Here is a 57671-nt window from a genome sequence, read left to right as displayed (position 1 = left end):
CGACGGGTCGGGCCGGTACGAGGCGACGCTGGAGGTCCTGGCGGGAGCCCCGGCGGCGCCCCCTGCCCCGCCCGCGGTGCCGGAGAACGCCGAACTGCTGTACGAGGTGACGGTGCCGGCGGGGGCCTCCGCCGCCAACGGGATCATCTGGGCCTCGGCCATCACCGACCGGCGCCGGTACACCGCGGCGCTCGGCGGGATCGTCCCGGCCGGCGGTGCCCGGGACGACGGGGCCCACGTGGGCCAGTACCGCGACGTCAACGGCCGGCTCGAACGCTGGGACGGCGCCGCCTGGCGGCAGTACATCCCCGACGCCGTCCTGCGGTACTCGTTCAACTACGGCTACACCACCTCCACCACCTTCGTGGAGACGCTCACCGGCGGGCCCGACACCCCGTTGACCGCGAGGTTCGTCGCGCCCGCCCGGGGATGGGTGCACGTCACGGTCGGGGCGCTCACCGCCGTGGAAGGCAGCAACGTCGCCACCATGTCGTTCCGGGTGCGGCAGGAGAGCACCGGCACCGAGATCCTGCCCCCGGTCCAGGAGCGCTCGGCTCAGTTCTCGGGCAACGGCAGGGCGTCGATCTGCACGATGTACCCGGTGGGCGGGCTGACCCCCGGGGTCGTCTACACGGCGACGGCCGTCCACCAGTCCTCCGCCGCCGGTGTCAAGGCCGAGTTCGACAACCGCTTCGTCCGCGTCGACCCGGTGGCCTGACCCGGTGGACGCCCCCTACCGCGCCGTCTTCACCGACCTGCGGACCGACCAGGCCATCGACGTGCTGCCGCTGCGTGATGTGGAGTACGACGACTACATCGGCAAACCCGGATCGCTCAGCGGCACCCTGGTCGTTCCCAACGGGCGTGTCGCCGCTCGGGTGCGCCAGGTGGTGGAGGGGCGCACCGCGGTGTACCTGGAGCGGGGGAGTGAGCCGTGCTGGGGCGGCATCGTGTGGACCCTGACCCCGGCGACCGACGACCGCGGCATCACCACGGTGGCGCTCCAGGCGGCGACGTTCGACTCGTACGCGGGCCGCCGCTACATCCGCGCGGACCTGACGTTCACCGCCACCGACCAACTCGAGGTCGTCCGTCGGCTCTGGGACCACATGCAGGCGGCGGAGGGCGGCGCCATCGGGGTGGAGTACGACCCGCTCACCTCCGGGGCGCTGCGCAGCGTGACCTACCGGGACGGCGACGAAACCCTGGTCGAGGAGGCGATCGGTCAACTCGCGGGCATGGAGCCCGGGTTCGAGACCTGGATCGCGGTGTACCGGGACCCGGCCACCGGGCGGCGGGTCAAGCGGCTCCGCCTGGGCTCCCCCCGAATCCAGGTGGGCAGCGAACCCCTGCTACTCGACCTGCCAGGAGACGTGATCTCCTACGCGTTCCCGAGGGACGCGACCCGGGGCGGCACCACCGCCCGGGCCAGGGGCGGAACCCCGCCGGGCGGGGACCGGCCGGTCATCTCGGACGAGCAGGTCGCCGGCGACCTCATCGCCGCGGGATATCCGCGTCTGGACACGACGTCCGACCACAGCACGGTCACCGACAAGGCGGCCCTGAACGCCCTGGCGCGGGCAGACCTGGCCGCCCTGCGCGGTCCTGTGGTGATCCCCTCGGTGCGGATCCGGCGCAGGTCGGGCGACACGGCGTCGCCGCTGGGCCGCACGGTGCGGCTGCGGATCAGGGACGTGTGGTTCCACGAGGGGCTCGACGCGCACTACCGGGTGGTCGGGATCAAGGTCACGGGAGCGGAGCGGGGGCGCGCGGAGACCGCGGAACTGTACCTGGAGGAGGCCCGATGAGGCCTCAGTCACCGTCGGGAAGGTGAGCCGATGCCGAATCTTCCGGAGGACATCGTGGACCGGATCAGGGCGCTGGAACGGGAGGTGCACCGGCTGACCACCTACGTCAACAGCAAGGTGGGAGCCCCGCCGGGATCAGTGACGGCGGTTCCGTCCTCACCGGCGTCCGAGGTGGAACAACCAGCCACCGACGGAACCGGGCAGCCCGAACCCTGACCGGGGACGCGCCGCCAGCCCGTCGACGCCGGGGCCGGGGCCCACCGGGGCGCCGCCTGGCCGGCCCGGCCCCCACCGCCAGGCGGGGGCCGGTGGTCTTCGCGGGCGCCAAGCGGCGCGCCCCGGGCGGCGCTACTTATCAGACAGCCCCTAGGCGGGCACGGTCGAGCTGAGCCGGGCCGCCGAGGTCCCCAGGCCGGTGGGGCCGGCCGGCAGGCCGGGCCGCACCCGGTCGGCGTTCGCGCCGCCTGCCCCGACCGTCGGGGACGCTGCGGACGAGGTGAGCCGGGGCGGGCGGGACTGTTGCCGCTTCAGGTCCGCCTCGGTGTAGCGACGGCACCCGTGGTGCCAGGTGAGGATGGCCGAGAGCCAGTTCTCCAGGTCCCGCAGGTACGCCTGGAGCGCCTGGCGGGCCTCAGGACCGAGACCGAGGTCGTCGCAGAGCACGGGCAACTCGTGCGCCGTGACGTGCTGGAACTGAGCCATGCGGTCGTTCATCAGGTCACCGATGATGGCGACCCCCGTCGGGTAGTCGCAGTCGAAGAAGTTCTGCACCACGAGCACCGCGTTGTGCACCTCGCCTTCGAACTCGATCTCCTTCTGATAGGAGAACACGTCGTTGACCAGGCACGCGAAGTCCATGGCGGCGTTCTCCAGCAGCTCAACCGTGCCGCTGGCGTAGACCTCGTCCGGAACGCCGTGGGAGTGGGACAGCCGGCACAGGCTCATGGTCAGCCGTGAGCCGAAGGTCAGCCGGCGCATCTCCATGTAGTCCACCGGGTCGGGGATGCGGTTGAGCGCCTGGTTGTCGAGCTCCCACAGCCAACTGCCCGTCATCTCCTCGACCGCACCCCGCAGGGCTCGCCTGGCAGGCAGGGGCATCCCCGTGGCGGAACGCGCCCACAGGTCCGCGAGCCCGCGTTCGAGGGCGTTGGCCGGTGCCAGCCGCGTCCCGGGGTGTTCCAAGGGCATGAAGGCGGCGAGCCGTTCGGTGCAGATCCTGGCGCCGGCCAGGTCGCGGGTCCGGCCGAACACGACGGGGTAGTAGTCGTCGCCGTAGGTGCCCCAGGCCAGCCACGCGGAGACGAGGTCGAGCTCCGCGGGCGACGCGTCCGGGTGCAGGCCGGCGGCGCACAGCGGAAGGTCGTAGTCCAGCAGCCGCTCCCGGTCCCAGACGTGCGATCCGGGCACGCCGGGCTGGGGCTCGAGGATGCCCATGCGCTGGGCCCAGGTGACCAGGGCACGTCGGGCGCCCGGCAGGTGCGGACTGAGCCGGGTGGCGAACGGCATGGAGATCTCGGGCAGCCGCGACGGCCCGACCCGCTGGTGCGGGACGTGCGTGAACCGGCGGGCCCTGGCCACCTCGGCCCGGCTGGTGGTCGTCGGGAGCAGAGCCTTGGTGCCCAGGCCGGTGGGGCCGGGGAGCCGGAGCCCGCCGGGCGCGGGCTGGCCCGTCGCCACCTGTCCCTCGTTCATGTACCGGCTCGAGCGCAGGTGCCACTCGTGGCCGCCGGCCTGCCAGTCCTGGAGCCCCTTCACATACGCCGTGACGTCCGCCACCTGCCGCGGGTCGAGACCGTACTCGGCGCAGAGCGCGGGCACCTCGGCGAGGGCGGTGTGCTCGAACTGTTGGAGCCGGGAGGTGAGCAGGTCGTTCACCACCTCGGCGGCCTCCTGCGTGGAGCAGTCGAGGAACGTCTCGAGCACCAGCACCCCGTTGGACATCTCGCCCTCCTGCTGGGTCTCGCGCTGGTACGAGAACAGGTCGTTGCGCAGGTGCACCCCGTCGGAGAAGGCGTCCCGCAGCACCCGCAGCGGACGGGAGTCCGAGACGGCCTCGGGGACCTCGGCGTGGGCCGCGAACTCCACGAGGCCCGCCGACCAGGGGGCACCGCCCACCTTCCGCCGCATCTCGATGTACTCGACGGGGTTGGGGACGCGACCGGCGTCGATGTTGGACAGCTCCCACAGCGACTCGTTGAGCAGGTTGCGGGTGGACTCGGCGAACCGGGCGCGCCAGTGCGCCGACATCGACGGCACCGTCCTGGCCCACAGGTCGGCCAACCCGGCCTCGACCGGGTTCTCCGGTGGGGGCGGCGTCCCGTCGGGGTCCGGGGGCATGAACGCCGGCAGACGGTCCAGGTACGCCTTGCCGCCGCGACGGTCGTTGGTGCGCTTGAACAACTCCAGGAAGTGGTCGTCGAAGAAGAACACCCACACGTACCAGTCGGTCACCAGCGACAGGTCAGGGCCGGTGGCGTCGGGGTGGGTGTAGGCACACAGCAGTGCGTAGTCGTGTGCCTCGAGATCGGCCTGCTCCCAGATCCCCGACCCCTCGAGCATCCCCATGTCCCGGGCCCACCGGGTGGAGTGGGCCCGGGCCTGGTCGAGGTGCGGGTTGAGCCGGGCGGGGTACGGCGTGTAGAACTCCGGCAGGTCGAACGGCTGCGGATCACGCTTCTCGTCGATCGCTGGCCTCCTGAGGGCGGTGGGGCGGTCCTCGCCCGTGCGGGTCGGTACCCGGGGCGGCGCCGTCGCCGGTTCCATCGGGCCGCGCCTCCCCGCGGCACCACGGAGAAAGACAAGAGCGGCTACGGAACGTCATCGACACGACGCGTTAAGTAATGGTGAGGGTTTCGCCTTCACCCTGCCCAGGTGCCGGACCGGAACTCCACGCGAACGAGTGAACCCGGCGCCAGCGCCGGGTTGCTCGCGTGACGGGCGGTTCCGGCTCCCCGCCGTGGCACGGACCCCCGACCCGCCTCAGCCGAACGGGCAGTACATCACGTGCAGGCCGACCCGCCCCCGCGTCGGGTGGGCGAAAGCCCCGGGCACCGTGCCGACCACCCTGAAGCCGAGCCGCCGGTAGAGCGCCACCGCCGCGTGGTTGGACTCGGCGACCGCGTTGAACTGCATGCCCGCGTAGCCCTGTTGCCGCGCCCAGTCCAACGCGAACCGGCACAGCGAACCACCCACCCCGCGCCCCCGCGCCCCGGAAGCCACCATGAAGCTCGCCGTCGAGACGTGCGCCCCCGGGCCGGGACGGTTGGGACCCATCTTCGCGGTGCCGATGACACGGTCGCCCTCCACCGCCACCACCGTCAGCCCCGGCGGCTGCTCCACCCATGTCGCACGCGACTGCTCGGCGGTCATGGTGGGGTCGTAGGTGAACGTGTCCGCGGCGCGCACCACGTCCCGGACGATCGGCCACACCTGGGACCAGTCGGCGTCAGTGAACTGTCGAATCTGCACCGGGCGCACGCTAGCCGCTGCCCACCTGCCCGGCAACGCAGTTCCTGGTCAGCGGTGGGCTTCCGCCTGTCCCGGAGCCGTGGACCGCGCGTCCCGGCGCTTCGCCCCCGTCCTGTCAGCCGACGTCGAGACCGAGGGCCGAGGCGATGACGGCCGCCTGCGCCAGGTCGATCCGTGCGCCCCGCAGGCGCACGGTGAGGGGGTCCAGCGCGGACAGGTCGGTGCCGCGGAGGTCGGCCCCGGTCAGGTTCGCGCTGTGCCACATGGCACCGGACAGGTCGGTGTTCGTCAGCGTTGCCTCCTCCAGCCGTGCCCCGGTGAGGTCGGCCTCCCGCATGCGAAGGCCGTCGAAGTGCGCCTTGCGCAGATCGGCCCCCGGAAAGCCGGTGAAGGACCAGTCCCCTCCCTCGACCCGGAACAGGGTGAACTCCGACATCTGGAACAGGCTGCCGACCATCTTGCAGTCCGTGAAGGCGGTGTCGAAGAAGGTGCAGCGGCGGAACGTGCAGTTGGTGAACGCCGCGGCGGTGTGCCGGGAGGCGTTGAACCGAACGTTGGCGAAGGTGCACTCCGTGAAGACCGCTCCGTGCTCGACGACCTCGGTGAAGTCGGTGTCCAGGAAGGTGTGCCGCGTGTAGCTGCAACCGGAGATGTCCCGGGCGTACCAGTCCTCGTGGCGGGTGACGCGCTCGGCGTCGGGAACAGGTGCCTCGTGGGAGACCGGGTCGACGTTGGCGCGCTCTGGCCGGATGGACACGGTGGTTGTCCCTCGGGTTGGTTCGGACGGGGAAAGGGACGTCCTGGTGTCCCGTGCGGGTGTGCCACGGAGGTGGGCCCGGTTGACGGGAGCGTTCGACGGGACGGAGCCGCGGGTGGCGCTTCCGGCACCTTACACAACGGGTCCCGCACCTCGTTCCGGCTGCTCCCCGTGGCCGAGGGGCAGGGCCCGGGTGCCTGGGTGTGGGGACTGGGTGGCCTCACCGACCGAGCCGTCCTCCTCACAACCCCGTCAGCACCTGGGGGGACAGTGTCTTGATCATCGTGTTGGTCCAGCGGACCTGTCGCAGGGTCTGCGGGTGGCAGCGGGAGACGACGTCCAGCAGCCCGGTGTCCCTGGTCGCCTGCGCGGCCTGGGCCAGCATCTCCCAGTGCAGGGAGTTCCTGGAGGCGGCGAGGTACAGCTCGCGCAGGTCACGCAGGAGCAGCAGACCGGGCTCAGGACGGCGCCCGACGGCCTCCGCGGCCCTGGTCCGCACCCCGGCCAGCAGGTCGGACGAGCGGTTGCTCGAGGGCCAGCGCAGGTTCAGGCCGCGCTGGGCCGCCACGGCGACGAGCCGGGTGTGGTGTTCCCGGGACCAGCGGGCGAGGTCCCCGGCGACGTGGCAGAACTCGTGCTCGGTGCGGTGGCGTTGCGCGGCGGCGAGGAACCTGTGCTCTAGGCGCCGCTCCCCGTGGTCCAGGGCGCGCAGGGCGAGGCCGACGCCGTTCATGACCGGCTCCCGTCGCCTGCTTCGGCGTCGGGCACGACCTGGGACGCGTGTGCCAGGGCGCCGCCGACCGTGGCGGGGACGTCCGCGGGAGCGACGGGCGCCGAGGCGGTGGTGGTCGGTGCCGGCGCGGGGGTGCCGTCGCCGTGCTCCACCAGGGTGATCCTCGCTGCGGAGATCTTGAACAGCGGCTGTTTGGAGACCGGGTCCCAGTCGGTGACGGTGGTCTCGTTGGCGGCCCGCCCGGCACCGCCCACGGCCGGGCGGTCCCCACCGGGGGCGTCCCAGTATCCGTAGTGGAAGGGCAGGAAGACCATGCCGTCGCGGATCGCGGTGACCCTGAGCCGGCCCCGGACGGAGCCGCGCCGGGTGGTGACCTCCACCAGGTCCCCCTCGGCGAGCCCGCGGGCCTCGGCCTCGGCGGGGGACAGCTCGGCCCACACGTCGGGGGCGGCGGCGTCGAGCTGGGGGACGCGCCCGGTCTTGGTGCGGGTGTGGAAGTGGTAGAGAGTACGACCGGTGTTGAGCTGGAGCGGGAACTCCTCGGACGTCTCCTCGTGTGGCGGCAGGTACTCGGCGGCCTTCAGCACGGCCTTGCCGTCCGGGTTCAACGCCCGGTACTCCACCTCGCTCACCGAGGCGCCGGTGACCAGGTCCCTGCCGTAGGTCTCGCTGACGTCCGCGCCCGCCCAGGTGATGCCGTCGGTGTAGAGGCGCTCGGTGCCTTCGGGGGCCTGGTCGGTGCAGGGCCACTGGATGCCGCTGCCGCCGCGCAGACGCTCGTAGCTGAGGCCCGTGTAGTCGCACGGCCGACCCGCGCTGCAGAGTTTCCACGCCTCGAACGCCGACGGCGGGTCGTGCCAGTGCACCAGCGGCTGACCGTCCCTGTCCCGGAAGTCCATCCGGCGGGCGTAGTCGAGCAGGATGTCCAGGTCCGCCCGGGCGAGCCCCGGAGGATCGACCGCCTTCTCCGACAGGTGCACCGTGCGGTCCGCGTTGGTGAAGGTGCCGGTCTTCTCCGCCCAGGTGGCGGCGGGCAGCACCACGTCGGCGAGGCGGGCGGTCTCGGTGAGGAACAGGTCCTGGACGACGGTGAACAGGCGTTCCTGGGCGAGAATGGCGCGGACGCGGGCGAGTTCCGGCAGGGACACCGCCGGATTGGTGCCGCTGATCCACAACATCCGCAACGACCCCGCCTCGGCGAAGCGGAACATCTGCATGGCCGGGGTCGGCGGCGCGTAGTGGGGGATGGCCTCCGGGGCGACGTTCCACACCCGGGCGAGCTCGGCCACGTGCGCGTCGTTCTCCCAGTTGCGAAACCCGGGCAGGTCTCCGTTGGCTCCGCACTCACGGGTGTTCTGCGCGGTGGGCTGACCGTTCATCTGGAGCAGCCCGCAGCCCGGCCGGCCCAACATCCCCCGCAGCAGGTGCAGGTTGTTGACCTGGACGGCCGCCGCGGTGGCCTGGTGCGACTGGTAGACACCCTGCAGGACCGTGGAGAGCAACCGCTCCGCGGTGCCGATGACGTCGGCCGCCTCGCTGATCGCCCGGGCCGGGACGTCACAGATGCGCGCGGCCCACTCCGGGGTGCAGTCGGCGACGCGGTCGGCGAGCTCCTCGAAGCCGACGGTGTGGGCCCGCACATAGGCGTGGTCCACCCGGTCGGTCCGGATGATCTCGTGCAGCAGGGCGTTGAGCAGGGCCACGTTGGTGCCCCCGCGGGGCGCGAGGTGCACCTGGGCCCGGCGGGCCACCGGGGTCGGCCTGGGGTCCACGCAGACCAGGCGGGGCGGTGCCGTCCCGGCCAGCCGGTCCAGGACCCGCGCCCACAGCACCGGCTGGGTCTCGGCCATGTTGTGGCCGAAGAGGGCGATGGTGTCGGCGTGGTCCACGTCGGTGTACGAGCCGGGCTGGCCGTCACAGCCGAAGGTCTCCTTCAGGGCCTCGCCGGCGGTCGCCGTGCACAGCCGGGTGTTGCCGTCCAGGTGGTTGGTGCCGATGCCCGCCCGGGCGATGACCGTCAGGGTGTAGTACTCCTCGAGGAACAACTGTCCGCTGGTGTAGAAGCCGATCGAGCTCGGCCCGCGCTGCCGCAGCAGTTCCTTGGAGCGGGTGACGACGCGGTCCATCGCGGTGGGCCAGTCGCACTCCACCAGGCGGTCACCGTCCCGGACCAGCGGCCGGGTGAGTCGGGCGGGGGAGGCCACCGCCTGCCACCCGAACAGGTCCTTGGGTCCCAGACGTCCGCGGTTGACCCGGTCCGCCCCGCGCCCCCGCACCCCCACGATCCTGCCGTCGCGCACCGCGACGTCCATCGCGTCCCCGTTGGAGTGCAGCAGGGAGGAGGTCTGCACCCACTGGTCCACGTCCTGCGGCGCGACTCCGTCCTCCAGGTACGTGTCGGTGCGGACGGGCCAGGCGGTGCCGGGGCCGTAGGGCGTGCGTCCTCCCCAGGGGTCCGCGATCCGGTCAACCGAAGCGTCCACGGCGCGCCTCCCACTGCTCGGGACAGGTCACCGGCGCGCGTACCCCACTTCGTCACCTCGCATGCGGACCGCGAAGGACACCCCCCGTTCGGCAGCGGTCACGTTCCCCCGACTGGTGACCCACCCGCTTCGGCGCTCCCCTCCCGCAGCGGGCCCGACCCCTCAGCCGCCCTCCGCCGGACGGTTCAGCCCCACGCCTCCGCCGCCCGCACGTCGCCGTCGACGATGACGCCGGAGCGTACGGTGTAGGCACCCGCGAAGTACCGGTGCCCGCCCGTCTCGGTGGCGTCGATCCGCACCCGCACCGACGTGCCCTCCACGCTGACGATCTCCACCCGCACGTGTTCGGTCTCGGAGAAACCGGCGGCGAACTCCTCGTAGGAGTCCGCGAAGTGGCTGCCCCCCAGGTCCCAGGCCCGCCGGTAGTCACCCTCGTTGATCGCGGTGTAGTACTCCGTGACCACCCGGGCGGGAGGTGTCCGGGTGGGCGAGGGCTCGGGTTCGTCCGTCGGGGACGGCGCCACGTCCTGTGTCGGCGTGGAGGTGGCCGGGGCCGGGCTCCTCGGGGCAGGCGCCGCGGCCGTGGGCTCGGACGGTGGCGCCTGGACCGGGCTGGAGGGCGATGCGGAGGTGGACGGCCGCTCGCCCGCCGCCGGGCTCCGCCGGTGCTCCTGCTCCCCACCGGTGGCCACCACGGCCACGGTCACCGCCACCGCGGCCGTCAGCGCCGCGCCGGCCAGCACGGGAACCACCCAGCGACGCGGCCTGGCTGACCGCGGGTCATCGGAGCCGGAGGTGTCCGGGGGCGGGGTGTCACCGCCGAGCAGCCCGGCACTCGGGGGCCGCCAGCGTGCGTCGGACACGTCGCCCGGCAGGGGCGGGGCCGTCGGAGGATGGGACGGTGGGGGAGGGCTGTCAGGACCCGGACGGGGGGTCTGCTGCACCGGGACCACCGTGCCCAGGTGGGCCGTGGGTGTACTGCTGGGTGCGGCCACCACGCCCAGGTGCGCCGTGGGCGTGCTGGTCGGTGCGGCGGGCACCGCCAGGTGGGCCGTGGGCGTGCTGGTGGGAGGAGGCGGCGCGGTCGGTGGCTGCGGCGGGACCGGTGGCACCCCCGGCGCGCCGGATGGCGGAACGGGTCGTGCGTGCTGCGCTGGTTCGGTCATGGTGATTCCCCCGTGACGGACAACGGCTGCGGGCCCCGGCGTCCAGGCCGGTGCTGGACCGACTCGCGCCGTCACCGACCCGTGAACTCCCCTGGCTCGGTGTCACCAGTATCACGGAAACCCGAAGTCGAACGGTTCCGCCCACGGCAACATCCGCCACCCCGCTGCCACCACCGTCCGCCAGGACGTCCTCGGCGCGGCCTCCCGGCGATGCCCGCGCCCCCGCCCCGTCACAACCGTGGAGCTAGACCGGGGGGAGGTCGGGATCGAAGGCGAGCACGGCCACGTCGTCCTGGATCTCGCCAGCGAAGGTGATGACGTCGTGCCAGATCATGTTGACCAGGATCGCGGGGTCACTGGGAGGACGGGCCGTGCCCTCGGACGCGTCCGCCCCGTTCGGACGGGGGCTGGTGAGGACGGCCAGCCGTTGCTTCAGGGGGTAGAACTCACCGGCGGTGTTGCGCGCCTCGGTGAGGCCGTCGGTGTGCACCAGGAGCCGGTCGCCGGGGCGCAGCGTCATGGTGAGTGTCGCGGACGGGGCGGGCACCGGCATGCCCAACCCCAACGGCGTGTCCGGTTCGACGGGCAGTTCCGCGGCGTGGTTCCCCCGCAGGAGGAGCGGGGGCGGGTGTCCCCGGGAGATCACCCGGACCACGGGTTGCCCGCTGGGGAACTCCAGGAGGACCGCCGTGGCGAGCAACTCGGAGCTCTCGGGGCCGTCGTCCTGCTTCCTCCGGTCGTGTTGCGCGATGACGGTGCCCAGTACCCGGTCGTCCGCCGCCGCCCGGACCGTCTGGGCGGCGGGGGAACCCCCGGACCTCCGCGTGTGGCGTTCGTCGCGGGCGTCGGCCGCGTCGACGAGCAGTCGGCGGTCGAGTCGGTCAGCGACGCCGGCGAGGTCGGGCATGTCCAGCACGGCCTCACGGAACGCGCCGAGGATGGCGCTGACGGTGTCGACCGCGGCGAGCCCGTGCCCCTGGACGTCCCCGACCAGGGCCCGTACGCCGTACGGGCTGCGTCGCACGTCGAACAGGTCCCCGCCGACCAGTGTCCCCCGCAGGGCCGCCCGGTAGATGCCGCCGCAGCGCACGTGGGCGACGCGTTCCGGCAGCGGCGGCAGCACGGCCATCTGGGCCACTTCGGCCACGGTCCGCACGCTCACGAGCTGCGCCTCACGACGCATGCGCACCTGGGCGAAGAAGGCACTGGCCAGGGACACGGAGGCGATGACCACGATGTCGGTCTTGGCGGGCTGTTGGGACTGCACCATGGGCAGGAGCAGGATGCCCAGCGCGGCGGCGCCGAACACCGCGGTGGCGACAGGCCCGTACCACAGTGCCGCCAACGGGGGGATCGCGGCGAGGAGAAGCCCCAGGTTCGGCCTGTTCTCCAGAACCGTGTTCACCACGGCGAGGGCGAGCAGCAGCACGACCGGGATCATGCGGACCCAGGTGGGAGGCGGGGCCCCACCCCACCGGGGCCATTCGTGCTCGGCATGACCGCGGGCTCGTGCCCCTGCCATCTCGCTCCTCCTGTTCGCGCCCCTGCTCGAGTGGGCGCCTCGGAGGCGGCCCGTTCACACCCTGCTACGCCCCGGGTCCGGGTGGAGCGCGACGCACGCCGACACCGGGCCAGCTCACCCTGACGCCCACCTCGGCACCGCCCCGTTCCCCACCTGACGTGACCGGGCCGATCCCACCCTCCAGGGGGCGTGCGGACTTTCCGGGAACGGCCCCCGCCGAATGGCGGCGGGCGGGGAACATACTCCGGTGCGGCACCCGGGACCGGTGCGTTAGTTTCAGTTCCGCGGGGCGGCTCCGAGCGCGCTTCCTTCTCCAGTACCTCATTAAAGATGCCGAGCGTTCTCACTTCCCGCCCCGCACCCAAGGGCACCAGCACCCGAATCGCATCAGCCGCCGAATCGCGCAGCATCCGGATCGGCCCGCACCGTGACGGTCCCGTGCGGACCTCACCGCAGCGCCACACCGCCGCCCGGGCTCCGCGACAACCACGCCATCGGCGCCGGTGCCGCTTTCCTTGATGTCGCTACCTTTTCCGACGAACGACCCTCGGCTTGTTCGTTCTCGTGGAGAGCCCGGGACGGAGAAGAGAAGTGGTGTACCGCTTCCGGTATTTCCTTCCGCGTTCCCGGGAACCGCGTGAAAACCTGAGCGCTGACGCCACGGGTCACCAAGGAAAGCGCGGCTCGTCGGCACCTGTGATCGCCATCGGCCCCGGGCCGCACGGACAGAAGAGGGGGGAGGACCAAAGCATGGCATCGACCACGACGACGGGAACCACGGCGGCCGTGGGGGCCGTCCTGGTCTCGCCGCCGTCCTGTTGTCCCGCCGTGGAGCCGTCTGCCTGCCGGCTCCCGACGCGCCGCGGTCCGCGGACACCGCCCCGGCGGTGGACACGGTCGCTGGTGTGACGCTGCTGGAGGCCGACCTCCTCGAGCGCGGCTACCTGGTGTCGGCCCCCCTTCGTCAGGCCCTGACCGCGCTGACCCCCTCGGCCCTCGCCGAGGCCGGCAGGGACCTGCTGGCCGACATCGACCGCGTGCTGGGCGCCGACCGTGACCACGTCCCACTGATCCGCGGATTCCCTGACAGCACCGTGACGGACACGGTCGCCTTCTACGCCGACCGTGTCGCGGCGCTGCTGTCGCAGTCCCCACGTCAGCCGTGCGCGCTGTGCGGTACCGAAGGGACCGTCCACCCGGTCTCCCCGTGCGCGCACCCGGTGTGCCGCGCCTGCTTCGACGGCGCGGACTTCTCCGCCTGCCCGATATGCCACCGCCGCATCGACGCGGGTGACCCGTTCCTGCGGCAGCCACGGCACCGGCGTCCCGCCGGTCCGGCACGGCGGGCCCTGCCGGACCGGCCGCGGGTGCTCGCCCACGGCGGTCACCTCGCGGACCGCGCCGCGGACGCCGGCAACGAACTGGACGCCCTGCTCGCCCGGGGCGCCGCACTGGGCCCCGAGGACTCCGAACACCTCCGGGTGCTGCTCGCCACCCGGGACCCCACCGACGTGTCCTGGCTGCCAGCGGCGGTCCCGGGCCGGGAGACCAAGGCCCTGCTCCTGGCCTGGCTGCTCCGGGAGCCGGCCGCCCACCCGGTGACGCTGCCGGGGGCCAAGGCCCTGGTCAACACCGCGACCGACGTGCTGCGCCTGCTTGCGGCGCACCGCGGCGGCGACGCGGGCCTGGTGACCGTCCCGCGCGTCACCGGCGTGTCCCGGCCGCAGCGCCGTGCGCTGCTGGGCATCCTCGACGGCCTGGACCCGACCCTGTGGCCGAGGACCTGCGTCGCCACTCCGCCGCCTGGAAGCGCGCCGCGGAGTGCCTGCACCCGTTCGAGTACGCCGACCGCTACCCGCGGGTGGCGCTCGCCTTCGCGGCAATGCGGGAGTTCCGCCTCACCGACGACGCCCTGTCCCGACGGCTACGCGTGGTCGCGCGGCCGTTGACGTCCGCCACCGCCGCCGGCTCGAGGGTCCGCCTCCTGAGCTGCGCTGGCTCGACGTCGTCAAGGGCGTCACCGGTACCCACCACGCGGTGCACCGCCACGTGGACGCCTGGCCGCACTGGGACGGGCGATGGTGGGCCCGTTCACCTCCGCCGCCCGGGTCAGCATCGGTGAGCTGACCACGTGGCAGGCGGCCGCGCCGGCACACACCGTTCTCGTGCGGTACCCCGACGGCTCCCACGGCGCCTACCGGCGCCGCGACGGAGAGGACACCGCGGCGTTCGCCTCCCGCATCGGCACCCCGACCACGGACGACCTGCCCGGGGTGGCACCCGAGCAGGCGCGGCTGGCGTGGCTGCTGCGCGGTGATCTCCCCTGCCCGGACGGCAGCGAGGTGTTCGCCGTGTACCCGGCCGGTGTGGACGCCACCGGGTCCGTCTGCTGTCCGCGTCCGACCTGGTTTCCGCGCTCGCACCGGCATGAGCGGCCGGCCCCGTGAGCCGAGGAGGCGACCGGGGCCGAGCGCTCCTCCGGAGCGGCCAGTTCGCCCGTTCGCGGTGGTGCGGGCGCCGCACTGCGTGTTCCGGCCAACTCCCGGGTACCCCTCTTGCGCCCGGGAACATCCAGCGCCACCCGACGGGAACGACGATCCAACGGGTCCCCCGCCCGGCGCCGACCCGCGTCGCCGGCGACCCTCCGGAACCGGGCACCGCCACCGCACACACGGTCAGGACAGGAGTTCTCGCCGATGCCGTTGAAACACCCGGACTACGGTGCGCCGAGCGACCTCGACGACCATCCGGACCTGCTGGTGAACCCGGTGTTCAGCCGCGAGCCGCTGCGGGTTCCGCGGCATGCCCTGCCCCGCGACCAGATGGATCCGGACACCGCCTACCAGATCGTCCACGACGAGCTGATGCTGGACGGCAACGCCCGGCTGAACCTCGCGACGTTCGTGTCGACGTGGGCGGAGCCGCAGGCGCTCCGGCTGATGGGCGAGTGCGCCGAGAAGAACATGATCGACAAGGACGAGTACCCACAGACCGCGGAACTGGAGACGCGGTGCGTGCACATGCTGGCCCGGCTGTGGCACGCCCCCGACCCGCGGCAGGTCGTCGGCTGCTCGACGACGGGCTCCAGTGAGGCGGCGATGCTCGCCGGTCTCGCCCTCAAACGCCGCTGGCGCAACCGCCGCCGCGCGGAGGGCCGCCCCGCGGACAGGCCCAACCTGGTGATGGGCATCAATGTGCAGATCTGCTGGGAGAAGTTCGCGAACTACTTCGACGTCGAACCCCGTTACGTGCCGATGGAGGGCGACCGCTACCACCTGTCACCGCGGGCCGCGGTGGAGCTGTGCGACGAGAACACCGTCGGCGTCGTCGCGGTCCTGGGTTCCACCTTCGACGGCAGCTACGAACCCGTCGCGGAGCTCGCCACCGCCCTGGACCACCTGCACCGACGCACCGGCTGGGACATCCCGATCCATGTTGACGGCGCTTCGGGGGGGATGGTCGCACCGTTCCTCGACCCGGACGTCACCTGGGACTTCCGGCTGCCGCGGGTCGCCTCCATCAACACCTCTGGCCACAAGTTCGGTCTGGTGATGCCGGGCGTGGGCTGGGCTCTGTGGCGCGACACGCAGGCACTCCCGGACGACCTCGTCTTCCATGTGAACTACCTCGGCGGCGACATGCCCACGTTCGCGCTGAACTTCTCCAGACCAGGGGCACAGGTGGTCGCCCAGTACTACACCTTCCTGCGTCTCGGCCTCGACGGCTACCGGCGGGTCCAGCAGACCTGCCGGGACGTCGCCACCCGTCTGGCCTTGCGCATCGCTGAGCTCGGACCCTTCCGGCTGATCACCGACGGCACCGAGCTCCCGGTGTTCGCCTTCACCCTCCGCGAAGGACAGGAGGGGACCACCGTCTACGACGTCTCCTGCGCGCTCCGCGAGCGTGGCTGGTTGGTGCCCGCCTACTCCTTTCCCGCCAACCGCACCGATCTGCACGTGCTGCGCATCGTGGTGCGCAACGGCTTCAGCCATGACCTGGCTGACCTGCTGGTCGCCGACCTGCGCCGGGCCCTGCCCCGCCTGGAGCGCCAGGGCCGGCCTCACCGCGGTGAGGACGCCGGCGGGTTCGCCCACGGCGCCGAGACGAAGAACCCTCGTTCTCCGGGCCACCACTGACCGCCGTGCGCCCCGACCCCCGACGGGCCCACCGCCCCGACGTTCGCGGCCGGTGGTGCAGCGGGTGCGCGCCGCACTACTGACGGAGGAGTCCAGGATGTGTCGTCTGTTCGGTCTCACCAGTGCGCCGTGGCGCACCCACGCCACCTTCTGGCTCATGGACGCTCCGGACAGCCTGCGCGACCAGAGCCACCGCGAGCCGGACGGGACCGGCATCGGGTTCTTCGACGTCGACGGCACTCCGCGGGTCGACAAGGCACCCATGGCCGCGTACCGGGATTCGGCGTTCGCCACGGACGCCAAGCAGGTGCAGTCCGCGACGTTCGTCGCCCACATCCGCTACGCGTCCACCGGCGGTCTCGTGCCCCGCAACACCCACCCGTTCGCGCAGGACGGGCGGTTGTTCGCCCACAATGGCGTGATCGAGGGCCTGGACGCGTTGGAGGCCCACCTCGGTCCTGACCGGGAGCTGGTGGCGGGGGACACCGATTCCGAACGGTTCTTCGCCCTGATCACCCGGGAGATCCGCGCCCACGGCGGCGACGTCACCGCGGGCATCACCCGTGCCGCGGGATGGATCGCCCGCAACCTGCCCGTCTACGCGCTGAACCTGGTGATGGTCAACCCCGAGCACCTCTGGGCGCTGCGGTACCCCGAGACCCACAAGCTCTACGTCCTGCACCGCCCCGCGGGTGGTCAGCACGGGGCGCGCCACCTGGACCACAGCGGCACCGCGGGCCGCATGCGCGTCCACTCCCGTGACCTGGCCGCCACCGCCGCAGTGGTGATCGCCAGCGAACGGATGGACGACAACCCCCACTGGCGCCTGCTGTCACCCGGGGAACTGCTCCACATCGGCCCGGACCACCACGTGGACAGTCGCGTCGTGGTGCCCGGGGCCCCCACCCACCGGCTCACCCTGGGAGACCTCCACCCCGACGTCGCCGCCTCCCAACAGGCCGTGTAGCCCGCCGAACAGCCCCTGTCCCCGGTGACCGTGCCCCGGGGCACCGGGACCCGCCGGCGCGGCGGAGGTCCCCGTGACCGCCGGGTCGGGGCCGCTACTCCGTGACGACGTCCTCTGGCGAGGTCCTGGCGAGGGCGGCCAGGGTGCCCAGGGCCTCGGCGAGGACGTCGTGGCCGGGACTGCCCAGAGCGAGCCGGACGGCCCCGGGGGCGTGACCGGGGTCGACGGTGAACGCGGCGGCGGGGGTGACCGCGACGCCGTGACGGGCGGCGGCGGCCACGAAGGTGTCGGCGCGCCAGGGCGGGGGCAGCTCCCACCAGCAGTGGTATCCGTGCGGGTCGGCGCGCACGGTGAACCCGGCCAGTTGCGCGGCGGCGATCCGCTGGCGCTCGGTGGCGTCGAGGAACTTGGCCCGGCTCAGCGAGGTGACCGTGCCCTCGGTCATCCATCCGGTCGCCACCTCGAGCGGGAACCGGGTGGCGGCCCAGCCCCCCGAGCGCAGGGCCGAGGCCACGGACGGCACCATCGCCGGCGGAGCCACCAGGAACCCGAGGGTCAGGCCGGGGGCGACCCGCTTGGAGAGGCTGTCCACCAGGATGGTGCGCTCGGGCGCGCGGGCCGCGAGCGGCGGCAGGTCCGTGCTTAGGAACCCGTAGACGGAGTCCTCGATGGCGCACAGATCAGCCTCGCGCAGCACCCGGGCAAGGACGGCACGGCGGTGCTCGGGCAGGGTCGTGCCCAACGGGTTGTGCACGGCGGGCTGCAGGTAGACGGCGCGCAGCGGCGACGCCTCGGTCACCGCCTGCGGCAACACCCCGTGCTCGTCCATGTCCAGGGGGACCAGCCTGATGCCCAGGCGGGCAGCGATGCTCCTGACCACCGGATAGGTGAAGCGCTCCACACCCAGGCGCTCACCGGCGGGAACGACCGCTGCCAGGGCCGCGGCGATGGCCTGCCGTCCGTTGCCGGCGAACAGGACATGCCGCGGGTCCGGGGCCCAGCCGGCGCGGGCCAGCAGTGCGGCGGTGGCCCGCCGTGCCGCCTCCGTCCCGGCGGCGCCGATCGGGCGCAGGCCGTTGGCCAACACGTCGGGGCGGGTCATCCGGGCCAGCCCCGCGGCGAGCACGGCGCCCTGGTCCGCGAGCACCGGGACGTTGAGCTCCAGGTCGACCCTGGCCGTTGCCGGCTCGGCCAGCGCCGGTTCGGGAGCCGCGGTTCCGGCCCGTACGAAGGTGCCCCGCCCGACCTCGCCGGTGACGAGTCCGCGCCTGACCAGTTCGGCGTACACCCGGGACGCCGTGGAGCTGGCGATCCCGTGCTGTCGGGCGAACCTGCGCTGAGGGGGCAGCCGCTGCCCCGGGCGCAGACGCCCGGCGTTGATCTCGGCGGCCAGCTCGTCGGCGATCACCTGGTAGTTGCCCATCAGCACCTCCGGACTGCGTTCCTCCAAGCATGCAATCGCTCATGGTTCCTCAATATTGCACTGAGAGCAATTCTTCTATTGCACCGAGTAGGGGGAGGTGCCTAACATCGGGAACGCCCCGAGACGGCTGATGCCGGGACAACTCGGCGGAAACGGGCGTTGTTGCGAGAGGCGGATCACCCACGATGAGCACAGCCACACTCGGCGGCGGCGTCACCGTCGCCTATGACGACCAGGGTGCGGGGCAGCCGCTGGTCCTGGTGCACGGCCACCCGTTCAACCGGAGCATGTGGCGCCCGCAACTCGACACGTTCAGCCGGGCCGGATGGCGGGTGATCGTCCCGGACCTGCGCGGCTACGGAGAGAGCACCGTCGTTCCCGGCAGGACCACGCTCACCACCTTCGCCCGGGACATCGCGGCCCTGCTGGACCACCTGGGCGTGGCGGAGGTGGTGCTCGGCGGCCTGTCCATGGGCGGGCAGATAGTGATGGAGTTCCACCGGCTGTTCCCCGAACGGATTCGAGCCCTGGTCCTGGCCGACACCTCCGCCCCCGCGGAGACCGAGGAGGGCAGGGCGCGGCGCAACGCCATGGCGGACCGGTTGCTCGGTGAGGGCATGGCGCCGTACGCGCAGGAGGTGCTGTCCTCGATGGTGGCCCCCCACGTCGTCGAAACCCACCCACACGTCGCGTCAGCGGTGTTGACGATGATGCGCGCCACCTCCCCCGAGGGTGCCGCCGCGGCGCTGCGCGGGCGGGCCGAACGACCGGACTACGTCGGGATGCTGCCGAACGTCACCGTGCCGACGCTGGTGGTCGTGGGCGAGCAGGACGTGTTCACGCCGATCCCCGACGCACGCCTGCTCGCGGAGCGGATTCCCCACGCCGAGCTCGCGGTGATACCGCGCGCGGGTCATCTGCCGAACCTCGAGTGCCCGGAGCGGTTCGACGCCGCCCTGGCCTCCTTCCTGGGGAGCCTTGCCCGAGGCGGGGACCCCGCGCCGCCGGTGGTGCGCACGTCACCCGGGTCGGCGGGGCTCCAGACGTAGCCCCGCCGGTCGGTTCGCGCTGGCGCTGTGCGTCGACGCGACCGACGCCGCGGCCCCGCACGCCGCGGCCGAACGGGTGGCCACGGGGCTCTCCCCGAGCCGGTCCTGGCCGACGCGCTCACTGATCCGCGACCGGAGTATTTAGCCGAACATCGAGGGATATCGTCGATGTCGAAACGAGTGGTTCAACAGAACTCGGGGCATAACCGAATTATTGGAGTGAAGCCTCTGGCCGGTTGATGGCCCATTGATTCGTGAAGATCCTGCTGCTATTTTCTGCCGGCGTGGTGCAGCCAGCCCGCGCACCCCCGGTCGAGAATTTCGGAGGATGTTCCTTGAAAAATCTCGTTCAGCGGTTGGTCGGCGTATTCGTGGTCCTTTTCATGTGTCTCACGTTGGCGCCGCAGGCTGCCGCACATTCCAGTTCCACCCCGTCGCCGAACGGGTCGACCTCGGCGTCTCCGTGGCACTATTCGGAGTCGTGGACCATCACCGGTTCCTGGTACGGCGAGGGCCTGCACGTCGACTACTACAACGGTTCGCACTACAGCGACTACTACGCACTGGACTTCGCCCTCAAGGGTTCGCCCTGCTACAAGCGGCTCTACCCGATCTGGGACGGCATGACGGTCGCCACGGTGGACCACACGATCGGCCGCCTCACCATGACGAAATACATCAACGGGGTGCAGTGGCGGCTCAAGTACATGCACATGGACTCGATCAATGTGAGTGTCGGCCAGACCGTCGGCACGACGACCATCGTCGGGTACACCGGCAACAAGGGCCAGTCATCGGGGTGCCACCTGCACATCTCCACCCAGCACTGGTCGGGCAGCAACTGGGTTTCCCATCCGCCGGCCTTCTGCGGCCGCACGTACCCGCACGACCACACGACGGCGTGGAAGGGATGCTGACGGCCCGATGAACGCCGGGCCGGGAGAACGCCCGCCGGGGACCGGCTCCCGGCGGCTGCCCGGCTGCGCACCACCGCCGGGCCACTCGGGGTTCGACCCCGTTCCACGGCCGGCCCCCCACCACCGCGGTCCTCCACCGCGGTGGTGTGTCAGCGTCGTGACGGGCGACGAAGAACGGTAAGGCCCGGTGCGGATCGTCGCCGGCCCGAACGCGCAGGAACCCGCGCCGCCCCCCGGCGGTTGCGGCGGTCGGTGTCAGGTGCGGCGAGCCAGCAGGTACGCCCGGCGGGTCTCGACCTCGTGGGCGTAGTGGGAGCGTTCCAGGCGCATCTCCACGACGAACCCGGCCGCTTCCAGGAGTCCGGCGACGTGCGCGGGCTCGAGGAAACGGAAGTCGACGTCCACGTCATGCCCCCACCACTCGTCCAGGTGTAGGACCTCGTCACCGATGTGGAAGGAGAGCAGGAGGAGTCCGGAGGGACGCAGCACCCGCGCCGCTTCCCCGAAGGCGTGCAGCAGGTCACCGGGGCGGAGGTGGATGATCGTGTACAGGGCGACCGCTGACCCGAACTCGCCGTCCGAGGCGGGAAGGTCCAGCAGGTCACCCTCCCGGAACTCCACCCGGGGGAACCGGCGGCTGCCGGCTTCGACCATGCCCGCGGACAGGTCGATCCCGACCGCACGCGCGCCGTTCGCGGCGAGCCAGGCCGCCACGTGTCCGGGGCCACAGCCCAGGTCAGCGATGGCGGTGCCGGGTTCCGTCTGCTCCATCAGGCAGGTGAGGAGTGCCCGGTCGAGCGGCTTCCCGGCGAGCTCGTCGTGCAACCGGGCCGCGTACTCCTCGGCAACAGTGTCGTAGCTGTGGCGTACGGAGTCGTGCTGTGCGTGATCACTCATGCGGACCAGCATGCTCCGCGGAAGCGGCTGACGGCCGTCCGGGGCGTTCCTGGGGACCGTCCCGGGGCGGCCGCCCCTCGGAGGTCGCACCGGCCCCGTCACCCTCGTCAGGCCGAGCAACCCACGGTGAAGTGTCTGTCCGCGCGGGGGTCCTCCAGTTCGTCGAGGACGGCCACGGCGAGGTCTTCGGCTGAGATGCGCGAGGTGCCGTCGGCGCCGGTGAGGAGGGTGGTGGTGCCGCGTCGATACGCGCCGGTGCGACGTCCGGGTTCGAGGACGGCGGGTGGACTGAGATAGACCCAGTCGGCCGGGTGTGCTCGGCAGGCGTCCAGTTGTGCGGCGCTGGCCGCGGCGATGGAGCGCCACTGGTGGGGAACGTACTCCGGACTGTCGATGACGAGCCGGCCGGGGCGTCCCGGGACCAGGAGGGGGGCGGCGCCGCCAACGACGAGGATGCGCGCCCCGGCTGTCGCCGCCGCGTCGAGCAGCGCCGTGGTGGTCGTGACCACGGTGTGTTCGTTCCCGGGGGCGGGGCGGGTCGCTGCCACGACCGCGTCGGCGCCGTCGAACAGCCCGCTCATGAGGTCGCGGTCGTTGGCGTCGCCCACAGCGGCGGTCACCCCGGGCGGCAGGACGGCTGACGGGTCTCTCCGGAACACCGCGACGAGGGCATGGCCCCGGTCCGCGGCTTCCCTGACGACGCGTGAGCCGACCATGCCCGCGGCTCCGACGACGGCGATCTTCATCGAGGTGTCCCTCTCGGTGTGGGTGGGGAAACGGAGTCGGGTGAGCGGCCGGGCGGGGGAAGCTGTCCGGCGCCGATCGCGGCGAGGGAGAGCCCGAACCCCACGAGCTGGACCGGGCCGAGCGTCTGGCCGAGCACGACGGCTCCCAGGGCGGCGGCGACCAGCGGCGAGAGCAGGACGAGAACCGCGACGGAGTTGACGGGCAGAGTGGTGATGCCGCGGAACCACAGGACGTAGGCGAGCAGACCGCCCACCAGACCCAGCCAGAGGTAGCCCACGGCGGCGGTCGGATCGATCGCCGGAGGGGACCCTTCGACGAGGAACGTGACGGGTACCAGGAACAGCCCTCCCGCGGTGAGTTGCCAACCGGCGAAGGCGGTGGGACCGACCCCGGCGGGGCGCCCCCAGCGTTTGGTGAGGGTCACCCCGAGCGCCATCGAGACGGCGCCCCCAAGACCCGCCACGACCCCGACGACGTCCAGTGCCGCGTGTGGTCCGAGCACCACCAGGCCGACGCCCACCACCCCCGTCACGCCCCACAGGAGGTGCCACGCGGAAGGACTCTGGTGCAGGACGGTCGCGGCCAGGACGGCGACGACCAGCGGTTGGACGGCGGCCAACGTCGCGGCAACGCCTCCCGGCAGCCGTTCGGCCGCGGTGAACAGCAGCGGGAAGAACAGTCCTATGTTCAGCACGCCGAGCATGGTGGCCTTGCCCCACCAGGCCCCGCGCGGCAGCGTCCGGGTGATGGCCAGTGCGACCAGGCCGGCGGGCAGCGCGCGCAGGAGTCCGGCGAACAGGGGGTGTCCGCCTGGGAGGAGCTCGGTGGTGACGACGTAGGTCGTGCCCCACACCAGGGGGGCGAACGCCGTCAGGGCGGTACGGGGCAGATCTCCGAGGGGAGCACCGCTGGTTCCTCCGGAACCCCTCGGTTCTGCTGGATTTGTCATACCCGCAGTCTCATACCAAGCGATCAATGAATCCAATGCATGTTTGTCAAGACATCGATCTCAATCCAAGATGGACTCATGGAGCTCCAGCAGATGCGGTACGTCGTCGCCGTCGCCGAGACGAACAGCTTCACCCGGGCCGCCGAACGGTGCCTGGTCGTCCAGTCCGCCCTCAGTCACCAAATCGCGCGCCTGGAACGGGAACTGGGCGCGAGGCTCTTCGAGCGCACCAGCCGCCGAGTGCGGCTGACGCCGGCCGGTGAAGCGTTCCTCCCGGCCGCCCGCCAGTGTCTGGACGCCGCCGAGCGCGCGGCCGCCGAGGTCGCCGCGGCCGTCGGAGAGGTGCGCGGACGGCTCGCCGTGGGCCTGATCCCCACCGTCGCCGCGGTGGACATCCCGGCTGCGCTGCACGATTTCCGCGAGCAGTACCCCCACGTGCGCGTCAGCCTGCGTGTGGGCGCGAGCGAGGACCTCGTCGAGCAGGTCAGGCAGGGAGCCATCGACGTGGCGTTCCTCGGGCTGCCGACCACGCAGCGGCCCCAGGGCGTCGCCGCCCGGGAGCTCGCCCGTGGACGACTCGTCGCCGTCGTCGCACCAGACCATCCACTCGCCGAAGAGCCAGCGGTCAACCTCCGCAGGCTCTCCGCCGAGGTCTTCGTGGACCTACCGGCCGGGACAGCCGGACGTGCCCAGTCCGACCAGGCGTTCTGGGCCGCCGGTCTCAGCCGTGACGTCGCCTTCGAAGTGACCAGCGCGGACTTCATCGCTCGACTCGTCGGGCAGGGACTCGGCGTGGCCATGCTCCCCTCCGCCTACGCGCCCCAGCTCGCTGGCGTGGTCACCATCGAGGTGACTGACGCGCCGACCCGTGTGGAGTACGTCGTCTGGAGCCGGTTCAGCCGCACGCCAGCGGCGTCGGCGTTCCTCGCCGTCCTCCACATCACGCCGCGGGACCGGCACGACCCGTGAAACGCGGCTGCGGCCCCGACCGACCGCCCGGCCGACCGGAAACACCAAAAAAAGGTGACGGAAACTGTCACCTTTGGCGTGCACCGTAGAAACATGCACAAGAACACCGACACCCAGCACCCTGGCCAGGAAGGCCCGCTCACCGCCCGGATCGCGCTCGTCGCCGGCGCCACCCGAGGGGCCGGACGCGCCCTCGCCGTCGAACTCGGCCGCGCCGGCGCCACCGTCTACGTCACCGGCCGCACCACCCGCAAGCACGTCAGCGAGGTCGGCCGGACGACGGAGACCATCGAGGAGACCGCGGAGTTGGTCACAGCGGCGGGCGGCACCGGCATCGCCGTCCCCACCGACCACCTCGACGAGGAGCGGGTGCGTGCCCTCGTCGAGCGGATCGACCACGAGCAGGGGCGGCTCGACATCCTCGTCAACGACCTGTGGGGCGGCGAGCACCTGCTCGTCGGCTCCGTCTTCGGCAAGAAGAGCTGGGAGACGCCGCTCGCCGACGGCCTGCGCATCCTGGAACTCGGGGTGCGCTCACACGTGATCACCGCGGCACTCGCCCTCCCGCTCCTGGTCCGCTCCGACGCACCCCTGCACGTGGAGGTCACCGACGGCACGGCGGCGTTCAACCGCCGTTACCGCGAGAACCTCTACTACGACCTCGCCAAGAACGCCCCGATCCGGATCGCCTTCGGGCTGGGTGAGGAACTCGCGGAGTACGGGGGCACGGCGGTCGCCGTCACGCCGGGCTTCCTGCGCTCCGAGCAGATGCTCACCCACTTCGGCGTCACCGAGGCGAACTGGCGCGACGCCGTCGCCCAGGAACCGGACTTCGGCATCGCCGAGTCGCCGTCCTACCTCGGCCGCGCGGTCGCCGCCCTCGCCGCCGATCCGGACCGGGCCGCCCGCTGGAACGGGAAGTCAACCTCCAGCGGAGAACTCGCCCGCGCATACGGCGTACGCGACGTGGACGGCAGCCAGCCCGACGCCTGGGGGTACTTCCAGGACGTCAAGTACGGCGGCAAGGAGGGCACGCCGGACGACTACCGCTGACCCTCCGGCTCGGCACCGTACAGGGCGGCGAGGCGCCGGGCGTGTTCGCGGAAGCGGGAGCGCAGACCCGCCGGGGCGAGCACCTCGGCGTCCGCGCCCAGCTCGGTGAGCTGGCCGAAGGCGACGTCCTCCGACTCCACCGGAAGGTCGAGCGTGACGCGCCCGGCGGCGTCCGGCGCGGTCGCCGAGGCCAGCGCCTCGCCGACGCCGGCCGGGTCCACCACGGCGGGCAGGCGGCGAAGGCCCCGCTCGGACAGACGCACGGTGACGGTCGTGCGCAGCAGCGCCCGGGCGAATCCCGCAGCGCACGCCTGCCAGTGCGTGGCGAGGTCGAAGGACGGGTCGCGGACGAAGGGTTGGTCGACCCCGGCAGCGGGCGAGAGCGCCGTGACGCGGTCGACGCGGTACGTACGCCAGGCGCCCCCGTGACCCGCCCGCCCACCGGGCACTCGGCCCACGACGTACCAGACCCCCGCTTTCAGGACGAGCCCGTACGGCTCCAGCAGGCGGGTCACCACACGGGGCGGCGCGCCGTCCCGGCCCGGCCGCGCGTACGCCAGCTCCACGGTGCGGTCCGACCACACGGCGCGGGCCAGCTCCGGCAGCAGCTCCGGTGCCGACGGTTCGCGGAACCAGGCCGGGGCGTCGAGGTGGAAGCGGCGCGTGGACGACTCGGCCGCCGCGCGCAGCGACGGGAGCAGGGTGGCCGACAGCTTCAGCCGGGCCGTGTCCGCCGCGTCCGACAGCCCGAGGTCGCGCAGGGCCGTCGGCAGACCCGAGAGGTAGAGCGTCTCCGCCTCGGTGGGGTGGAGGGTGGTGAGCCGGGTCCGGTGACCGGGCGCCAGGTGGTAGCCGCCGGCCCGACCGCGTTCGGACCGGATGGGAACGCCCGCCTCCTGCAGCGCCTGGGCGTCGCGGATCACGGTGCGCTCGGAGACCTCCAGCTCACGGGCGAGTGCCGCGGCGGTCACACCGGGGCTCGACTGCACGAGGAGGGCCATGCGGATCAGGCGGGCGGCACGCATGACTCAAGGATGGCCGACCCGGCGCCCAGCGCCGACCCCGGCAGCCCTCCGGGACGGGGCCCGGAACCACCCCCTTCCCCGCGCCGGAACACGCGCGTTCCGGCGCGGCGGACCGCCGGGCTCAGGTGCGGCCGGAGGCGTCGGAGCCGGTGTGGGCGGCGAGCCCGGCGCCCTGACCCAGGGCACCGAGGACGCCGCGGACCTCGTCGACCGCGTCGGTCAGGACACCCAGGGGCGTCCGGTACGCCAGGGCGCTGACGCTCACCGCCCCGCAGGGTGCGGCCGGTGAGGTGGCGTAGACGGGAAGGGCGACGCAGTTGACACCGGCCTCGTTCTCCTGGTCGTCCACGGCGTATCCCCGTTCCCGGATGGCCCGCAACTCGCGGTCCAGCTCCCCGGCCGTGCACAGGGTCCGCGGCGTCCGCCGCACCAGCGGCACGTCGCCGACCCATGCCTCCACCTGCTCGAGCCCTCGCAACTCGTGCGCGAGCAGCAGCTTCCCCACGCCCGTCGCGTGAGCTGGGTTGCGGCCGCCGACCGTCGAGGTCAACCGGGCGGCGCCGGCGGGTGGATCGACCTTGGCGCGGTAGACGACCTCCCGGCCGTCGAGGACCGCGTAGTGCGCGGTCTCGCCGAACCGGTGGGCCAACGCCTCGAGGACCGGGCGGATGCGCACGTGCTCGGGGCGGGCCTCGTGGTGGGTGAAGGCCATCCTCAGGAACTCGTCGCCGAGCAGGTAGCGACCGCGGACGTCCTGGTCGGCCAGGCCCGCCCGACGCAGCGCGCCGAGCGCCCGGTGCACCGTCGGCTTGGGGCTGCCGATCGCCCGGGTCAGCTCGTCGAGCCCCACCCCGTCGGGATGCCGGGCCAGCTCCTTCAGGACGGCCAGGACCCGGTCGGACCCCACCAGCCGGCCGCTGTCCGCCGGTGCTGCGACGCCTGCACCCCCGGGGTCTGTCGGTCCGTGGGACCTCTGCGTATGCTTCATGACGTTCCAGATGGTAGATCGACGTACCGATTATTGGAAAGATCCGGGATGAAGCTCCGCAGCGCGCAGTGGCACGCGGGTCAGGACCGCGTCGGCTCGAACGGTTCGGAGGACAGCCGTGAAGCACACTGACCGTCGCCCCCCGCGGCGGAGCGACCACCTGCCCACCGTTGACGCGTCGCTGCTGACCCACCTGGAGGAAGCAGCACCGGGCACGGTCGCCGCCCGCGCCTCCGACCGGCTCTCCTTCGCCCACGACGCCTCGCACTACCTGCTGGTGCCGCAGGCCGTGGTCGCCCCCCGGGACGCGACCCAGGTGGCGGCGCTGCTCCGCGCCAGCGCCACCCACGGCCTGCGGCTGACGTTCCGCTCCGGCGGCACCAGCCTCTCGGGCCAGGCAACGAACGACGGCGTGCTGGTCGACACCCGCCGCAACTTCCGCCGCGTCGAGATCCTCGACGAAGGCACCCGCGTACGGGTCCAGCCGGGCGCCACCGTCCGCGCCGTCAACACCAGGCTCGCCCGGTACGGCCGCAAGCTCGGGCCCGACCCGGCCAGCGAGTCCGCCTGCACCATCGGCGGCGTGGTCGCCAACAACTCCAGCGGCATGGCCTGCGGCACCGAGCTCAACACCTACCGCACCCTGGAGTCGGCCGTCCTGGTCCTGCCCAGCGGAACGGTCCTGGACACCGCGGCTCCGGACGCCGACGACCAGTTGCGCACCCTCGAACCCCGGATACACGAGGGCCTCGCGCGGCTCCGCGACCGCGTGCGGGGAAACCCGACGTCACTCGCGACGATCCGCCGCCTGTACTCCATCAAGAACACCATGGGCTACGGGCTGAACTCCTTCGTCGACCACACCCGCCCCGTCGACATCCTCACCCACCTCGTCATCGGCAGCGAGGGCACGCTCGCCTTCGTCGCCGAGGCCACCTTCCGCACCGTGGCCGCCCACCCGCACGCGGCCACGGGACTCCTGCTCTTCCCCGACCTCGCCGCGGCGACCGGCGCCCTGCCGGAGCTCGTCGCCGCGGGCTTCGCCGCCGTCGAACTCCTCGACGCCACCAGCCTGCGGGTCGCCCAGCGCGACCCGCGGGCCACCGAGGACCTGCGGGAACTCACCGTCCGCGACCACGCCGCGCTGCTGGTCGAGCACCAGCAGCCGACCGCCGAGCACCTGCGGGACCGCACCGCGGCATCGGCCGCCCTGCTCCACAGCCTCCCCCTGACGGCTCCCGGAGAACTGAGCGCCGACCCGGGCACCCGTGCCGCGCTCTGGCACATCCGCAAGGGCCTGTACGCCGCCGTCGCCGGAGCCCGCCCCTCGGGAACCACCGCGCTCCTGGAAGACATCGCCGTCCCCGGCGACCGGCTGCTGCCGACCTGCACGGACCTCACCGAGCTGTTCGAGCGTCACGGCTACACCGACAGCGTCATCTTCGGCCACGCCAAGGACGGCAACATCCACTTCCTGCTCAACGAGGACTTCGACCGGGACGAACTGCTCACCCGCTACCTGGCCTTCACCGAAGACCTCGTCGACCTCGTCCTCGGCCAGGGCGGCACGCTCAAGGCGGAACACGGCACGGGCCGCATCATGGCGCCGTACGTACGCCGCCAGTACGGCGACGAACTCCACGAGGTCATGCGCGAGACCAAGCGCCTGATCGACCCAGCAGGGCTCCTCAACCCCGGCGTCCTGCTCAACGACGACCCCAGCGCCCACATCAGCCACCTGAAGTCCGTCCCCACCGTCGAGTCCGAAGTGGACCGCTGCGTGGAGTGCGGCTACTGCGAACCGGTCTGCCCCAGCCAGGACCTCACCACCACCCCGCGCCGGCGGATCGCGCTGCGCCGCGAGATGGCCCGCGCGCAGGCGGCCGGAGACACCGATCTGCTCGCCCGGCTCGAGCGCGAGTACCAGTACGACGCCATCGAGACCTGTGCGGTGGACGGCATGTGCCGGACCGCCTGTCCCGTGCTCATCGACACCGGCGACCTGACCCGGCGGCTGCGCGCCGAACAGCGCGGCCGAACCGAGCGGAGGCTGTGGTCGTTCGCCGCCAGGCACTGGGACGGCGTCACCAGGACAGCGGCCACGGCGCTCACCGCCGCCCGCACCGTGCCGGCGCCCCTGCCCGCCGCCGTCACCTCCGCCGGACGGGCGCTGCTCGGTGCCGACGCCGTGCCCGCCTGGTCCCCGGACCTGCCTCGCGGCGGCAGCCGGCGCCTTCCCGCACGCGCCGGGGGCCCGCGGGCGGTGTACTTCCCGGCCTGCATCTCCACGATGTTCGGGCCCGCCGACCCCGAATCCGGACCCGGCGTCACCGAGGCGTTCCTGGCCCTGTGCGAACGGGCCGGCACCGACGTCCGGGTGCCGGAGGGCATCGCCTCACTGTGCTGCGGCACGCCGTGGAAGTCCAAGGGACTGACCGACGGCTACGCGGCCATGCGCGCGCGGGTCGTGCCGGTGCTGCACCGGGCCACCAACGGCGGTGAGCTGCCCGTGGTGGTCGATGCGGCCTCCTGCACCGAGGGCCTGCTCCACATGCTCGCCGAGGAGCACATCGAGGTCGTGGACGCGGTCGCGTTCGTCGACTCCACCATCCTGCCCCGCCTGCCCGCCGCCCGCCGCCTCCCCTCGGTCGTCGTCCACCCCACCTGCTCCTCCACCCAGCTCGGCCTGAACCCGGCGCTCCTGCGCGTGGCCGCCACGGTCGCCGAGGAGGTGGTCCAGCCGGAGGACTGGGGCTGCTGCGCCTTCGCCGGCGACCGGGGGCTGCTGCACCCGGAGCTGACCGCCTCGGCGACCAGGGCCGAGTCCCTCGCCGTCCGACAGCACCAGGCCGCCGCCCACGCCTCGGTCAACCGCACCTGCGAACTCGGCATGACCAGGGCGACCGGTCACCCGTACCGGCACCTGCTGGAGATCCTCGACGACGTGACCCGGCCGCTCCCCGCCTGACCGGCACCCGCCCCCGCCGTTCGGTGGCGACGCCGTCGCGCCCTACGCGCCGTGTGCGGTTCGCCGCGCGTGGTCCGACTCGCCGGGGGTGATCAGCCCGGACTCGTAGGCGAGTACCACCAGTTGCGCCCGGTCACGCGCTCCCAGCTTGCCCATGATGCGGCTGACGTGGGTCTTCGCGGTGAGCGGGGACAGGACGAGGGCCTCGGCGATCTCCGTGTTGTTCAGGCCGCGGGCGACCAGGGTCAGGACCTCGCGCTCGCGGGGGGACAGCGCGCTCAGAACCTCCGGCCGGTCCTGCACCGGTGCGATGCCCGGGTGGGTCCTGACCACCCGCTCGAGGAGGCGGGCCGTGGGGCCGGGGGAGAGCAGGGCCTCGCCGGCCGCGACGGTGCGAATGGCGTCGAGCAGGTCCCGGGGCTTGGTGTCCTTCACCAGGAAACCGGAGGCCCCCGCGCGCAGGGCGTCGATGATGTGTTCGTCGGTGTCGTACGTGGTGAGGACGAGGACCTTCACGCCGGCGAGGTCCTCGTCGGCAGCGATCTGTCGCGTGGCCTCGATGCCGTCGAGCTCGGGCATGCGGATGTCCATCACGACGAGGTCGGCCCGCGCGGTGCGGGCCAGCTCCACGGCCTCCCTGCCGTTGGCGGCCTCGCCCACGACCTCCATGTGGGGGGTGGCGGCGATGAGTATCGCGAAGGCGGAGCGAACGAGGTGCTGGTCGTCCGCCAGCACGACGCGGATGGCCTCAGTCATGCGCTAGCTCTCCCATGTCGAGTCCGGCTGGTTCCGCGGCCCCTGTGCAGGGCAGCACGGCGCGGACCGCGAAGCCCGGGCCGTCGGCCCTCGGGCCGGCCACCACCGTGCCGCCGACGCTCCGGGCCCGTTCCCGCATGCCGACGAGGCCGAAACCGGGCGGCCGGTCCGTGGCCGTGTCCCCCGCGGGCGAGCCCTCGTCGACGACGTCCACCAGCAGCGCCGAGGACGCCTCGTCCAGGCGGACGGAGACCTGGACGCCCACCGCCGGCCCGGCGTGCTGCACCGCGTTGGTCAGCCCCTGCTGCACGATGCGGTACGCCGCCGCGCCGACCGCCGGGGGCACTTCCCCGTCCGCCGCGACGACCAGGGACGCAGTGGCCCCCGCCGACTCCGCCGCCCTGACGAGGTCGGCCAGCCCGCCGAGGCCCGGCGGCGGCCCGCTGTCCTCCTCGGCCCGGAGCACCTCCAGCGTCCGCTTCAGCTCCCCCCGGGCCTCCCGGCAGGTGTCGGCGATGCCGTCCAGCGCCTGGGCCAGGGTGTCGCGGTCGAGCCGTGCCGGGTCGGCGTTGAGCACGTGCGCGGCCACAGAGGTCTGTATGCCGATGAGGGTGATGCTGTGGGCGAGGAGGTCGTGCAGATCACGGGCGATGCGCAGACGTTCCTCGGCGACCCGGCGGGCGGCCGTCTCCTCGCGCGTCCGCTCGGCACGCTCCGCCCGCTCCACGATGGCGCCCACGTAGTTGCGGTGCACCCGCACCGCCTCGCCGAGCAGGGTGCACGCCAGGATCCAGCCGGAGGTGCGGACCAGCTCCAGCCCCTGGTGCACGTTCACGTTCATCATCATCGTCAGCGTGAGCACCAGCAGAGCCGGGACGACGACGAACGTGCGGCGGCGCGGGCCGGCCACCGCCAGCGAGTAGAGGATGACCACGGAGGCCACCACCGGCGCCGTGGGGGCGTTGTCCAGAAAGTGGTACAGGCCCTGGATGGGCGCCAGCGCCAGGAGCGCGCCCAGCGGATACAGCCGACGCCAGGCCGTGAGCAGCACCATCGCCGCCAGCAGCACCCAGCCCAGGGTGTCGGTCACCTTCCCGTCGTCCCGGGCGACGAAGGCCATCGGCACGGTCAGCGCGCCGATGACGGCGGTGGTCAGCCAGTCCTGCCGCGAGGGCTGCTTGAACCGGCGCCGCGCCCGGCGCACTGTGACAGTCAACACGGCCCCATCCTCCCTGATCGTGGCGGCTGCCGGCCCCTGGGAGTCCTCCCCGGGGCCGGCAGCCCCCGCTGGTGCGGTCAGCGCAGCGCCGCGGGCTCCTGTACCGGAGGCACCGGCTGGGTCTCCTGCGCAGGCGGCTCCTTGGAGAGCGCCCCCGGCCACCACATCCTCCGCCCCAGCGCCACGCTGGCCGAGGTGACCAGGTAGGTCCGCACGAGGAAGGTGTCAAGCAGCACGCCCACCGCGATGACGAAGCCGAGCTCCACCAGCGACACCAGCGGCATGTTGGTCAGCACCGAGAAGGTCGCCGCCAGCACCAGCCCGGCCGAGGCGATGACGCCACCGGTGGTGCGCAGCGCCTTGAGGGCTGCCGCCTCGGGCGCCAGGCCGGACAGCGACTCCTCACGCATCCGGTGCATCAGGAAGATGCTGTAGTCGACGCCGAGCGCCACCAGGAAGACGAAGGACAGCAACGGCAGCGCCGGGTCGTTGCCCTGGAAGCCGAGGACCGGCTCGAAGACCAGCCCGCCGATGCCGAGCGACGCGCCCCACACGGCGACCACGGCGCCCACCAGGAGCAGCGGGGCGACGAGGCTGCGCAGCAGGACGATCAGGATGAGCAGGACGGAGCCCAGGACGAGCGGCACGATGACGTTGCGGTCGCTGGCGTTGGTGTCCTTGAGATCGATCAGTTGTGCGCTGGGTCCGCCCACGTAACCGCCGAGTTCCGTCACCGTCCCTGAACGCAGGGCGTGGATCGTGGCGGTCTCGCCGGGGGACTCGGGCGGGGCGGTGGCGATCACCGCGATCTCGGCCCAGCCCGCGCCGGTGCGGCGGGTTTCGGCACTGGCCACGCCGTCCGTGTCGTTGATCTCTTCCAGGGCCTGGTCGGCCCTGCCGGCCGGCACGATCACCTCGATGGGCTGGCTGCTGCGCTCGGGGTAGGCGGCGGCCAGGGTCTGCGTCGCGGCGATCGACTCCGGGGTGTTGGTGAAGGAGTTCTCGTTCTTCAGGCTGCCCTGCAGGTTGAGGGCGCCCAGAGCCACAGCGCCGAGCACCACCGCGCCGGCGACCAGCGTGGTGACCGGCCGGCGGCCGGCCGAGCCGGCCATGGCCGAGAACATCGACCGCCGCTGTTTCGGTTCGCTGCCGAAGGCCGGGACCAGCGGCCAGAACGCCCGGCGGCCCAGGAGGACCAGCAGTGCGGGCAGCAGGGTCATCATGGCCAGCAGCGCGCTGAGCACACCGACGGTGCCCAGCGGGCCCATGCCGCGGCTGCTGTTCAGGTCGGCTGCCAGCAGACAGAGCAGGCCGGCGGCGACGGTGCCGGACGAGGCCAGGATCGCGGGGCCGCAGCCGCGCAGAGCGGCGCGCATGGCGTCGTGGGGCCGCTCGACACGGCGGAGTTCCTCGCGGTATCGGGAGACCAGCAGCAGTGCGTAGTCGGTCCCCGCACCGAAGACCAGGATGGTCATCACGCCGTTGTTCGCACCGGTGATGGTGGTGCCGAACCACTCGTGCAGGCCGTAGGCCGCTGCCATCGCGATGAAGTTGGCGGCGCCGGCGGTGAGCAGGGGCACGAGCCAGAGCAGGGGGCTGCGGTAGATGAGGATGAGCAGGACGGCGACCACCGCCACGGTGGTGTAGAGCAGCGGGCCGTCCAGCGACTTGAAGACCTCGCTCGAATCGGCCTGCAGTCCACCGGGCCCGCCCACCTCGGCCGTCATCCCGTCCGTGCCCTGGACGGTCTCGCGGACGTCGTCGACCAGGGCGTTCCTGGCCTCGGTGTCCTGACCGGGCGCGGTGGTGGACACGGGGTACATCAGCGTGGCGCCGTCCCGGGAGGGGATGGCCCGCGGGCGCGCGGTGAGCTCGTGCGCGGCGGCGATCTCGTCGATCTGCCCGGCGGCGGTGCGTCGGTCGCCGTCCGTCAGCCCGCCGTCGCGGTGGTACACCACGACCAGATCCGTGGACTCGCCGCCTGGCAGCCTGTCCTGGATCTTCGCGACCTGCGTGGAGTCGGCGCTCGCCGGCAGATAGTCGACGGCCCGGTTCTGCTGTACGTCAGCGAGCTTCCCGGCCAGCGGCGAGGCGAGCACCAGCACCACCAGCCACACCGCAAGCAGGACCCAGGGCACGAACCGCCCCCGGTGTGCCGCCCGCTTCCCCTGTTCGGCCCGCATGGGCCACCCCTCTCCCTCGGATTCCGGGTCATGACCAGCCTTCCGGTACCAGGAGGTCGGACTCGTCGCTCCGACGACCGAAGTGGCCCGTACTGCCAGGGGTGTCCCTGGCGGGGCAGTACTCCCGGGGGAGTAGCGCCCACGAGCGGACCGGCGATGTCGGCACCGAGGGCCGGGGGCGTTCCGGCACGGGCGCGGCACACCCGGGGCCGGACCGGCCGTGGGGACGCACGGCCCCCCTCACGTGTGTGGGGATCAGGTGGTGGAAGCGGGTCCGGGCGGCAGGTGGACCGTCATGATCAGGTGGCAGGGTCCGGTTCCCGAGCCGCGGTAGGTGTGTGAGGTGTCGCCGTCGAAGGTGGCGGTCTGTCCGGCCTCGACGGTGTGCTCCGTGCCGTCGACGACCAGGGCCATGCGGCCGGCGGTGACGCTGACGGTCTCCACGACCCCGGCCTGGTGGGGGTGGCTGGGGTACTCCTCGTCCGGTTCCAGGCACCAGCGCCACACCTCGACGGGGGCTGGCCCCGAGGTCGTCAGCATGAGCCGGGCCTCGCTGCCCCGTTCCCCCGTCCACAGCGGTGCCACGGCGTCGGCGGCCACGATGCGGACCCGCCCTTCGGGTGGCCCCTGCATCAGTGCGGACACCGAGACGCCCAGGGCGTCGGCCAGCCGGACCAGGGTGGCCAGGTTGGGGTTCCCCTGGGCCTTCTCCAGCCCCACCAGGGCGCCCTTGCTGACCTGGGCGCGCCGGCTGAGCTCGTCCAGGGACAGACCCGCGCGGATGCGGGCCGCCCGAACGTTGTGCGCGACCGTCCGTAGGGCTGCGGCTGTTTCTGCCACCTGATCACGTCCTCACTACCGGGCCACTTCAATGAACCATGCGGTCGTTTGGTTGACCTGCGCGGTCGTTACGTCGTACCATCTGGTCGTTCTGCTGGAATGGTAAGGGACGCGCTGTGATCGCTTTGCTGCTGGCACTGGGCAGCTCGCTCGTCTACGGGTGCGCGGACTTCCTCGGCGGGCTCGGCGCCCGCAAGGCCCATGTGCTGCGCACCGTGATGGTCGCCGCCCCGGCCAGCCTCGCGGTCGAGCTGCTGCTCTGGCCGGTGCTCGGCGCCTCGTTCAGCACCGGAGCCCTCGGCTGGGGCGCGGCGTCGGGCATCGCCTCGGCTGCCGCGTTCGCCCTGCTCTACCGCACCCTGGCGATCGGCCCGATGAACGTGCTGTCGCCCGTGACCGCCCTGGTGTCCGCAGCCCTGCCCGTCGGCGTGGGCCTGTTGCAGGGCGAGCACCTGGCCGTCACCGGACTGGTGGGCCTGCCCCTCGCGCTGGTGGCGGTGGTCCTGGTCAGCGCCGGACACGGCGCCGGGGCGGCGCGCCCCTCACGTTCCGCGCTGCTGCTGGCCTTCGGCGCGGGCGCCGCCATCGCCCTACAGTTGGTCTTCCTGCACCAGGCGCCCACCGACAGCGGGGTGGCCCCGCTCATCGTCGGCCGGGCGGTCTCCTCGGCCGTCACCCTGACCGCGGCCGGGTTGCTGCACAGCAGGCTCGGCCCCGAGCGGCCCGCCCACGCGATGTCGGCCGCCGCGGGCGTGCTGGACTCCGTGGCGAACCTGCTCTTCCTGCTCGCCGCCCGCAACGGGGACCTCGCCGTCGTCGCCGTGATCACCGCTCTCTACCCGGCCGGCACGGTGCTGCTCGCCCGCTGCGTGCTCGCCGAACGCATCCACCGCGGCCAGCTCGTCGGCCTCGGCGCCGCCGCCGTCGCCGTCAGCCTCCTCGCCCTCACCTGAGCAACCCGCCGACGCCACACCAATCCCCTCACCGGCGACCAACCGTCACCGGACTCGCCCCGGGGGCCGGCACACCGCACGCCGCCGCGCCCTGCGACATGACGTCAGGGCCCTGGGTAGTCCGTGGACGGCGTTGCCGGAACCGTTCGTCCCCCGGGTCGTGAGGCCGACGTCTGGTGGTCACCGCTCGCACCCACCGACCACTCACGAGCAGTTCCCGAGATCACTGACGGGCCCCCACCCGCTTCACCGTTTCGGCGATGACGTTGGTCTCGGCACGCGCGATGCCCAGCGGCCCGAGGACGTTGGCGGTGAAGTCGTAGAGCGCTTGCAGGTCGGGACAGTAGAGCGCCGCCACCAGGTTGGCCGGGCCGGTGGTGGCCGCGACGGCGTGCGTGTACGGATGAGCGGCGAGCGCCTGACCAGCCCCGTGGAGGTGGGCCGGCGGGACCTCGAGCCACAGGTTGGCGTCGATGGCCAGTCCGAGCAGGCGCGGGTTGATGGTGACGTGTGTGCGCAGCATCCCGCCCTCCGACAGGTGACGCAGGCGCCGTCGGACGGTGCTCTCGGAAGCGCCCGTGCGTTGGGCCAGGGCGGTGTGGGGGAGACGGGCGTCCTCGGCGAGCAGGTCGAGCAGCCGAAGGTCCAGGCGGTCGGGCGTGTGCGCTGTCGTGTTCTGCGAGCGCGGAGCCAGAGCGGCGGCCTCGCCTGGCGTGAGCGCGTCGGTCCGCCAGTCGGCCGCGTCGGCGAAGGTGTGCAGGACGCTGTGCGCGGTGGTCGAGGTGATGGCGCCCGTGGCCGGAAGCTGGTGGAAGAGCAGCCGGTCGCGGTCGGCGGGGCCCGCGGTGACGAGGACGTCGATCTCCTCACCGCCCACCACGATGTCGACGGATCCCACGTCCGGGCGCCTGGCGAACGAGTCAGCAATGGCTCGGAGTCTGCCGCGCAGGACCCGTACACGCAGCAGTGTTGCGCCGACACTCTGCTCCGCCACCACGGTGCGGACGACCGTGAGGACACGCGCGTCGCGCATGCGTGTGAGGCGGCGGGCAACCGTGCGGGCGGAAACGCCCAGGACGGTCGCGATCCGGGAGGTCTCCGCCCGCCCGTCGACTTGGAGGGCCCCCACGATGCGCCGATCCAGACCATCAAGGGAGACGACCGAATCCGCCGTGTGCGCGCTGCCCGAGTCCTGCATCCGTCACCCTCGCCGCCCTCCAGGGCCTCCAACCCCTCCCGAATGCTACCCCTGAGGCGAAATGCTCCACCGAGGGGAGAAACAACCATGAGCCATCAGCACCTGCTGCCGCAGGTCGTCCGGATCGCGCGCGAGGTCGGCGACTACGTACAGGAGCACCGCCCCGCCGGGACGGGCGGCGACATGGCGTCGGTCATGCGAACGTTCGCCACGGTCGACGAGCCCGCCGGTGCACTGCTGCGCCAGCGTCTCGCCGCGGTGCGACCGCAGGCCGCGTGGAGCGAGGACGAGATCGGCACGACGGTCCCGGAACGCGGCGAGGTCTGGGTGTGTGACGCGGTGGACGGCGCGGTCCAGTACCTGCGGCACCTGCCCCACTGGGGCGTCACGATCACCCTGGTTGCCGACGGTGCGCCCGTGCTCGCGGTGCTGTGGGCGCCCCGGCTCGACATGCTCTACACCGCGGTGAAAGGCCACGGGGCCTTCCTCAACGGGCGCCGGATCACGACGTCCGCGAAGGAACTCCCCGCGGCACTGGCCTGCACGAGTCAGCCGCCGTTCAACCTGGAACCGGAACGGGCGGGTACATCGCTCACCGCGATGCTGCGCCACACGCTGGCCGTCCGCAACCTTGGCCCGACAGCCCTCCAGGTCGCTCAGGTGGGTTCCGGGCACGTGGATGTCTTCTGGGAGTACGGCCATGACGCCAACAACCTCCTGCCGGGCTCACTGATCGCCCGGGAAGGAGGAGCGCTCGTCACCAACGCGGACGGGGACCCGTGGACCGCGTCCTCGTCCAGCTTCGTCGCTGCCGCACCCGCACTGCACCCGGCCGTCCTCGCGGTCCTCTCCGACCACCGGGCGGGCGGTGGCAACCCATCCTGACTCCACCCGCTCGGAGGCTGTGTCCGGCAGCTCCCCTACCGCGCCGTCCTCCTGGTTCTCGCCGGGCGCGGTGACCGCGAGGTCGTGGAGCCGGTCGCCGCTGGTGTCCAGGAGGTGGACGGCGAGGCCGAACTGGTCCCCGGACTCGACGCTCCCAGGCATGCCCGCGGTGCCCTGGTGGAAGGACGCGGCGAGCATGGGGTCGCAGGACACCGATTCTCCCTTGACCAGGACGACCCTGCCGCCGTTGACGGAGGACCCGATGTCCTCGCCGGGGACACCGACGCCGATGTCCGCGTAACCGTCCCCATTGACGTCGGCGACGGCGATGGAGGAGCCGAAGCCGACGTCAAGATCGTCATAGGAGAGGTTGGTGGGGTTGCCGGCGGTGGCCGTCCTTTTCCCGATCTGTGCGCCTCATGTGACATCAGTTCGCGTCCTGGTCGTGCAGCAGATCAAGCGCCGATGGCGCAGGTCATGTCAGGATGCTCGGCATGTCTGGTCGCGCACTGAGCTTCGGAGTGGTGGCGGAGTCCTACGAACGCTACCGGCCGGGGTACCCCGTGGAGCTGTTCGACGTGGTGAGGGCCTATGTGGGCCATCCGCTGCGGACCGTCCTCGAGATCGGCGCTGGGACAGGCAAAGCAACCCGCCTGTTCGCCCAGCGCGGGGTCATGGTCACCGCGACGGACCCTGATGGGGCCATGCTTGACGAGCTGCGGAAACACGTGCCGGCGGACGTCAGGACGGTGCGGGCTGCCTTCGAGGACGTGCAGCCGGGCGAGCGGTACGGGCTGGTCCTCGCGGCGGCAGCGCTGCACTGGACGAACCCGGAGGGCCGGTGGTCACGGATGGCCGCGCTACTGGAGCCGGGTGGCGTGTTCGCCTCATGTGGAGGGGCGATCCAACTGGCTGACCCAGCCGTGGAGGAAGCTGTTCGCGCGGCACGAGCACCATTCCTGGAAAGCGATGGGATCCCGTCCCCGGACGGGACGTCTCCGGATCACCCCATGCAGTGGCCGGGCACAGAACTCCAACGGGCGCAGTGGTTCACCGGTGTTCAACAGTCCGTGATCGAACGACGCTTGACGATGAGTGCCCGCGACTACGTTGGCTATCTCTCCACCGTCTCGGCCTATCTCGTCCTGCCGGCCCCGGAGCGAGAGCAGGTGCTCCGCCAGATCATGCGGGTTCTGCCGGACAGGATCGAGGTGGCCGCCGACATCACCGTCCACCTCGCACGTCGGCGCCACGAGGAACCCGATCCCCCGGCCGGCTCCGCCCGGACCGGTTGACGCGCCAGCCGACACAGCCGCGGGCAGCCCACTCCTCCGAGCACGGTGGCACGCTCATCTCCCGGTACCTCCGCCACAGCGGAGTTCGAGGCCGCGGCTCACAAGGACGCAGTGGAGTGCGGAGTCCTCCGGCGGGGTCCCAACGGCGTCAAGGCCTGACAGGCACCCCCTATCCGAGAACCCTGGGCTGGTCCATCACCCAGAGCCAGGTGCCATCAGGTTGTCGGCGGGCGACCTCCACCGTGGCTCCACCACCTGGCAGACGCACCGAGGTCAGGGCCAGGTCCCCGTTCCGGAGCGTGGGCTGCTGCTCCCCCGGAGTGAACACCGGCCTGTCCAGTACAAGTTGCTCGTACGCCTGACGGATCTCCTGGCTGCCTGTGGCGACTCTGCCATCCGGCAGGGCAAGCACCGCGTCCGGCTCGTACAGCGCCACCAGCCCGTCCACATCCGCTGCATTGAGCCGATCCACAACGAACCGACTCAGGTCCTCAGGCTGCACAGCCCGTTCACGCGATCCAGAACCAGTCATCATCCCATCTCCCTGCCAGGTCGGCCCCAGGGTTCCCTGGATGCTGTGATCATGGCAGGAGAGTCTGACGGTCCAGGGCGTGCACGACCAGACCCCAGTGATCAACAAGGAGGCGGTCGCCGGCAGCACCGGTACGCGGGCGGCCGGTTACCTACTCCCCTTCCGCCTGGAGCGTTGTGGACGCGACCGGACAGGGTGCCCCACGGGCCCCGACGGGCGTCCGGCCCGTCCAGGACTGCAGGACGGGCCGGACAGCGACTCACCGGTTGAGCACCAGGCCGAATCTGGCGCCGGGTGAGTTCACCCCGAGCCGGGGCGGGTCGAAGGACTGGCTCCCGACGGCGGTGAGTCCGTTGGCGGTGCCGGGCAGCCGCCAGACCGCGCCGTCCTTCGCGTTCTCATAGGGCGCGGTGACAGCGAGGTCCCCGAACCCGTCCCGGTTCGCGTCGTACAGCCGCACGGTGTGCCCGAACTGGTCGCCTAACTCACTGTCACCGAGACCGCAAGCGTACTGGCTCAGAGTGGTCACCTGCCCCGGGTCGGGCCCGTCGGGACCGCCGAACCCGTCGGAGTCGCCCCACCAGATCTGGGCCCTGCCGGTCTCGTCGTCCATGTACGGCATGCCGAGGACCAGGTCCTCGTACCCGTCGTGGTTGATGTCCCCGAAGTCGCCGGCGCTGCCCAGGCCGAACTCCCACCAGACGACCTGGAACTCGTCATTGACCTGCGTGAACAGTGCGGTGTAGGCCGTCTGGCCGAAGACGACCAGCTCGTCGCGGCCGTCGCCGTTCGCGTCGCCGCTGGTCCCGCTCATGATGGTCTTGTGGTGGAAGGGCCCCAGGTCATAGGCGTAGATGTGATCGATCTTCGCGTCCCCGGCCTTGGTGATGTCCGAGGCGAGCCACACGTCGGTGTAGCCCGCGACCGCCACATCCGGCTTGCCGTCGCCGGTGAACCGGCCGACGACCACGGTGCGACCGAATTCGCCCGGGGAGGAGTCCGACGAGCGCCCAGTGAGCGTTCGGGAGCCGGTGGGCCCGTTGGCGCCGCCCCAGATCACCGAGACCGACCCCTGATCGGGCCCCTCGCTGATGTCCTCGCCCGGGGAACCGACGACGAGGTCGGCGTAGCCGTCACCATCCAGGTCCCCGCTGCTGATCGAGGTGCCGAACTTGTCACTGGTCTCGGCCGCGCCGGGTATGAAGGAGCTGTCCTGCGTGATGACGGTTCGCCGCGCCGGGTCGATGCCCTGGGGCGTGCCGTAGCTGATGACCACCGAGCCGGCCGCGGCACGGCCGTTCACGGTGGCGTCAGGGGTGCCGATGGCCAGGTCGCGGTAGCCATCGCCGTTGAAGTCGTCGCCCGCCCGTGCCTCTGATCCGCTCTGGCGGGTGGCCTGGTCCGCATGTGCCGGGACCTGTACCGCGAGGACGGACAGCAGGCAGGCAGCCGCGGTTGCGGCCACTGCATGGGTTCTGTGTCTCAAGGTTCTCCAATCCGTGGTGAATCGGGAACGTGACCACTGGACGGGAGGAAAGGTTGTGGCTGGTTCGATCCACATGTGGCCGGACTTCGCCCACGAGGCCGTCCCTGCCCAGGCTGGGCGCGTCAGGAAGGCGCCGAACGAATCCGGGGGGCAGAAGGGCCGGATCGCGGCACCAGACGCCGGCGGCGACCGTCCTACGTGCCTGCCGGGACACCCGCCCGGGCCCGCCCGCGCGGCGCTGCCGCGATGCGGTCGTGAACCCTCCGGCTGGATCGGCTGCTCCCCGTGCCGTGCGCCCAGCGTCCCCGGGACGCTCTGGTGCCGCTTCCGCGTGGAGCTGTTCGACCACCGTCCACGTGGCCAGTCCGCCCGGCCACGCCAGGGGGTGCCCGGCTCTCCTGCGCCAACGCCAGCAGTCCTACCTGTCCGGCCGCCGCGCTCCACCGCCACCCCGCCGGAGCCCTCCCGCCGACTCCGGCGTGCCTAGCTGCCCCCGCCGCTCTTCCGCACCCCTCGGGCCGGGTCCCGGCCCCACGGGACCGGGGCGCGGCCCGAGCCGCCGACTCCAACGCAGTGGGAGACTTCAGAACCGCGAAGCCCTCGGCCGACCGGGCATTTTCCACGGCCTCAGAGCATGAGCAGCAGCCGCGTGTTCGGCACGAGCTTCCGGTTGACGCTGGTGCTCTGCACGAAAATCGTGAAGTCGTCGTTGTGGTCCGGCTTGACGCGAACTTCCACGTCCGGCAAGCCGAGCAGGGCTCGGGCCTCGGGCCCCGTGTAAACCCGGTCCGTCTTCTTCTCCAGCACCGCGATCTGCTTCTGTGCCTGGATCTTCTCCGACTTGCTCAGCTGGTAGAACGCGCCACCAGTACGGTAAGTGTGCCCGCATTCTATGACCCAGTCGCGGATCGCCGCGTCACGAGCCACCGGGATCAGCTGGTACTGCGACGGATTCACCGGGGTGAGGCCGGCCGCCTTGATGGTGTCCTTGTTGACCGCGTCCGCACCCGTGGAGAATACCGCCCGCGATCCCCGAATACCCTGGGCGCGGCCCATCATGAACTTTTCCGTGGCCTGCTGGATGACCTGCCCGGCCTCCTCCAGACCCTGTGTGCTCGTGGCGTCCCAGATGGCGATGTTGTCCTTCGGGAAACCGCACCGCATGGCCTCGCGCTTGCCCATCTGGTCAGGCACGAGGACGGCCAGCGTCCAGTTGTCCTCCTGCTTCTTGATCATTGTGGCCACGGCATCAACGAGTTCACGCGGGTCCCTGGTCGGGGCATCCGGGCAGCGATGGCTTGCGTTCTCCTGCCCGTCAGTGAGGACGAACGTCAGGAAGCTGTGGTCGCCGTACAGCTGAGCGGTCTGAGCCAACTCCCGCTGTGACTTCAGTGCGGCCGCCAGCAGGGCCGTCATTCCGCCGACCCGATACAGCTGCTTCAGCGACGGCATCCGCAGCACGTCCTTGTCGTAGATGACGCACTCCACCTTGTCCGCGAAGACGTACACCGTGACGCGTGTTTCCTGGTCCAGTTCCCTCGACCGGCGGGCAAGATAGGCAATCTGCTGGTCGGCGACTTCGACGGCCTTTCGGCTCAGGTGCGACATCGACGAACTGGCGTCCAGCACAAGGGCAACGTGATTGATGTAGTTCTGGTTCCCGGTCATGACCGCTCCCCCTCATTCCGACTTGATGCACCTACCATCTCACCCACCACTGACAATCGATCTCGGCTCCCGGACCGGAGGAAGGACTCACCGGCCAGGGGCCTCGGCGGCACGGGACAGCACGGGACTTCGAGCGCCGTGAGCACCGGGGCGCTGCGTGCACTGGCGCGTCTGGCAGGTCGAGCGGTCGGCCGGTCGCGTCCGTCCCGCCCGGCCGGTGCCCAGCGCCGAGACGGCGGCGAGTTGTTCGGCGCAGGAGCCCGTCTCGTTGGCCCGGACGGAAACCGTCGAGGGTCTCTGCTGGAGGTGAGGTCGTCGTGAACAGCGCGCGGACGGCGGCAAGTCCGCTGCTCGGGAAACGCCATGACGGTGGCCGTACGACGCACGGAGCGAAGCAACTGTGGGTTGCCCCGGAGATGCTTCCGGGGCAACCCACAGGGTGGGAGCGGTGTGGGGTCACTCCAGGCCGAAGGCCCGCTTGACGGTCTGGTCGATGGTGTTGCCCGACGACGCGTCCGTTGCCTGGGTCCGCAGGGTTACGTAGCCCGATGTCGCGGTGACGCGGGGAAGGTTCAGCGTGCCGGTGAGCTCGCCGGTCTTGCGGGAGGGGGCGAGTGCGACGGGGGACCAGGTGGCGCCGTCGTCGTAGGACGCCCAGGTCTTGACGCCGGTGACCTTGCCGTCGGTGCTCGGCAGCGTGGCTCGGACGGTGATCGCCTGCTTCTTGCCTGCCTTGACCCGGTTGTGCAGGTTGACGGCCACGTCGTAAGTCAGCCTGGGCATCGGGATGTGGGAGATGACCCCCGTCCTGGTGATGTTGATGGTCCACTCCGTCGTGAGCGACGATGAGAACTCCCAACCCGGGGCGTCACGGTCGATCTTCTGCACCGCCCGGTAGGTACCCGGTTCGAGATCGACGTAGAAGGTCTTGTAGAAGTAGTTGTCGGTGCGACCGACTTCGTTGTCTCCGCGGTAGAGGACCACGGACATCCTGTCGTTCCACCCCGGGGCCGGCCGGTGCCACGGCTCGCCGTCCGGGAACGGTTCGGCGCCGATGGAGAGGTAGTCACCGACTGCCGAGGAGTAGCCCTGGTCCAACCAGGTGTCACCGCGGGTGGGGTTGGCCACCTGTTTGAACCAGTTGACCTTGTGCCGCTCTCCCGCCTTGAAGGTGCGCCAACCACGGTCGAACGTGGCGATGCCGTTGGAACCGGTGATCTCGGCACCCGTCCAGTACCGGGCGTTGGGGTCGGCGGTGACGTACTCCTGGTGCGGGGCGCCCAGTCGGATCGGGACCGTGGTGGTGGCGAAGTAGGGGAGTCCGGCCCGGCCGAATGCCTGGTGCAGGTTGCCGGCCTGCTGGGCGTGGGCGTAGTAGTCGGCGTCGATGCGCGCCGTGTTGGTCTCGTCGGCGACGAACTTCAGACCGTCCTGCGGGATCGACCTGACCGTGTGGACGAGGTCGTACTGGAACGGGCTGTAGGGGGTGCCCTTCAGCTCGATGCGGAGGTCGCCGAGGGCGGCCCGTGCGGCGAGTTGCTCGCCCTGTTCCCCGTACAGCGCGAAGGACGGTACGGCGGTGGAGCCGGCAGCGGCGACGAGACGGCCAGGGGTGTTGTTGGCGACCGCCACGGTGGCCGCCCCGTGCTCGGCCGCGGTGTCGATCTGCTCGGAGATCGGGACGTCGGGGGACCGGGTGACCAGGACGATCTTCTCGCGCGCGTTGATCCCGCGGTATTCGGCGGGAGTTCCGGTCCCGGCATCAACGACCTCGAGTGTGCGCTCGCCGCTGAACTGTTTGGCGCCGTCCAGTTGGGTCGGGGTGAGGCTGAGCGGCTTGTCCGCTTCCACCTTCGCGGTCAGGACGGGAGCCGTGAGGGAGGAGTCGAGGACGAACTCGTCGTTGCTGCCGCCCGGTGAGGGCAGCGTGGAGACGCGCTTGATGTCACCGGGAAGCAGCGTCATGTAGCCGTTGTAGTTGAACGCGCCACCTCGCCACTCGGTGGCGTGACCGGTGTCCACCGTGACCGGGGTTGCCTTGCGGGCATCGAGAGTGATGGTGACGTCGCGGTCGACGGTCAGCGATGAGTCGAAGGCTGCCGTCGCCTCCTCGGTCCAGGAGCGAGAGGCGTCAGGCGTGAAGATGTTCGCGTACATCATGTACTCGCCTGGTTCCACCCGCAGACGTGCTGTGCCCTCGGCGTTGAACGTCGAGGACGCCCCGTACCCCGTCGCGAACAGCCTCACCTGGCTGGGGCCGCCGGCGGCGGCGCCGTCGCCGCCGATGCCGGTGATGGTGACGTCGTACATCAGCTTCTCCATGAGGAAGGAGAGGGGGAAGAACACGGCAGTGCCGTCCTCCGCCGTGGCCGACACTCGGCCGCTGTAGTACGTGTTCCGCGCCAGCAGGTTCGGGTCGACACTGATGGTGACATCGGCGGACGTGCCGGCGGGCACCGTGACCGAGGTGCTTGACGCGGTCACCGCGTCGTCCGGCATTCTCTCCCCGCTGGCGTTGACCCCGTCGTCGTCAATGGTGAACGTGCGGTCGCTGTCGGATGAGTTGTGCAGGGTGAGCTCACGCCTGACTGGCTCGTAGTCACCGGCCTCGGCGTAGCGGATGGCCCCGAGGTTCACGGCTGCGGGCGTGCCGTATGCCTTCTGGGACACGGCACGGGTGAGGTCGACGCGGCCCACGCCGCCTTCGGCAACCTGGTAGCTGCCTGCTTTGGCGGTGGTGACCAGGGCGGCCTTGAGTTCGCGGGCGGACCACGTCGGGTGCTGCTGCTTGAGGATGGCGGCGGCCCCAGCGACGTGCGGGGTGGCCATTGAGGTGCCGTTCGCAGAGGTGTAGTGGTCGTTGACGGGGGTGCCCATGCTGGTACCCGCCGCCCGGGCCGCCACGATGCTGACCCCCGGGGCCGAGATTTCGGGCTTGACCGCGAAGTCGCCGCTGCGAGGCCCGCGGGTGGAGAAGGTGGCGAGCGCGTCCGCCTTCGACACGGCGCCGACGGTGAGTGCCTCGCTTGCGGACGCGGGGCTGCCGATGGTCCGACGGCCGGTGTTGCCCGCAGCAACCACGAACAGGGTGTCCGTCTCTTCGGTGAGCTCATCGATGGTCGCGCTGAGGGGGCCGCTGCCGTCGTCCGGGACGTCGCTGCCCAGACTCATGTTGACCACATCGGCACCGTTCCCAGCCGCCCACTCCAAACCGGCGATGACCGAGCTGAACGTGCCGGAGCCATCGTCGCCGAGCACCTTGCCGATCATCAGGTCGACACCGGGCGCGACTCCGCTGTGGCCGTTGCCCGCGCCGCTCCCGCCGACGGTCGCAGCGACATGGGTGCCGTGGCCGACGCGGTCGAAGGCGTCCTTACTCGCGCTGAAGTTCTTGGTTTGGGAGATCCGGCCCTCGAGGTCGGGGTGCGTGGCATCGACGCCGGTGTCGAGTACGGCGACGGTGACACCCTTGCCGTCGAATCCGGCCTTCCAGGCGTCGGGTGCACCGATCTGGGGAACCGACTCGGCGAGGTCCACCGAGACCTTGCCGTCGAGCCAGATCCGGTCGACCCCCCGCGCACGCAAGTCGGCCGCGCTGTCGTAGTTGGCCCAAAAACCCCTCGTCCCACTCTTGGGCACGGTGACCGCCAGCGCGTTGATGCTCTTGAGCGCACGGCCTCCTTGCGCCCGCGCGGGCATCGCCGGCGCCTTGGCGCTGTCCTGGTTGTCGACAATGACGGGAATCAACTTGGATATGCCATATCCGTTGCTCATCAACGTGTCGATGTTGAACAAATCGCGGTCGATGCGGCCGCTGTTGACACCCTCCTGAGCGGCGGACGGGAGGGCGTAGGTGTGGCCGTCCTCCTCGTAGAGCGACACGATGCCGTGCGAGGGCCCGGATTTGTCCGCGCTGACCGCCTTGTGGTCCCCGTCGATACTGCGCACGGTGAGAACATCGCCGGTGATCAGCGTGATCTGCGCCGACGTCGGGCCGGCTTGTGGGGCGGAGCCGGGTTTCACTGGCTGACCGGCGGGTTCAGGTTCCGCAACGGCTGGTTCCGCCAGGACTGCTCCTGCGACTACCGCGGCAACTGCCGCGAACACGGCACCTGCCCTGAGCCGTCTCAGGTGTCTCATAGAGAACTCCTCCTTCGGGCCGGACCAGGGCTGGACACCCCCGCCCGGTTACCGGAGGATGCTTTCCCACGTGTCCGGTGCATGACCAGGCAGGTGGGCGGTCAACAAGCGGACTCTGTCCGTATGAGGAAAGGCCCGTGATGCCCCAGGAGTTGTCAGCACTGGCCGGTCTCGGCATGCCGGACGGCACAGAGGCGATCTACCTCGCCCTCCTCGACCGGGGGACGGCCACAACGACGGACCTCGCCCTTGACACCGGGCACACGCCCGAGTCGGCGACCGTGATCCTCGACTGGTTGCGCGCACAAGGCTTGGCCCTGCGCGCAAACGTTCTGGCAGCGGCCGGGGACACCGGCGCCGGGTGGACCGCGGCCGACCCCGATCGCGCCCTTCGGGAGCTGGTCCTCAAACACGAGACAGAGTTGCTCCAGATCCGTGGTTCACTGCCACACCTGCACGAGCGATACCGCCGTTCCCTGCGCACCGACGACGGCGACCGCTGCTTCGACCAGTTGGACACCTGGGAGGACGTCGGGCACCGGTACCACCAACTCCTGCGTGACGCCCGTGGCGAGATCCTCATGTGGGACACCGCTCCCTACATCACCGGTGAGATCGGCAGCATGGAGAGGGCCGCACTTCTACGCGGAGTGGGCTTCCGGCAGCTCTGTGACCCCGACGGTCTGACGTCCGACGTGAGCGCCGAGCGCAGTTCGATCAACGGACTCCAGGCCCGCATCCATCCCGAGCTGCCCTTCAGAGGGGCGATCGCGGACCGAACGGCCGCAGTGATCACGCTGGACCGCGAACCCCAGAACACCAAGGCACTGTTCGTGCGTTCCTCTCCGCTCCTTGACGGCCTGGTGATGCTGTTCGAGGTCTCCTGGAGCCGGGCCGTGCCCATGAGCGGCACCACCGTTGGGCTGAGCGAGGAGGAACGGAAGGTCTTGACCCTGCTTGCCGCCGGGATGAAGGACGAGGCGATCGCCAGGCAGCTCGACATCACCACCCGAACCGTGCGTCGGCGCGTGCAGAACCTCCTCACCGCACTCCAGGCGAGAAGCCGCTTCCACGCAGGCGTGGAAGCCACACGGCGAGGTTGGGTCTGATCTTGACCTTCCCTGCGGCCGTGGGGTCGGCGTGGTGAGCCGCTGGCCTGCGGCGCTGCGGTCTCCGCCTTGCCCTGCTGGCCTGCCGGAAGCTGGTCCTGCCGTGGGCTTGCCGTTGGGGGACCGGGGTTGTTCGTTGTCTTCTCGTGGTCCTCAGCGTCACTGCCCAACTGCCGACCTGGCCCGATCGGCGATCCATGGCTGCTGGGCGCCTGCTGCCGGCAGGCCCCTCGCGCGTTGGTTCGCTGGCTGCGTGCCGTGGATCGGGCCTGACCTGGAACGGAAGAACGCCCTGCCGGCTTCCCACGCGGATCTCGCAACGGGGCCCTGGCCCCCAGGGCCGTGGCCACGGCCGGCTGTACGCTGCCAGCGCCCGAGGCCGGAAGAACCTGGGCCACTACAGCAGCACCCGGCCGCGGTGTCCTACCGCGAGCTGGCGACGGCTGACTGGTTCTGGTTGCCGAGGTCACCTGCTGGCTGTGGCCCGACGCGCCTCAGGGTGGCGCTGCGTCGCCCCGGTCACGCCGTGACTGCTGGTTCGTACGAGGGCTGTAACAGACGCGGGATGCTGGCGAACCGGCTTCCCCACACGGCGACAATAACGAGGTTGCTTGCACGCGGACCGGTTCTGGGCCGGTCACGGGGGAAAAGGGAACGGGATGAACTCGAGGACAGCCAGGGACGGTTCACCGCGTGCAGGCCTGCGTGGCGCTGTCCTGGGCGCGGCCGTGGTCGCGGTTCTGCTGACGACCACCGCCTGCCAGGACGACGACCAGGCCGCCGCGCCGCCGACCGCGGCTCCCTCGGGCTCCGCGTCGGCCGGCGGGGGCACGCCGCAGACCACCGCGCCCGCGGGCGACTCCGGGACCGACAGCAGCCCGATGGCCACCGAGACCGAGGACAGCGGCGAGACCGGCGGCGGTAACGGCACGTCGTATGCGGACTGCGAGGCGGACGGGCTCACCACCGCGGTTGAGCTCCAAGACGAGCCTGGGGAAACCCCCCGCCACTTCCTGCTGACCGTCACCAACGGCGCGAGGACGCCGTGCGTCCTCAACGACGCGCCGCAGGTGCGGCTCAAGGCCGGCAACGACGCCCCGATCGTCGAGACGCTCGGGGAGCCGGACACCGAACCCGTCATCGTCGAGGGAGGCGGCAAGGCCTACGCCGGCCTGTACGTCTTCGGGAACGACGAGGGAGGCGAGGCGGAGTACGACCAGTCCGACCGCTTCACCGCGACCCTGGTCGCCGGCGAGGGCACCGAGCTGAGCGGCACGCTCATCTTCGACCTGCCCGACGGCCTCGACACGGTCTCCGTCGATGACGCGGCGCGGGTGAACGGCTGGGCCGGTACCGAGGGGCTTGCGATGCGCCCGATCACCCAGCTCTGAGGAGCGGCGCGGCGACTGCCGACCCCACCGCTGGGGGCCGCGGTCCGGGGGGTTCCGTGTCGGGCTTCGAAGTTCGGGGAAGTTGGAGGGTGTCCGGTTGATGCTGTGGGTGGTCGGGTTGATGGATCGGGTTCTGTATCCGGCCCGGCACGTCAAGGGCGGCGATGCCGTCTTGGGCGAAGGTGGGTAAGGCCGTAGCCGCCGACGCCAGCACTCGCGCCGTCCGGGCTTGGAGCCGGCACGGACACCGAACTGCACCGAAGGAGTCGTGACCGATGAGCACCCCCACTGCCCCGCCCCCGCGGTGGCCGGTCCCCGCCGCCGCGCCCAGCCATGACCCGGTGCTGTTCGCGCGGGCGATGCGGGACATGCGCCTGACCTGGCGTGCCCGTGGTGTCTTGGCCGAACTCGCCACCGGCTACACCCCCGGGCAGGAGCCCACGGTCAGTGAACTGGTCTCCCTGACCCGCGACGAGCGCCTGGCCGCCGAGGGCCGCGAGGCCTTCCGCAAAGCGGTCCGCGAGCTGCGCAGCCTTGGTTACCTCTCACCCGAGGCCACCACGCCCTCGGGTGTGGGCGAGCGCCTGGTCGTGGACCTCGCCCCGGCTGCAGCCGCCCGCATGATCCCGCGGCGCCACGGCCGCAGCTCGTTCACGGACGGGAACTGACGGGTGGGCGGAGATCCAGACGCTGTCGAGCGGGGTTGAGCAGGAGGCGTTCACCCGCCAGCCGCCCAGGGCTTCAAGGTCCGCATCAACTTTCCGGTGGGGTAGCTGAAGACCACCAAGCTCGTTGCGGTGGAGGTCGGGGTCAGCCAGCGCTCGGTGGAGCGTTGCCGCACCGGCGACCGCGAACCACCCGCCCAAGCCCATCGTCGACCGGATCGAGACGGCTGGTACCCACCCGCCGGCCTCCGCCCGCCGCCTGTTCGACGCCCAGCAACAGGGTGCCACCGACCAGCAGATGCGGGACATCGTCGCCGGAGGACTGCGGGAGTTCACGTCAAGGGCGGCGGACGCCGCGCCACGGCCCCAGGTCGCTCTCACCGGCAGCGGCTACTTCGACGTCTCCTACTGACCGGGCAAGGGGTCCAGCGGCCGCCCGCCGCCGTGAGTCGAAGCAAGCGGGTTGCCACACAGGCAGGCTTGTGGTCACCCGCGGGGCCGCGAGCCGTGGTGATCGCCTTGACCTGCTGCTCGGCGGGGGCGTCGAAACGGCGTGGGGGTCCGGCAGCAGGAGAAGTCGTCCGTGTGTCCGCGGTGTGTGGTGGGCAGGTGCGAGCTGAGTGCGGCGCTGTTGGCGCTCAGCTGTAGTAGGCGATCTTCTCGTCAAGGACGTTCATGGCCCGGCGCAGCGCCGCCACCTGCTTCTCCAGGGCCGTACGGCGTTCGAGGAGGAAGGCGACCCGGTCCTCGGGAGGGTGTTCGGCGCGCAGGATGGCGACGAATCCACGCAGGTCCGCGATGCCGAGGCCGGCCTCGCGGAAACACGTGACCAGGCCGATCCAGAAAAGGTCGTCCTCGGTGTACTCCCTGCGCCCGCCGGCGGTACGCCGGATCGGGCCGATGAGCCCTTCGCGTTCGTAGTAGCGCAGCGTGTCGATGGAGACGCCCGTGCGGTCGGCGGCCGCTGCCGGGGTGAGGGTGGTCATGGAACTCCTTGGAACCGCCGCTACCGCGCTTCGGCGAAACGCGCCAGATGCTCGTCAGTGAGCCGCACATGGCGTGCGGCGAGTGCTTGCTCGATCTGCCCCACCTGGCTCGCGCCGACGATGGGGTCGATGCCCTGCCGCATCAGCCATGCGAGGACGACCTGGTTCGCAGTGGCCGAGAGCTCGCCGGCGATCTCCTCCAGGACTGCGAGCACTCGGGCGGTCCCGGGGTGATCATAGGCTTCCGGTATTGGTTTATCCGCGCGCACGTACGAACCCCACAGCAGCGAGCTGTATGACCACACGGAGAGTCCTTCCGACCTCGCGAGGTCCAGGTCCTCGGCGGCGAGCATCCGGTGGCCGGCCTCCGGTACGGAAGTGAGCGGGCGTGGCTGGACGAGTGAGTAGCGCAACTGCAGGGCGGTCCACGGCTCCACTCCCCGCTCCCGCGCGAGCGACCGGGCATGCGCGACGCGCCAGGCGGCATGGTTCGCAGCCCCGACCCGCAGGGCCACCCCCTCGGTGACCAACTCGCCGAAGGCGCCGACCGTTTCCTCCAGCGGCACGGTGCGGTCCTCAGCGTGGGCCCAGAGCAGGTCCACGTGATCGACGCCGAGCCGGCCCAGGCTTTCCTTCACGCCGGCCCGGATGGCGCGGGCGGACAGCCCCTCGGCGCTTTCCGGCCAGGAGTGCGGGACCAGCGGGTTCTGTCGGACCTTGGTTGCGATCCGCACCGCGTCGCGTTTCCCTGGGCGGGCCCGCAGCCACGAGCCGATGAGGCGCTCGCTCGCGCCGCCGATGCCACGGGGGTCGGTCCAGAAGGAGTAGCAGTTCGCGGTGTCGAGCCAGACCCCGCCGCCGGCGACGAAGGAGTCGAGGATCGCGAAGGCCCGGTCAGGGTCGACGCGGGTGCCGAAGTCCATCGTTCCGAGGATGATCTGGCGATTGGTGGTGTTCATGCCCTCCATGCTCGGATCTGGAGCGCGCTCCAGGTCAAGAGTCCGTGGTGGCAAACGGTCCGGGACGCGGTCTTTGGGACCCGGCGCCGCCGTGGCGACGCTGCGTCGGTGGTAGCCCTGACAAGCGGCGTACCGAACAGGGCGCAGGGGTTGCCGGACACGGAGGTCGTGCAGTCCGGGTGGCCGGCTGAGCGCTGGACTTGGTGACAACAGCAACGTTGTCCGTACCGCTGGTGACAAGTAGCAGGCCGACCCGAGGACAACCGCAGTGCTTCACCATGCCCGCTGTCGTCCGCTTGCATGTCACCGCATGGTGCCAGGCGTGGTGTCCTTCCGCCGGCCACCGGCCGGTGGTGTGCTCGCGTAACGGCCCGCTGCCGCCGAGACCGTCCCGTGGCGGGCCTCCCGCCGGCGCGTCGCCACCAGCCGATGGCATTGCCGGCTGCCGGGCTCAGTGGCCATGGTCGGTTTCCGACGGTGCCGGCGTCCGACCCGCCCCTTACGGGCTGTCGCTGCCCAGTAAGGGGCGGTGCTGCCGCCGGGCTGCCGAGGGCCACCACCGATCACGACGATCGATGGGCACCTTCGCCCGCGCACGTGCGGACTTCCCCACCCATCGTGGCCTGCCCCTTCCAACCGATCAGGACGAACGGCTCGCAGCCGAGCGGCGCAAGCGCCGCATCGACGCAGAACAGGTCAACACGGCCGTAGCGGGCGGTGATCTTGTTCCGCTGCTTCTTGTCGGCCATCTCGACCAGTTCGTTCACCAGCTTCGTCACCAACGTGCAGCGGATTCGGTAGCCCTTCATGGCGACCTCCATGCCCAGACGATGAGCGTGTGGGTCTTGCCGGTACCGCAGTCGTCAAGGGTGGTGTCTGGTGCGAGGTTTCACCCGCCCCAGGGGCCTGATCGGCTCCCACCGGGCCAACCGACTTCCCTGCCGGCTGCTGGCACTTAGGGCGTGTTTCGAAGTGCTGTGAGCGGCGGCGTGTCGTGACTTGGACGTAGCGAGGTCTCCGGTAGAGGGTTCATCGACCAAGAAGAACCAGACAGCGGAGACCTCGTGGCCACCCTAGCGGTGACGAGGCGGTTCGACCTGTCCGACGCTGAATGGGCGGTCCTGGAGTCGTTGACACCCGCGGAAGGGCGATTGTGTATGTGAGGTCGTCGGGTCCGTCCCACAGGAGGCCGAGGTTCTGTCCCTTGTCCACCTGGGACTTCTCCGGGCGGAAGTCGGTCGGGACCTGCGCGGCCTTCTCGAGTGCGGCGAGCCTGACGGGGCGGGTCGTGCGCCCCCGAGAGCTGCCCTCGGCGTCCTGGTTCACCCGCAGCAGGACCGGGCCCTCCTGGTCGGAGAACTGCCGGGAGGCATGTCGACCTCCTTGGTGTCCTTCGCCGTGAAGGCGCCAAGGGGGCCAGAGGAGCCAAGTGTGCCGCGCGTCGGGTCCCAGTCGAACGTCGGGTTCGCTCCGCCGGCGAACAGTTTCTCGGGGTGATCTCCGGTGTGATCACCGCGTGGTCGGACGTCAGGGCACCCGTGCCGGAGCCGAAGGGCACCTCCACCTCGGTGGAGTGCCATTTCACGTGGTACGTGTTGGGATTGGAGACCAGTACGTGCACCGTTCCCACGGCTGGTGTCCCGGTCCGGGACGCCAACGGGGCGGGGTCTGCGACGACGTCGTAGCTCAGTGAGGCCATGATCGAGCTTTCCTGTTCCGGTGATCCTGTGACACGGGCGCGCACGCGACACGAGCTTCCTCGGCAACGGGGGCCCGGCGTCCTCGAAGAGAGGGTCGAGGGGTCGGGCCGCCGGCGACGGGTCTCGGGGTTAGACGCTGCCGGTGCCCGACGGCCAAGCGGCCCACCGAACGTGTCGCGAAGGCGTCGGGAACCGTCGCGTTTCCGCGACAGCAGCCGGCGGGCACTGGGCCCCGATCGCCAGCCCGGGCGCAATCGTCTCGAGTCCGGCACCGCGGCCCAGACGCGAACCGTGAACCCTCCCGACGCACGACCCCCCTCCCGCCCCAGAACCCGCCGAACAGCGGCTTCGGCCTGCCCCGCGCTGGACGTCACCGTCGCTGCCCGAATCCCTCTCCCACCGAACGACCTCGAGAACACGAGCACCCCGGAGCTCTGACCGGCGGCCTACGGGTCCGAACAGCGCCCTGAGGCAGGCCGAAGGGCCCGTGCTCCTGGTTGAGCCGCAAGTTCGGCCTGACGGCCGACACCCGCCCCGGAGAACTGAGGCTCGGAGGGGGTTTGTTGGTGTACCGGGCGCTGGCTGGCCTGGGGTGCTGTGGGTGTGTTGAGAGGTCGGGTGGGCGGTTCGAGCGGGGTGGGCTGGGTGTGTGAGTAGCCGCACCGCCTGGTCGCCATGGCACTACCGCCTTGTCTCTCTTTCAGAGCCCTACTGAGGCTTCGATAGTCCACATTCAGGGGAACATTTGTTTGATGCGCTGAATATCGACTAAGAGAGGACACCCCCGCCATGTCCGCTCAACCCTCGCGCCGTTCCTGGCGACGCCCGTTGGTCGTTGCCGCCGTGGCAGCCGCGTTAGCCGTCCCTTCGGCGGCTGTCGCCACCGACACCTCGTCCACCGTCACCGATTGGAGCGATCGAACTGCTGTGCAGGTGCTGGACGACACCTATTATCAGGACGCGGTCGGCAAGACCGGCCCGGAACTGAAAGCGGCCCTGCACACGATCATCCGCAAGCAGAGCACGTTGTCGTACTCCCAGGTCTGGGACGCCCTGCGGAGCACGGACGAGGACCCGAACAACCCGGCCAACGTGATCCTCCTGTACACCGGTCGGTCCCAGTCCAAGACGGCCAACGGCGGCGACGCCGACGACTGGAACCGCGAGCACGTCTGGGCCAAGTCGCACGGTGACTTCGGCACCGTCACAGGCCCGGGCACCGACATCCACCACCTGCGGCCCACTGACGTGTCGGTGAACAGCACCCGCGGCAACAAGGACTTCGACAACGGTGGCCAGCAGCTGTCCGAAGCGCCGGGCAACTACACCGACAGCGACTCCTTCGAACCCCGCGACGCGGTCAAGGGCGACGTCGCCCGCATGATCCTCTACATGGCGGTCCGCTACGACGGCGACGATGGGTTCGCCGACCTCGAACCCAACGACCAGGTGAACAACGGATCAGCCCCCGCCATCGGCCGACTGTCAGTCCTGAAGCAGTGGAGCCTGCAGGACCCGCCCGACGCCTTCGAGGAGCATCGCAACCAGGTCATATACGACCAGTACCAGCACAACCGCAACCCGTTCATCGACCACCCCGAGTGGGTCGACGCCATCTGGTGATCAGCCACGAAGACCCCGCCTCGTCGAGCCTATCCGGTTCAGTGCAGAGCAGCCCCCGGGACATCGGGGGTGCTCTGCACTGAACCAGCTCGTTGCCGGAGTTCTCGCCCCGGCTCCTGGACCAGCTCGCCGCTCTTGGAAGATGGGTGCCAGGGGACGGACGAGGAGCAACTGCGGCCGCCGGCGGCCCAACACGGGTTTCTCCCAAGACGCACCTTGGGAGAAACCAGCAGGCCATGGCGGCGCTCATCTTTTCAGGCGAGGAAAGTTATCCACCGGGTGATCAGGAAATCACATCGGTGGTCATTTGCGATCAGTGGGCGCAAGGGCTTCGCTGATGCCGCGTGGCACGTGCCTGTGGCGCGCTCATGCAAATGCACGTGCGAGATCTTGTCTGGGTGTCGGTCGGGTTTCGTGACCCGAGCGGACAAAGATCAGACTTGGTGACCATGTGGATGGCGTGCCGTGTAATCGTTCGGATACCGTCCGAGACGGACGCGCGCAGAAAACCCCGGCGGGTCGCCCAACCAGCACCAGGGTCTTTTTCGGTATTTCGAAGATCAAGAGATAAGGGCTATACCCGTGGCTCTTGACCGGGCAGCGGGACGGCCACAGAAGCCGCCACACTGTCTGAACCTACCATCGCTTGCTTGGACTCTTCGGAAACCTCGCGGACGCCTGCGAGCCTGTGGTAGCTCCCCTCGGGGACGTTCCAGGGCCGCATCCGCTTGGCTGTGTGCTTCCCGCTGTGGTTGAGCAGGGGGATACCACCGATGAGTACAAACCCTGGGCGTGCAACGATGTGCGCCCACCGCGGGGTCACCTTCACCCAGCCTTCCAGGCTAAGAAGGCGAGGAATAGTAAAGACTTGTGGACCGGCTGTCACATAACCCGAGCAACGCCACTGCTGGGGGACTCGCCGTAGTCCTGGATCGGTCGCCGACGGTGCTGGCCTACATTCCACCCGCGCTCAACCCGGCAACCATGCTGATCTGGGCCCAGCCTGTTTCGGGTCAGCTTGAGCGCTCGACGCGCGCGAGCCACTCAGCGAGGAGGGTGCGCAGGAGTTCCGGTTGCTCGTGGGGTAGGGCGTGTCCCGCGTCGTCGACCACGGCGAGCGAGGCGTGCGGGTATTCGTCGACGAGGTCAGCAGCGGCGGCATACCCGACCGTCGAGTCCTGCCGCCCCGCCACGACCACTGTCGGACCCGCGTAAGCCGGCGCGTGATCGGGGGTGAGCGCCCACCGTTCACCGATTCGCCCGAGCGCTGCCTGGTCGACGAGCGCGGCAGCTGGGGCGACGTAACGTTCGTACCGTTCGAGCATCTCCGGGGTTTGGATCACGAAGTAGCTCCGGAAGACGTCGTCACCGATCTCACCCGATCCAGCGACGACGCGGTGCTCTGGGACATCGCGCAGACCTGGCAGCAACGGACAGACGAGCGCCAGACCAGCGACCTGCGCCGGGCGCCTCGCGGCCATCGCCTGCGCGTAGTACGCGCCCGCCGAGTGACCGATGAGGAGGTGCGCCCCGCCAATGACCTCGTCGGTGAAGTTGAGCAGCGTATCGAGGACATCGTCGGCGCTGCGCAGCGTTTCGGGAGCGATTGTCCAGCCCATTCCAGGGAGGTCAGGATAGATCCGCCGCAGCCCCGCAACGCCGTCGAAAACCGGCTCGAAGCAAGCCTCAGCCTCGCGGTGGTCGACGCCGGCGCCATGGAGTACCAGCACGGGTCGACCGGTCCCGTGCTCCACGTAGTGGACCACGACCTGGCCCACTCGGATCTCCATCCTCGCAAGCTACCGCGCAGTGGGCGTCGCGGCAACGCAAGGAGTAACTGTCACGATTTGCAGGTCGGTTGAGGTGTGTCACGCTGCGACGGGTTCCTCGGGGCGTTCGACGAGGTGACCGTTCTCGAAGCGGGCGCCGGCCCAGATGAGGGCGACGAGGTGGGTTGCGGTCACAGCTCGCGATCCTGTCGTGGGGTGCTTTGGGTACTCGGTCGTGGCCCGGCGTTGCGGACATGGCATCAGCCGGTATCGCCCGCGTCCTCGGCAT

At 71.0% G+C, this 57671-nt stretch carries 45 protein-coding genes and 2 pseudogenes (1 of these 47 running past the window's edge); 20 read left to right on the top strand and 27 right to left on the bottom strand.

Annotated features, from left to right (window positions below; translation table 11 throughout):
- The 3 genes in view from A3IG_RS0111795 to A3IG_RS0111785 are tightly spaced (at most 30 nt apart) and all read left to right on the top strand, a layout consistent with a single transcriptional unit that may run on beyond the window.
- Window positions 1-718, top strand: the 3' portion of a protein-coding gene (locus tag A3IG_RS0111795) for a hypothetical protein (protein WP_018383774.1). The gene continues 326 nt to the left of window position 1, outside the view; 718 of the gene's 1044 nt are visible here — the last part of the coding sequence; its start codon lies off the left edge, out of view; its stop codon occupies window positions 716-718.
- A 4-nt stretch (window positions 719-722) separates the two neighbouring features.
- On the top strand, window positions 723-1808 hold the full coding sequence (locus A3IG_RS0111790) for a hypothetical protein (protein ID WP_018383773.1): 1086 nt from the start codon (window positions 723-725) through the stop codon (window positions 1806-1808).
- Between the two features lie 30 nt (window positions 1809-1838).
- Entirely contained in the window at window positions 1839-2024 is a 186-nt protein-coding gene (locus A3IG_RS0111785; RefSeq protein ID WP_018383772.1) for a hypothetical protein, read from the top strand.
- 150 nt (window positions 2025-2174) lie between these two features.
- Here A3IG_RS0111785 and A3IG_RS0111780 read toward each other — a convergent pair whose 3' ends face one another.
- The 7 genes from A3IG_RS0111780 to A3IG_RS29405 all read right to left on the bottom strand — a co-directional run bounded on the left by A3IG_RS0111780 (window position 2175) and on the right by A3IG_RS29405 (window position 11856).
- Complete coding sequence (locus A3IG_RS0111780; protein ID WP_018383771.1) at window positions 2175-4571, bottom strand: terpene synthase family protein; 2397 nt, start codon at window positions 4569-4571, stop codon at window positions 2175-2177.
- 216 nt (window positions 4572-4787) lie between these two features.
- Window positions 4788-5285, bottom strand: coding sequence for a GNAT family N-acetyltransferase (locus A3IG_RS0111775; protein WP_018383770.1), 498 nt, complete (start codon window positions 5283-5285; stop codon window positions 4788-4790).
- A 106-nt stretch (window positions 5286-5391) separates the two neighbouring features.
- Window positions 5392-6033, bottom strand: a complete 642-nt coding sequence (locus A3IG_RS0111770; protein ID WP_018383769.1) for a pentapeptide repeat-containing protein — start codon at window positions 6031-6033, stop codon at window positions 5392-5394.
- Window positions 6034-6274: 241 nt separating this feature from the next.
- Window positions 6275-6766, bottom strand: coding sequence for a hypothetical protein (locus tag A3IG_RS0111765; protein ID WP_018383768.1), 492 nt, complete (start codon window positions 6764-6766; stop codon window positions 6275-6277).
- Entirely contained in the window at window positions 6763-9249 is a 2487-nt protein-coding gene (locus A3IG_RS0111760) for a molybdopterin oxidoreductase family protein (RefSeq protein WP_018383767.1), read from the bottom strand. The genes A3IG_RS0111765 and A3IG_RS0111760 overlap by 4 nt, the downstream gene beginning before the upstream one ends.
- A 185-nt stretch (window positions 9250-9434) precedes the next feature.
- Window positions 9435-10415, bottom strand: coding sequence for a hypothetical protein (locus tag A3IG_RS35700; protein WP_157862294.1), 981 nt, complete (start codon window positions 10413-10415; stop codon window positions 9435-9437).
- 244 nt (window positions 10416-10659) lie between these two features.
- A complete protein-coding gene (locus A3IG_RS29405; RefSeq protein WP_018383764.1) occupies window positions 10660-11856 on the bottom strand; it encodes a PP2C family protein-serine/threonine phosphatase in 1197 nt (398 codons plus the stop codon).
- Between the two features lie 986 nt (window positions 11857-12842).
- Here A3IG_RS29405 and A3IG_RS0111745 point away from each other — a divergent pair.
- The 4 genes from A3IG_RS0111745 (at window position 12843) to A3IG_RS0111730 (ending at window position 17040) form a co-directional block, all read left to right on the top strand.
- Complete coding sequence (locus tag A3IG_RS0111745; RefSeq protein ID WP_026220169.1) at window positions 12843-13886, top strand: RING finger family 4 domain-containing protein; 1044 nt, start codon at window positions 12843-12845, stop codon at window positions 13884-13886.
- Between the two features lie 129 nt (window positions 13887-14015).
- A complete protein-coding gene (locus tag A3IG_RS0111740; RefSeq protein WP_018383763.1) occupies window positions 14016-14384 on the top strand; it encodes a hypothetical protein in 369 nt (122 codons plus the stop codon).
- A 249-nt stretch (window positions 14385-14633) separates the two neighbouring features.
- Window positions 14634-16073 (top strand): glutamate decarboxylase, encoded by a 1440-nt coding sequence (locus A3IG_RS0111735; protein WP_018383762.1) that lies wholly within the window; start codon window positions 14634-14636, stop codon window positions 16071-16073.
- Between the two features lie 97 nt (window positions 16074-16170).
- Entirely contained in the window at window positions 16171-17040 is an 870-nt protein-coding gene (locus A3IG_RS0111730) for a class II glutamine amidotransferase (RefSeq protein WP_018383761.1), read from the top strand.
- 94 nt (window positions 17041-17134) lie between these two features.
- On the opposite strand, the gene A3IG_RS0111725 is transcribed toward A3IG_RS0111730, so the two are convergent.
- Window positions 17135-18463: an aminotransferase-like domain-containing protein gene (locus A3IG_RS0111725; protein WP_040911287.1), complete on the bottom strand. Its 1329-nt coding sequence runs from the start codon at window positions 18461-18463 to the stop codon at window positions 17135-17137.
- A gap of 185 nt (window positions 18464-18648) precedes the next feature.
- On the opposite strand from A3IG_RS0111725, the gene A3IG_RS0111720 reads away from it, so the two are divergent.
- A complete protein-coding gene (locus tag A3IG_RS0111720; protein ID WP_018383759.1) occupies window positions 18649-19512 on the top strand; it encodes an alpha/beta fold hydrolase in 864 nt (287 codons plus the stop codon).
- A gap of 254 nt (window positions 19513-19766) precedes the next feature.
- Complete coding sequence (locus tag A3IG_RS0111715; protein WP_236719177.1) at window positions 19767-20429, top strand: M23 family metallopeptidase; 663 nt, start codon at window positions 19767-19769, stop codon at window positions 20427-20429.
- 255 nt (window positions 20430-20684) lie between these two features.
- On the opposite strand, the gene A3IG_RS0111710 is transcribed toward A3IG_RS0111715, so the two are convergent.
- The 3 genes from A3IG_RS0111710 to A3IG_RS0111700 all read right to left on the bottom strand — a co-directional run bounded on the left by A3IG_RS0111710 (window position 20685) and on the right by A3IG_RS0111700 (window position 23022).
- The gene (locus A3IG_RS0111710) at window positions 20685-21326 is read right to left on the bottom strand and encodes a class I SAM-dependent methyltransferase (RefSeq protein WP_026220168.1); all 642 of its coding nucleotides are present in this window, start codon (window positions 21324-21326) and stop codon (window positions 20685-20687) included.
- A 107-nt stretch (window positions 21327-21433) separates the two neighbouring features.
- Window positions 21434-22072: an NAD(P)-dependent oxidoreductase gene (locus A3IG_RS0111705; RefSeq protein ID WP_018383756.1), complete on the bottom strand. Its 639-nt coding sequence runs from the start codon at window positions 22070-22072 to the stop codon at window positions 21434-21436.
- Window positions 22069-23022 (bottom strand): EamA family transporter, encoded by a 954-nt coding sequence (locus tag A3IG_RS0111700; protein WP_078500327.1) that lies wholly within the window; start codon window positions 23020-23022, stop codon window positions 22069-22071. Before A3IG_RS0111700 ends, A3IG_RS0111705 begins: the two co-directional genes overlap by 4 nt.
- Before the next feature lie 78 nt (window positions 23023-23100).
- Here A3IG_RS0111700 and A3IG_RS0111695 point away from each other — a divergent pair, with 78 nt between their 5' ends.
- Window positions 23101-23991: a LysR family transcriptional regulator gene (locus A3IG_RS0111695; RefSeq protein ID WP_018383754.1), complete on the top strand. Its 891-nt coding sequence runs from the start codon at window positions 23101-23103 to the stop codon at window positions 23989-23991.
- Window positions 23992-24084: 93 nt separating this feature from the next.
- On the top strand, window positions 24085-25044 hold the full coding sequence (locus tag A3IG_RS0111690; RefSeq protein WP_018383753.1) for an SDR family oxidoreductase: 960 nt from the start codon (window positions 24085-24087) through the stop codon (window positions 25042-25044).
- Here the strand turns inward: A3IG_RS0111690 and A3IG_RS0111685 are convergent.
- Both A3IG_RS0111685 and A3IG_RS29400 read right to left on the bottom strand, forming a co-directional pair.
- A complete protein-coding gene (locus A3IG_RS0111685; protein ID WP_018383752.1) occupies window positions 25035-26069 on the bottom strand; it encodes a helix-turn-helix transcriptional regulator in 1035 nt (344 codons plus the stop codon). The two genes, A3IG_RS0111690 and A3IG_RS0111685, sit on opposite strands and share 10 nt — an antisense overlap.
- Window positions 26070-26190: 121 nt before the next feature.
- Window positions 26191-27057 carry an IclR family transcriptional regulator gene (locus A3IG_RS29400; RefSeq protein ID WP_051087462.1) on the bottom strand — a complete coding sequence of 289 codons (867 nt, stop codon included), beginning with the start codon at window positions 27055-27057 and terminating at the stop codon, window positions 26191-26193.
- 118 nt (window positions 27058-27175) lie between these two features.
- On the opposite strand from A3IG_RS29400, the gene A3IG_RS0111675 reads away from it, so the two are divergent.
- Window positions 27176-30025, top strand: a complete 2850-nt coding sequence (locus tag A3IG_RS0111675) for an FAD-binding and (Fe-S)-binding domain-containing protein (RefSeq protein ID WP_018383750.1) — start codon at window positions 27176-27178, stop codon at window positions 30023-30025.
- A 42-nt stretch (window positions 30026-30067) separates the two neighbouring features.
- On the opposite strand, the gene A3IG_RS0111670 is transcribed toward A3IG_RS0111675, so the two are convergent.
- The 4 genes from A3IG_RS0111670 to A3IG_RS0111655 form a co-directional block, all read right to left on the bottom strand.
- Window positions 30068-30781 (bottom strand): response regulator, encoded by a 714-nt coding sequence (locus A3IG_RS0111670; RefSeq protein WP_018383749.1) that lies wholly within the window; start codon window positions 30779-30781, stop codon window positions 30068-30070.
- Window positions 30774-32000 (bottom strand): sensor histidine kinase, encoded by a 1227-nt coding sequence (locus tag A3IG_RS29395; RefSeq protein ID WP_236719178.1) that lies wholly within the window; start codon window positions 31998-32000, stop codon window positions 30774-30776. The genes A3IG_RS0111670 and A3IG_RS29395 overlap by 8 nt, the downstream gene beginning before the upstream one ends.
- A 77-nt stretch (window positions 32001-32077) precedes the next feature.
- On the bottom strand, window positions 32078-34183 hold the full coding sequence (locus A3IG_RS0111660) for an MMPL family transporter (RefSeq protein WP_018383747.1): 2106 nt from the start codon (window positions 34181-34183) through the stop codon (window positions 32078-32080).
- Window positions 34184-34438: 255 nt separating this feature from the next.
- The gene (locus tag A3IG_RS0111655; RefSeq protein ID WP_018383746.1) at window positions 34439-35023 is read right to left on the bottom strand and encodes a helix-turn-helix domain-containing protein; all 585 of its coding nucleotides are present in this window, start codon (window positions 35021-35023) and stop codon (window positions 34439-34441) included.
- Window positions 35024-35139: 116 nt separating this feature from the next.
- Between A3IG_RS0111655 and A3IG_RS0111650 the strand changes: the two genes are divergently transcribed.
- The gene (locus tag A3IG_RS0111650) at window positions 35140-35976 is read left to right on the top strand and encodes an EamA family transporter (RefSeq protein ID WP_018383745.1); all 837 of its coding nucleotides are present in this window, start codon (window positions 35140-35142) and stop codon (window positions 35974-35976) included.
- Between the two features lie 223 nt (window positions 35977-36199).
- On the opposite strand, the gene A3IG_RS0111645 is transcribed toward A3IG_RS0111650, so the two are convergent.
- On the bottom strand, window positions 36200-37174 hold the full coding sequence (locus A3IG_RS0111645) for an AsnC family transcriptional regulator (protein WP_018383744.1): 975 nt from the start codon (window positions 37172-37174) through the stop codon (window positions 36200-36202).
- 87 nt (window positions 37175-37261) lie between these two features.
- Here A3IG_RS0111645 and A3IG_RS0111640 point away from each other — a divergent pair, with 87 nt between their 5' ends.
- Window positions 37262-38059, top strand: coding sequence for an inositol monophosphatase family protein (locus tag A3IG_RS0111640; protein WP_018383743.1), 798 nt, complete (start codon window positions 37262-37264; stop codon window positions 38057-38059).
- A 48-nt stretch (window positions 38060-38107) separates the two neighbouring features.
- Here A3IG_RS0111640 and A3IG_RS35955 read toward each other — a convergent pair.
- Window positions 38108-38350: pseudogene (locus A3IG_RS35955) on the bottom strand (FG-GAP-like repeat-containing protein); the annotation flags it as partial.
- A 203-nt stretch (window positions 38351-38553) separates the two neighbouring features.
- On the opposite strand from A3IG_RS35955, the gene A3IG_RS0111630 reads away from it, so the two are divergent.
- Window positions 38554-39354 (top strand): class I SAM-dependent methyltransferase, encoded by an 801-nt coding sequence (locus A3IG_RS0111630; RefSeq protein WP_040911281.1) that lies wholly within the window; start codon window positions 38554-38556, stop codon window positions 39352-39354.
- Between the two features lie 169 nt (window positions 39355-39523).
- On the opposite strand, the gene A3IG_RS0111625 is transcribed toward A3IG_RS0111630, so the two are convergent.
- From A3IG_RS0111625 to A3IG_RS0111610, 4 genes are all read right to left on the bottom strand, one after another.
- Window positions 39524-39886, bottom strand: coding sequence for a YybH family protein (locus A3IG_RS0111625; RefSeq protein ID WP_026220167.1), 363 nt, complete (start codon window positions 39884-39886; stop codon window positions 39524-39526).
- A gap of 259 nt (window positions 39887-40145) precedes the next feature.
- Window positions 40146-41351: an FG-GAP-like repeat-containing protein gene (locus A3IG_RS29390; RefSeq protein WP_018383739.1), complete on the bottom strand. Its 1206-nt coding sequence runs from the start codon at window positions 41349-41351 to the stop codon at window positions 40146-40148.
- A gap of 648 nt (window positions 41352-41999) precedes the next feature.
- Window positions 42000-43040, bottom strand: a complete 1041-nt coding sequence (locus A3IG_RS0111615; protein ID WP_018383738.1) for a vWA domain-containing protein — start codon at window positions 43038-43040, stop codon at window positions 42000-42002.
- A gap of 456 nt (window positions 43041-43496) precedes the next feature.
- Complete coding sequence (locus A3IG_RS0111610) at window positions 43497-46988, bottom strand: S8 family peptidase (protein ID WP_158676905.1); 3492 nt, start codon at window positions 46986-46988, stop codon at window positions 43497-43499.
- Window positions 46989-47320: 332 nt separating this feature from the next.
- Here A3IG_RS0111610 and A3IG_RS0111605 point away from each other — a divergent pair, with 332 nt between their 5' ends.
- The 4 genes from A3IG_RS0111605 to A3IG_RS35850 all read left to right on the top strand — a co-directional run bounded on the left by A3IG_RS0111605 (window position 47321) and on the right by A3IG_RS35850 (window position 50757).
- Complete coding sequence (locus A3IG_RS0111605; protein WP_026220166.1) at window positions 47321-48289, top strand: helix-turn-helix transcriptional regulator; 969 nt, start codon at window positions 47321-47323, stop codon at window positions 48287-48289.
- Window positions 48290-48948: 659 nt separating this feature from the next.
- Window positions 48949-49680 (top strand): DUF4232 domain-containing protein, encoded by a 732-nt coding sequence (locus A3IG_RS0111600; protein WP_018383735.1) that lies wholly within the window; start codon window positions 48949-48951, stop codon window positions 49678-49680.
- Between the two features lie 275 nt (window positions 49681-49955).
- Window positions 49956-50348 carry a hypothetical protein gene (locus A3IG_RS0111590; protein WP_018383733.1) on the top strand — a complete coding sequence of 131 codons (393 nt, stop codon included), beginning with the start codon at window positions 49956-49958 and terminating at the stop codon, window positions 50346-50348.
- Window positions 50349-50472: 124 nt separating this feature from the next.
- Window positions 50473-50757, top strand: a complete 285-nt coding sequence (locus tag A3IG_RS35850) for a hypothetical protein (RefSeq protein WP_018383732.1) — start codon at window positions 50473-50475, stop codon at window positions 50755-50757.
- 226 nt (window positions 50758-50983) lie between these two features.
- On the opposite strand, the gene A3IG_RS0111580 is transcribed toward A3IG_RS35850, so the two are convergent.
- The 3 genes and pseudogenes from A3IG_RS0111580 to A3IG_RS33615 all read right to left on the bottom strand — a co-directional run.
- Window positions 50984-51331, bottom strand: a complete 348-nt coding sequence (locus A3IG_RS0111580) for a MerR family transcriptional regulator (RefSeq protein ID WP_018383731.1) — start codon at window positions 51329-51331, stop codon at window positions 50984-50986.
- A 20-nt stretch (window positions 51332-51351) separates the two neighbouring features.
- Entirely contained in the window at window positions 51352-52290 is a 939-nt protein-coding gene (locus A3IG_RS0111575) for an aldo/keto reductase (protein WP_018383730.1), read from the bottom strand.
- Between the two features lie 680 nt (window positions 52291-52970).
- Window positions 52971-53152 (bottom strand): annotated as a pseudogene (locus A3IG_RS33615) (ATP-binding protein); the annotation flags it as partial.
- Window positions 53153-54779: 1627 nt separating this feature from the next.
- On the opposite strand from A3IG_RS33615, the gene A3IG_RS0111565 reads away from it, so the two are divergent.
- Window positions 54780-55613 carry an endonuclease I family protein gene (locus tag A3IG_RS0111565; RefSeq protein WP_026220165.1) on the top strand — a complete coding sequence of 278 codons (834 nt, stop codon included), beginning with the start codon at window positions 54780-54782 and terminating at the stop codon, window positions 55611-55613.
- Window positions 55614-56626: 1013 nt separating this feature from the next.
- Here the strand turns inward: A3IG_RS0111565 and A3IG_RS0111560 are convergent.
- Window positions 56627-57403, bottom strand: a complete 777-nt coding sequence (locus A3IG_RS0111560) for an alpha/beta fold hydrolase (RefSeq protein WP_026220164.1) — start codon at window positions 57401-57403, stop codon at window positions 56627-56629.
- Window positions 57404-57671 lie beyond the last annotated feature (268 nt).

This window comes from Wenjunlia vitaminophila DSM 41686 (assembly GCF_000380165.1).
GTDB lineage: Bacteria > Actinomycetota > Actinomycetes > Streptomycetales > Streptomycetaceae > Wenjunlia > Wenjunlia vitaminophila.
Note: the sequence above shows the minus strand (reverse complement) of the source record. Positions and strands in the feature narration are given on the sequence as shown.

Excerpts from the sequence above, each read along its gene's own strand:
- A3IG_RS0111685 (WP_018383752.1), bottom strand. The coding sequence starts at position 26,069 with ATGCGTGCCGCCCGCCTGATCCGCATGGCCCTCCTCGTGCAGTCGAGC.
- A3IG_RS0111710 (WP_026220168.1), bottom strand. The coding sequence starts at position 21,326 with ATGAGTGATCACGCACAGCACGACTCCGTACGCCACAGCTACGACACT.
- A3IG_RS35700 (WP_157862294.1), bottom strand. The coding sequence starts at position 10,415 with ATGACCGAACCAGCGCAGCACGCACGACCCGTTCCGCCATCCGGCGCG.
- A3IG_RS0111765 (WP_018383768.1), bottom strand. The coding sequence starts at position 6,766 with ATGAACGGCGTCGGCCTCGCCCTGCGCGCCCTGGACCACGGGGAGCGG.
- A3IG_RS0111690 (WP_018383753.1), top strand. The coding sequence starts at position 24,085 with ATGCACAAGAACACCGACACCCAGCACCCTGGCCAGGAAGGCCCGCTC.
- A3IG_RS0111560 (WP_026220164.1), bottom strand. The coding sequence starts at position 57,403 with ATGGAGATCCGAGTGGGCCAGGTCGTGGTCCACTACGTGGAGCACGGG.
- A3IG_RS0111590 (WP_018383733.1), top strand. The coding sequence starts at position 49,956 with ATGAGCACCCCCACTGCCCCGCCCCCGCGGTGGCCGGTCCCCGCCGCC.
- A3IG_RS29400 (WP_051087462.1), bottom strand. The coding sequence starts at position 27,057 with ATGAAGCATACGCAGAGGTCCCACGGACCGACAGACCCCGGGGGTGCA.
- A3IG_RS0111600 (WP_018383735.1), top strand. The coding sequence starts at position 48,949 with ATGAACTCGAGGACAGCCAGGGACGGTTCACCGCGTGCAGGCCTGCGT.
- A3IG_RS0111780 (WP_018383771.1), bottom strand. The coding sequence starts at position 4,571 with ATGGAACCGGCGACGGCGCCGCCCCGGGTACCGACCCGCACGGGCGAG.
- A3IG_RS0111615 (WP_018383738.1), bottom strand. The coding sequence starts at position 43,040 with ATGACCGGGAACCAGAACTACATCAATCACGTTGCCCTTGTGCTGGAC.
- A3IG_RS0111605 (WP_026220166.1), top strand. The coding sequence starts at position 47,321 with ATGCCCCAGGAGTTGTCAGCACTGGCCGGTCTCGGCATGCCGGACGGC.
- A3IG_RS0111695 (WP_018383754.1), top strand. The coding sequence starts at position 23,101 with ATGGAGCTCCAGCAGATGCGGTACGTCGTCGCCGTCGCCGAGACGAAC.
- A3IG_RS0111670 (WP_018383749.1), bottom strand. The coding sequence starts at position 30,781 with ATGACTGAGGCCATCCGCGTCGTGCTGGCGGACGACCAGCACCTCGTT.
- A3IG_RS0111580 (WP_018383731.1), bottom strand. The coding sequence starts at position 51,331 with ATGACCACCCTCACCCCGGCAGCGGCCGCCGACCGCACGGGCGTCTCC.
- A3IG_RS0111700 (WP_078500327.1), bottom strand. The coding sequence starts at position 23,022 with ATGACAAATCCAGCAGAACCGAGGGGTTCCGGAGGAACCAGCGGTGCT.
- A3IG_RS0111575 (WP_018383730.1), bottom strand. The coding sequence starts at position 52,290 with ATGAACACCACCAATCGCCAGATCATCCTCGGAACGATGGACTTCGGC.
- A3IG_RS0111705 (WP_018383756.1), bottom strand. The coding sequence starts at position 22,072 with ATGAAGATCGCCGTCGTCGGAGCCGCGGGCATGGTCGGCTCACGCGTC.
- A3IG_RS0111735 (WP_018383762.1), top strand. The coding sequence starts at position 14,634 with ATGCCGTTGAAACACCCGGACTACGGTGCGCCGAGCGACCTCGACGAC.
- A3IG_RS0111725 (WP_040911287.1), bottom strand. The coding sequence starts at position 18,463 with ATGGGCAACTACCAGGTGATCGCCGACGAGCTGGCCGCCGAGATCAAC.
- A3IG_RS0111625 (WP_026220167.1), bottom strand. The coding sequence starts at position 39,886 with ATGACTGGTTCTGGATCGCGTGAACGGGCTGTGCAGCCTGAGGACCTG.
- A3IG_RS0111640 (WP_018383743.1), top strand. The coding sequence starts at position 37,262 with ATGAGCCATCAGCACCTGCTGCCGCAGGTCGTCCGGATCGCGCGCGAG.
- A3IG_RS0111660 (WP_018383747.1), bottom strand. The coding sequence starts at position 34,183 with ATGCGGGCCGAACAGGGGAAGCGGGCGGCACACCGGGGGCGGTTCGTG.
- A3IG_RS0111730 (WP_018383761.1), top strand. The coding sequence starts at position 16,171 with ATGTGTCGTCTGTTCGGTCTCACCAGTGCGCCGTGGCGCACCCACGCC.
- A3IG_RS29405 (WP_018383764.1), bottom strand. The coding sequence starts at position 11,856 with ATGATCCCGGTCGTGCTGCTGCTCGCCCTCGCCGTGGTGAACACGGTT.
- A3IG_RS0111785 (WP_018383772.1), top strand. The coding sequence starts at position 1,839 with ATGCCGAATCTTCCGGAGGACATCGTGGACCGGATCAGGGCGCTGGAA.
- A3IG_RS0111630 (WP_040911281.1), top strand. The coding sequence starts at position 38,554 with ATGTCTGGTCGCGCACTGAGCTTCGGAGTGGTGGCGGAGTCCTACGAA.
- A3IG_RS0111565 (WP_026220165.1), top strand. The coding sequence starts at position 54,780 with ATGTCCGCTCAACCCTCGCGCCGTTCCTGGCGACGCCCGTTGGTCGTT.
- A3IG_RS0111740 (WP_018383763.1), top strand. The coding sequence starts at position 14,016 with ATGGTGGGCCCGTTCACCTCCGCCGCCCGGGTCAGCATCGGTGAGCTG.
- A3IG_RS0111720 (WP_018383759.1), top strand. The coding sequence starts at position 18,649 with ATGAGCACAGCCACACTCGGCGGCGGCGTCACCGTCGCCTATGACGAC.
- A3IG_RS0111645 (WP_018383744.1), bottom strand. The coding sequence starts at position 37,174 with ATGCAGGACTCGGGCAGCGCGCACACGGCGGATTCGGTCGTCTCCCTT.